This is a genomic window from Streptomyces sp. SS7 (assembly GCF_037993025.1).
In the GTDB taxonomy this organism is placed as follows: Bacteria; Actinomycetota; Actinomycetes; order Streptomycetales; family Streptomycetaceae; genus Streptomyces.
In genome coordinates, this window is record NZ_CP141223.1 from 3,296,380 (window position 1) to 3,354,050 (window position 57,671).

Sequence of the window (57,671 nt, forward strand, 5' to 3'; positions counted from 1 at the left end):
TGGTGATCGCCGGGGTGATCGGGCTGCAGCTGTCGGGCTCGGCGCACTGACCGGCGGCCGATCGGCCGCCGCCCCGTCTACGACCGCTGGAGTGCCGTCCGCACCAGGTCGGCCACCCCGTTCTCCCCGGCCGGCGGCGCCGCCACGCAGGACAGGGCGAGCCGCACGGCGAGTTCGCAGGCGCGGGCCAGGTCGGCGGCGTCCGCGCGGGCCGCGCCGGGGCCGCCGAGCACGGCGACGGCCCGGTCCCGTACGCCACCGACGAGGTCGCCGGGCGACGGCAGCGGCCCGTCCGCGCGCCGCTGCGCCGGAACGGCGGAGGAGGAGGGCACCGCCGAGAGCGTCGGCGAGGGCAGCCGCTCGCTCCAGCAACCGGTGAGCAGGGCGCGGAGGAGCGGGTTGTCCCGGGCCGCCGTGAAGGTCCACCCGGCGGCGCCGACCAGTCGTTCACGGGCGTCGCCGGGCCCGGCCAGCGCCCGGTCGATCCCGGCGAGGTAGGCGTCGGCCTCCCGCCGCACCAGGGCTCTGGCCAGCCCTTCCTTGCTGCCGAACTCGTTGTACAGCGTCTGCCGGGACACGGCGGCCGTCGCCGCCACGTCCACCATCCGCACCGCGGACCAGGGCCGCAGGCCGAGTGCCGCGTAGGCGGCGTCCAGCAGGGATTCCCGCGCTGCAGGCATCATCGCCTCCCGGGGCGAGCGGATGCTGCCAGGGTTGACGCGCCCGGCGGCACTGTCAAGGGTGCGCGACCACCCCACCAACCGACCGCCGACCGGTATCCGCACGGCCGGTGCCTGCGGCGGCCAGTTCCCGCGGCGGCCGGCCGGCCGGTCCCCGCGCGGCCGGGTCCCGAGGCGGCCAGTCACCGCACGGCCGGGTGCCGGCGGCCAGCCCTCGCGCGCCAAGGGTCCACCCACGACCGGTCCCCGCACGCCCGGTCCCCGCGGCGGCCGGTCCCCCACGGCCGGTCCCGCACGGCCGGATCCCCCACGGCCGGATCCCGATGCGGCCAGCCCCCGCGCAACTGGTCCCCGCACGGCGGGTGCCTGCATCGGCCAGTCCCCGCACGACCGCATCCCCCGACGGCCGGTCCCGCGCTGCCGGTATCGGCGGCGGCCGGTCTCCCCACGCCCGGTCCCCGTAGGGGCAGTCCCCGCGGCGGCCGGCACCCCTACGGCCGGCATCGGCGGCGGCCGGCACCCGCCCGGCCGGGCCCCGTACCGCCGGTACCCGTACGTCCGGTGCGTGGTCCTCTGTGGCCTCGTCCGATCCGGGCGGATAGCGTTCGTCCCATGCCGGACTACCTCGACGATCTCCGCCTCGCGCACGTCCTCGCGGACGCCGCCGACGCCGCCACCATGGACCGTTTCAAGGCCCTCGACCTCAAGGTCGAGACCAAACCGGACATGACCCCGGTGAGCGAGGCCGACAAGGCCGCCGAGGAACTGATCCGCGGTCAGCTCCAGCGCGCCCGTCCCCGGGACGCGATCCTCGGCGAGGAGTACGGCCTGGAGGGCACGGGCCCGCGCCGCTGGGTGATCGACCCGATCGACGGGACCAAGAACTACGTGCGCGGGGTGCCGGTGTGGGCGACCCTGATCGCGTTGATGGAGGCGGGCGAGGGCGGCTACCACCCGGTGGTCGGCGTCGTCTCCGCACCGGCGCTGGGCCGCCGCTGGTGGGCCGCGAAGGGGCACGGCGCCTTCAGCGGCCGCAGTCTCTCCTCCGCGACCCGGCTGCACGTCTCCAAGGTCGCGAAGCTGTCCGACGCGTCCTTCGCGTACTCCTCGCTGACCGGCTGGGAGGAGCGCGGGAAGCTGCACGGCTTCCTGGACCTGACCCGCGAGGTGTGGCGCACGCGCGCGTACGGCGATTTCTGGCCCTACATGATGGTCGCCGAGGGCTCGGTCGACCTGTGCGCCGAGCCGGAGCTGTCCCTGTGGGACATGGCGGCCAACGCGATCGTCGTGACGGAGGCCGGCGGCACCTTCACCGGCCTCGACGGCCGCCCGGGCCCGCACAGCGGCAACGGGGCCGCGTCCAACGGTCTGCTCCACGACGAGCTGCTGGAGTATCTCGGCGAACACTCCTGACAGGCACATGTGAGCGCGTGCGCCCTCACTTGGTCGCGCGCGCCCCCTTGTTGACTCCCGCTTTACCTGAGACTCTGAGGATTCCCCCACTTGTGAACTTGTGAATCAGTGCACGGACGGGTACCCGTCCGTGCACTGATTCCGGTAGGAGGTGGCTCCATCCCATGCTCACCCCCGTACTCGCCCCCGTGTTCGTCCGAGACGCCATGAGCACGCTGGTCCTCACCATCGGTCCCGCCCACACCCTCCGCCAGGCCGCCGCGCTGATGTCCGCCCGCCGCGTCGGCGCCGCCCTCGTCCTCGACCCCGACGCCGGCATGGGCATCCTCACGGAACGGGACATCCTCAACTCCGTGGGACTGGGCCAGGACCCGGACACGGAACGCACCGACGCCCACACCACCAACAACGTGGTCTTCGCCGCCCCGGACTGGACCCTGGAGGAGGCGGCCCGGGCGATGGCCCACGGCGGCTTCCGCCATCTGATCGTCCTTGACGGGGGCGAACCGGCCGGGATCGTCTCGGTCCGCGACATCATCCGCTGCTGGGTCCCGGCCCGTCGGCGCGTCCCCGCCTGAGCGCGCCGACCGGTCCGACGGGCGCACCATGGACAGCCCCGATCCGATCATGGACACTGTCTAAGTCAGGGTCAGCTCCAAAACAACACCCGATCGGGATCTGTTCCTCCTGCTGTTAGGCTGGTGCGCATGAGTGACCTTCTGGAACGGCTGCGTGGACGCGGATGGCGGATGACCGCGCAGCGACGCGTCGTGGCCGAGGTCCTCGACGGCGAACACGTCCACCTGACGGCCGACGAGGTGCACGCCAGGGCCGTGGCCAAGCTGCCCGAGATCTCCCGGGCGACCGTCTACAACACGCTCGGTGAGCTGGTCTCCCTCGGCGAGGTGCTCGAGGTCGCGACCGACCGGCGTGCCAAGCGGTACGACCCGAACGCCCACCGCCCGCACCAGCACCTGGTCTGCGCGCGCTGCGGTGCCATCCGCGACGTCCACCCGACCGGCAACCCGCTGTCCGACCTCCCCGACTCCGAGCGCTTCGGCTTCACGGTCTCGGACGTCGAGGTGACGTACCGCGGCATCTGCCCGAGCTGCGCTGCGGCCTGAGCCGCCCGCCCCCGCCACGATCCGGCCGAGCAGGCCGTAAGAACACGACTGAGGGCCGGAATCCTGTCGGATTCCGGCCCTCGGCCTTCAGTAGCGGGGACAGGATTTGAACCTGCGACCTCTGGGTTATGAGCCCAGCGAGCTACCGAGCTGCTCCACCCCGCGTCGTTGAATGCAACGTTACGTGAAGGGGGAGGGCGGAGGCAAATCAGTTGGCGAGGGCCGGGTGTGGCCCAGGGGGCGAACCCCCTGGGACGGGCACCTCAGGCCGACAGTTCCTGCCGCAGCGCGTCGCGGAGCCGTGCCGCGCGCTGCGCGACCTCCCCCGGTCCGAGCGACACCGCCCGGTCGGCCCACCGCTGCCCTTCCGCGAGCTCACCCCGACGCGCGTAGACCAGGGCGAGCCGCAACGCCGCCCGCCCGTGCCCGTCGTCGGCCGCCCGTGTCCACCACACGACCGCCTCCGGCTCGCTCCCCTCCCGCGCGAGCAGCAGGCCGAGGTTGAAGGCGCCGTTGCGCGAACCGGCCTCGGCGGCCTCCCGGTACCACCGCGCCGCCTCGCACACGTCGCCCCGGGCGGCGGCGAGCATGCCGACCCTGACCTGGGCGCGCCGGTGCCCCTGCTCGGCCGCCCGCTCGTACCACTCCTCGCACTCGGTCTTCTCGTGCGCGATCTCCCCGAGCTCGTGCGCGGGCTGCGGCGGCCGGCGCGCGTCCAGCACGGCGGCCAGCCGGTACGCCGCCTCCGCGCTGCCCCCGCCCGCGGCGCACCGCAGGTGCCGTTCGGCCTCCTGCTCGTCGCCCTCGCGCAGCCGGGCGATGCCGACCTGGAGCGCCGCCTCGGTGTGCCCGGCGGCGGCCGCCCGCTCGTACCAGCGCAGCGCGACCGTGTCGTCGCCGCGTCCGGCGAAGAGGATCCCGAGGTTGAACGCGGCGTCGACGCTGCCCGCCTCCGCCGCCTTGGAGAACCAGGGCTCGGAACCGGCCGTGTCGCCGCCCCGGAGCAGCAACACGGCCAGCGCGTTGGCGGCCTCCCGGTGCCCGGCGTAGGCCGCGCGCCGGTACCACTGCTCGGCCTGGGCGGTGCGGCCCTGCTCGGCGCAGAGCAGGGCGAGGTTGTAGGCGCCGTTGTCGTCACCCGCGTCCATGGCGGCCCGGTACCAGCGCTCGGCGGTCTGGGTCTGCCCGCGCTCGGCGTGCAGGGCGCCCAGCGCGTTGGCGGCGTTGCCGTCGCCGTCCTGGGCGGCCCGCAGCCACCAGATCGCGGCGTTCTCGGTGTCGCCGGCGTCCCGCAGCAGGAACCCGAGGGCACAGGCGGCCCGCGCCTCGCCGTCCTTGGCCGCGGTCAGGTACCAGCGCCCGGCCTCCTTCAGCTCGCCCTTGCGCTCCAGGATCGCCCCGAGGTGCAGGGCGGCCCGCCGGTGGCCGCGCGCGGCGGCCTGCCGGTACCACTGCTCGGCCTCCGAGTGGGCCACGGCCCCGGCGTCACCGTCCCTGCAGGTGCCTTTGGCGTCCCCCGCGTCGCCCTCGGCGGAGCGCGGGTCCCGGCGGTCCATGGCCCGCGCCAGCCGGTACGCCGCCTCCCGGTGACCACGTTCGGCGGCGGCCCGCATCCACCGCTCGGCCCCGCTGTCCCCGCGGTGTTCCAGCAGGTCGGCGAGCGCGTAGGCGCCGAGGGCGTGGCCCTGTTCGGCGGACTGGCGCAGCCAGTACTCGGCGGCGGGCTCGTCACCGCACTCACGGCAGTGGCGCCCGAGCGCGTGCGCGGCGGCGGCGGAGCCGGCGACGGCGGCGACCCGCCACCATCCGGCGGCCTCGTCGGCGTACCCGCGCTGGTGCAGCAGGACGCCCAGGTTGTTGGCGGCGGCCCGGTCCCCGGCCGCGGTGGCGGCGCGCAGATGGGGCTCCGCCCCGTCCAGGTCGCCGCGGCGCAGCAGCATGGCGCCGAGGACGCTGGTCGCCTCGGCGTCGTCGGCCGCGGCGGCGAGCCGCAGCCTCATCTCCTCGACGGCCTCCCCCGTCTCGACCGTCACCCCCGTCTCGGCTGTTTCTTCCGTCTCTACCGTCTCGTCCGTCTCTACCGTCTCGACCGCGTCCGCCGTCTGGTCCCGGCGCTCGTCCGGGGTCGCTTCCTCACCGGAAGGCTGCACAAACCGCCCTGTCTCGAACAGAGTTGCCTTGTCCCCCATAACGTCCATCGTCGCACCACCTGCAACCCGGGTACACCTGTGTATACCGCAGCCCGTGAGGTCACTTCAGCGTTTTGTCGACATGCCCACAGAGAGACAAGTCAAACACAGTCGGCTCAACTCCCCACAGCGGCGCGACGATGTCGAACCGCGGCACATGCGTTCGCACATGACGAAGGCCCGGATCCGTGTACCGGATCCGGGCCTTCGTCTTCAGTAGCGGGGACAGGATTTGAACCTGCGACCTCTGGGTTATGAGCCCAGCGAGCTACCGAGCTGCTCCACCCCGCGTCGTGTTCCACAACCGTACCACGACACGGGGCGGGCTTGATCAGCCGCTGGGACTGGCGCTCGGACTGGGGCTGCCGCTCGCCTTGGCCCCGCCGGTGCCGCCACTGCTCGGCGACGCCGCCGGACTCGGGCTGCTGCTCGCCTTGTTGCCGCCCTTGTCCGCCTTGTCCGCCGCGGCCTGGGCGTCCTCGGCCCGCTTCAGGGCGGCCTCGAGGTCCTTCTGCGCCTTGCCGTAGGCCTCCCAGTCCCCCTTCTTCAGGGCGTCCTGGCCGGCGGTGAACGCCTTCTGTGCGTCGTTCAGCGCCTCCTGGACCGTCGCGTTGGAGGAAGGGGGCGGGGTGGTGCTGTCACCGCCGTCGTCCGCGGGCGGGGTCGCGCCCTGCGCGCCGAAGACCTTGTTGAGGGCCTCGTCGAGGGTGTCCTCGAAGGCGGTGTTGCCGCCGTACGTCACCAACACCTTCTTCAGCAGCGGGTACTTGAGTCCGCCGCCGCGCACGTAGACCGGCTCGACGTAGAGCAGTCCCCCGTCGAGCGGCACGGTCAGCAGGTTGCCGTACTCGATGTCGGAGTCACCGCCCTTGAGGAGTCTGATCGACTCGGCGATGTCCTGCTCGGAGTTGAACTGGCTCTGGACCTGCTTCGGTCCGTCGACGGTGGTGCTCGTCGGCAGTTTCAGGATTCTGATCTTGCCGTAACCGGGCGTCCCCGCCTCGGAGTCCACCGCCATGAACGCACTGAGGTTGTCCCGCCCGTTGGGCGTGAACGTCGTGGTCAGCGAGAACGCCTGCGCGGCCTGGTCCGGCATCTTCATGCTCAGGTAGTACGGCGGCACCGCGTCGCCCGACTTGTTGGACGGGTCGTCCGGCACCTGCCAGACCTCGCTGCCGCTGAGGAAGGTCGTGGCGTCCTTCACGTGGTAGCGGGTGAGCAGCTCGCGCTGGACCTTGAACAGGTCCTGCGGGTACCGCAGGTGGGCCATCAGCGACGTCGAGATGTCCGACTTGGGCTCGACCGTGCCGGGGAACGCCTTCATCCAGGTCTTCAGGACCGGGTCCTGGGTGTCCCACTGGTAGAGCTTGACCTCGCCCGTGTACGCGTCGACGGTCGCCTTCACCGAGTTGCGGATGTAGTTGACCTGGTTCTGCTGGGCCACCACCGCGCGGTTGTCGTTGGTCGCGGTGAGCGAGTCGGCGGTGGTGTCGCCGAGGGTCGTACGGGAGGCGTACGGGTAGCCGTTCGTCGTGGTGTACGCGTCGACGATCCACTGGATCTTCCCGTCGACGACGGCCGGGTAGGCGTCGCCGTCGATGGTCAGCCACGGGGCGACCGCCTCGACGCGCTCCTTGGGCGTGCGGTTGTACAGGATCCGCGAGCCCTCGCCGATCGCGCCGGAGTAGAGGATCTGCGGCTCGCCGAACGCCACCGCGTACGCGGCGCGGTTGACCGGGCTGGAGAGGTTGACCCCGCTCTTGCCCCGGTAGCTGGTGGTCTTCTCGCCGTTGTCGTCGGAGTAGTCGATCTCCTTCTGGGGACCGCCGACGATCGAGTACGTCGTCGTCTTCTCGCCGTAGTAGACGCGCTGCTCGTAGGTGCCGAGGTCGCCCTCGGAGGGCAGGTTGGACTCGGTGAAGACCGGGCGCCCCTCGGAGTCGGCGGTGGTGCCCTTGGCGGCCACCACGCCGTAGCCGTGGGTGTAGCGGAAGTGGTTGTTGATCCAGTTCTGCTTGTCCACGCCCGCGAGGTTCAGCTCGCGCAGACCGATGACCGTGTCCTGGTCGGAGCCGCTGACGTTGTAGCGGTCCACGTCCAGGTTGGTGGGGAAGGCGTAGTACTTCCGCATCTGCTGGAGCTGCTGGTACGTCGGCGAGACGATGTTCGGGTCCAGGACCCGGATGCTCGCCGTGGCGTCCACGTCGTCGCGCAGCTGCGTCTTGTCCTTGGTGGTGCTGGTCCCCGAGTACTCGGTGACCTGCGCGCCGTCGATGCCGTACGCCTCACGCGTCGCCTTGAGGTTCTTCTCGACGTACGGGGCTTCCTTGGCCTGCTCGTTGGGCTGGACCTGGAACTTCTGGACGATCGCCGGGTACAGCCCGCCGATCAGGATCGCCGAGAGCACCATCAGACCGAACCCGATCACCGGCAGCTGCCAGGTGCGCCGCCACAGGGTGGCGAAGAACAGCACGGCGCAGATGACCGCGATGCAGAACAGGATCGTCTTGGCCGGGAGGTAGGCGTTGGCGTCGACGTACCTCAGGCCGGTCCAGTTGTCGGTCGCCTTGAAGTCGCTGGACTTGACGGCCAGGCCGTACCGGTCGAGCCAGTAGGCGACCGCCTTCAGGGCGACGAAGATCCCGAGCAGCACCGACAGGTGTCCGGTGGCGGCGGCCGTGGCGCGCGCGCCGGGGCTGGTGACGCGCAGCCCGCCGTACAGGTAGTGGGTGAGCGCCGCGGCGATCAGGGAGAGGATCGTGGCGGCGAAGCCGAAGCCGAGCAGGAAGCGGTACCAGGGCAGGTCGAAGGCGAAGAACGACACGTCGAGGTGGAACTGCGGGTCCTTCTGTCCGAAGGAGACGCCGTTGACCCACATCAGCCAGGTCCGCCACTGACCGGCCGCCGAGGCGCCGGCGATGAGCCCGACCAGGGCGGTGATGCCGAGCAGCAGCCACCGCTTGTAGGGGGCGATGCCCATGCGGTACCGGTCGAGGCTCTGCTGCTCCATCGACATCGCGCTCAGCGGGGGCCGCAGCCGGTGGGCGAGCCAGATGTTGAGACCGACCGCGAGCGCCATCAGCAGCCCGAAGACGGCGAACAGGCCGATCTTGGTCCAGAGGGTGGTGGTGAACACGGACGAGTAGTGCACCGACCGGTACCAGAGCCAGTCCGTCCAGAATCCCGCGAACATGGTGAACGCCATGCCGAGGACGGCAAGGACGCCCAGCGTCATCAGCAGGGTCCGGACGCGCCGGGACGGGCGGCCCACTCTCATCCGCGGCCCTGTCGGGCCTCCGCCGCGGTCCGGCATCTGGAAAGCCAAGGTGCGCACCTCGAAGTTCGCTGTCGATCCCTCAGGCCCGCGTGTTCGCCGGCCCCCAGTGGCCCCCCGTGATCGTGGGCCCACACCTATGCAACTTACTCACCGTTTACTCGGTTCCCGATTCCGCCCGAGAACGAGAGAGGATTGTGACCATGTCCAACACTCCCATGGCGGCGAACCCGCTCACCCGGGCCGTACTCGAGATCGACGAGTACGCCTCCGGCCTCGGCTGGGACCAGCCCGCCCGCCTCTTCGCCCTCGTAGACACCGCACGGCTGCGGGCTCAGGAACCCTCGCTCGCCGCCCAGCTCGGCCTGACGGAAGAACCCGAGACCACCGGTCTCACCCCGATCGAGCAGGACGAAGTGCCAACGGACAAGGCGCTCGACGAGTTCCTGGCCACGATCGCCTGGCCCGACGCGGTGGCCGGCTGCGCCCTGACCGTGGAGCGGCTGATGCTGCCGCCGTCCGCCGAGGCCCAGGTCCCGCAGGGCCTCAGCGAGGGCAGGCTGGCGCAGTGGGTGGCCGAGCACCCGGACCGCCAGGAGGTCCGGATGACGGTCGCGGTACTGCGCGACGGCACCCGTGAGTCGGCGCTGCGGCTGCGTGAGAAGGACGCGCCGACGGAGGTGCTCACCGGCGGGAACCTGGTCCCCGGCCTGGCGGAGGCGCTGTCGGCGACCTTCGAGGAGTAGCCGCCCGCGGCGCTACTTGGTGCACTTCGGCAGATCGGCGGTGTCGCCGCTGCGGATGTCCTTGAGGGCGGAGAGGGCGTCGTCGATGGTGGCGACCTTGACGAGCCTGAGTCCCGAAGGGGTGTCCTTGGCCGCGGCCGCGCAGTTCTCGGCCGGCGTCAGGAAGTACTGCGCCCCCTGACTGCGGGCGCCCACGGTCTTCATCTCGATGCCGCCGATCGGCCCGACCTTGCCCTCGTCGTCGATGGTCCCGGTGCCGGCGACGAACTTGCCGCCGGTGAGGTTGCCGGGCGTCAGCTTGTCGTAGATGCCGAGCGCGAACATCAGTCCGGCGCTGGGCCCTCCCACGTCGGCGAGCTTGATGTCGATCGTGAACGGGAACGTGTGGTCGGTCCCGGCCGAGATGCCGACGATGGCCCGCTTCTGGCCGACGTCGTCGGAGGTGGCGGTCGTGATGGTCACGTCCTGCGTCCTGGTCGCGGTCTTGTTCGCCTTCTCGGCGGCGGCCTGCTCCTTGGCCGGGACGATGGTGAAGACGACGTCCTGACCGGGCTTGTGCCTGGTCACCAGCTTCGCGACATCGGAGGGCTCCCTCACGGCGGTGCCGTCCACGGCCTTGATCACGTCGCCGGCGTGCAGCTTGCCCTCGGCCGGGGAGTCCTTCACCACCGTCGAGACGATCACCCAGGACTGCACCGGGACGTCCAGCTCCTTCAGGGCGGCGACCTTGGCGCTCTCCTGGGACTGGCTGAACTCCTCGGCGTTCTCCTGGGTGGACTGCTCCTCCGTCTTGCCGTCCGGGTAGAGCGTGTCGTGCGGCACGACCTTGTTGTCGTGCGCCAGCCAGCCGTAGACCGCCTCGACGAGGTTCATCCGGTAGTCGGCGCTGGTGACCCGCACGGTCGTCATGTTCAGATGACCGCTCGTCGCGTACGTCTTGTGGCCCGCGATCTGCAGCACCGGCTCGCCGTCGTGCTCACCGAGCGTGTTCACCGTCGGCCCCGGGGACATCTCCGAGTACGGCACGGGGATGAGCACCCCCGCGCACAGGAGCGCGATCAGCATCAGGGTGGAGGCGAGCATCGTCGCGGTGCGGCGTGGCATGCCTCGACAGTACGGGACGCCTCTGTCAGCGCACCGTCAGGGCCACCACCCGGGTCAGCCGCCGGTCAGCGCCCCGTCAGCCCCCCGAGGACGACCTCGGCACGGCGACGGACTTCTCCATGGCGGCGCGGAACCGCGCGTACCCGTCGAGCTCGGGACCGTCGCCGCGCGACTTGCGGGTGCGGTTGGCCCAGCTCCCCCAGAGTCCGGCACCGATCGCAGCCACAAGCGGAATCAGCAACCAGGCGAGCACCGCCATGCCGACCTCCCAACCCCATTACCGCAACTGACTGATCAGCAGATTAACCATCCGCACTGACAACGCTCACGGCAGGGGTGGGGTTACGCAACCGGAGGCGGGCCGGGCTGCTTCAGCAGGCCCCGACCCATTCATCGGTGCCGTCGGAGAACCTCTGGTGCTTCCAGATCGGCACCTCGTGCTTGAGGTCGTCGATCAGCTTCCGGCAGGCCTCGAAGGCCTCGCCCCGGTGCGGGCACGACACGGCGACGACCACCGCGAGATCACCGACGGCGAGGTCCCCGACCCGGTGCACGGCCGCGAGCGCCCGCACCGGGAACTCGGCGGCGACCTTCTCGGCGACCCGCCGGATCTCCGCCTCGGCGCTGGGATGGCAGGAGTACGCGAGCGTATCGACGTCGGCGCCCCCGTCATGGTCGCGCACGGTCCCCACGAACAGCGCGGTCCCCCCGGCCGCGTCGTCCCCGACGGCCCGGAAGACCTCGTCGAGGGAGAGGGCGGTGTCCCTGATGCCGATCAGCTTGACGGGGTCGTCGGCCGCCCGCTCACCGGGATGGTCGTTGGTGGATGCCATGGGTCCATCGTGCCTCATGGCACTAGCGGCGCCGCGCCTTGCGAGCCCGACGCACCACGGCGGCGGCGCCGAGCAGCGCGACCGTCGCGCCCGCGGCCCCCGCCGCCGTCGCGTCCTTGCGCCCGAGGCGACGGCCGGCCACGGTGTGCCGTCCGGCCACCTCCTCCAGCAGCTCGGCGAGCACCTCCTCGTTGGTCCACTGCGCCCGCCACCCCGCGTCGTGCAGCCGCGACCCGCTCACCACCCACGGGTACATCGTGTACGCCAGGTCGCCCGCCGGGGACGGCGTCAGCCCGATCCGGTGCAGCCGGGCCGCCGCGCCCAGCGCGACCGCCGACGGCAGCTCCATCCGCCGGATCCCGCTGAGCTCCTCGACCTCCTCCTGCTCCAGCCACCCGTCGCAGCCGACGGCCAGCTCGCCGTCCACCTTCTCCAGCACGGCGTACTCCAGGGCGCCGCACAGATCCTCGACGTGGCAGAACTGCCAGGCCGGCCGGGACCCGGCCACGACCAGCAGCCGCGGCGACTCGAAGTACCTGGTCAGCGCCGTGTCCGTACCGCCGACCAGCACGGCCGGGCGCACCACGGTGACATTCAGCCCGGGATGCGCGCGGGGCGCCCGCCTGGCCAGCCGTTCGATTTCCAGCAGGTCCCCGACGCCCGTCGCCTCCGCGGTCGCCCGCAGCTCCGCGTCCTCCGACAGGGGCAGCTCGTTGTCCGGCAGCGCCCCGTAGACCATCGAGGAGGTGCACAGCACCACGCGCCGCACGCCGGCCGCCGCGGACGCCGTCAGCACGGTCTGGGTGCCGCGGACGTTGTAGGCCGTCCGGGCGGCGGCGTCACTCCCCAGGTCGAGATCGAGCGCGAGGTGCACGACCACGTCGACGCCCCGCAGCTTGTCGGCGATCGCCGGGTCCCGGACGTCGAGGATGTGCCACTGCGCCGCGTCGCACTCGCCCCGTCGCTCGTCGATGGCGACGACCTGCTTGATCTCCTCCGACGCGGCGAGCCGCTCGGTGAGCAGCGCGCCGACCCCGGTGGCTGCGCCGGTCACGGCGACGACGGGCCCGCGCGAACCACCCGGGGCGGAGTGGTTTCGCGCTGCGCGAACCTGCGGATCTGGGGAACTCACCAGGTGTCTCCAGCGGTTGTCTTGGCATACGGGCGCGACGGACGCGTACGTACCAGGTGGCATCCATCCTGCCGCAGGCCAGGAGTCGGCGAAGCACCGAGGCCCGATCGAGCCCCGGGGTGTCTACGCTGGGTGGTGTTGCAGGGCAGCCGCGCCGCCGGGTGAGAACCCGGTGGCCTAACCAGCCGAGGAACCCCGTGAGTGACACCCCATTCGGATTCGGCCTTCCGCCGGAGGAGCCGGAGGACGGCGACGAGGGCAAGAAGAAGGACCAGCAGAGCGGTGGTGGTCAGGGACAGGCCAACCCGTTCGGTTTCGGCATGCCCGGCTTCGGCGGCCCGGGCGGCCCCGGCGGCGACAATCCGCTCGCGGCCATGTTCGGCTCGCTGAACCCCAACGACCTGGGCGCGGCGTTCCAGCAGCTCGGCCAGATGCTCTCGTACGAGGGCGGCCCGGTGAACTGGGACATGGCCAAGCAGATCGCCCGCCAGACGGTCTCCCAGGGCACGTCGGACGGCGTGAAGGACGAGAGCGTCGGCCCCGCCGAGCGCACCGCCGTCCAGGAGGCCGTCCGGCTGGCCGACCTGTGGCTGGACGACGTGACCTCGCTGCCGTCCGGCGCCGGCTCGGCCGTGGCGTGGTCGCGCGCGGAGTGGGTCGAGGCGACCCTGCCCGCGTGGAAGGAGCTGGTCGACCCGGTCGCCGAGCGCGTCGGCGCGGCCATGGGCGATGTCCTGCCGGAGGAAATGCAGGCCATGGCCGGCCCGCTGATCGGCATGATGCGCTCGATGGGCGGGGCGATGTTCGGCTCCCAGATCGGGCAGGCCGTCGGCGTCCTGGCGGGCGAGGTGGTCGGCTCGACCGACATCGGGCTGCCGCTCGGCCCGGCGGGCCGGGCCGCGCTGCTGCCGCTGAACATCGCGTCGTTCGGCAAGGACCTGGGCATCCCGCAGGACGAGGTCCGGCTCTACCTGGCCCTGCGCGAGGCCGCCCACCAGCGCCTCTTCGCGCACGTGCCGTGGCTGCGCTCGCATCTGTTCGGCGCGGTCGAGGGCTACGCGCGCGGGATCAAGGTGGACACCGCGAAGCTGGAGGACGTGGTCGGCCAGTTCGACCCGCAGAACCCCGAGCAGCTGCAGGACGCACTCCAGCAGGGCATGTTCCAGCCCGAGGACACCCCGGCGCAGAAGGCCGCCCTGGCCCGTCTGGAGACGGCCCTGGCGCTCGTCGAGGGCTGGGTGGACGCGGTGGTGCACGCGGCGGCGAAACCCCGGCTGTCGTCGGCGGACGCGCTGCGCGAGACCCTGCGCCGGCGCCGCGCCACGGGCGGTCCGGCGGAACAGACGTTCGCCACGCTGATCGGCCTGGAGCTGCGCCCGCGCCGGCTGCGGGACGCCTCCCGGCTGTGGGCCTCGCTGACCGACGCGCGCGGCGTGGACGGCCGTGACGCCCTGTGGGCGCACCCCGACATGCTGCCGACGGCCACCGACCTGGACGACCCGGACGGCTTCGTGCACCGTGAGCAGCTGGACTTCTCCGAGCTGGAGAAGATGCTCGGCGAGGCGGGCGGCGCCGGCGGCCCCGACCAGAAGCCGAACCTGAAGAAGGACGACTCCGACTCCGAATCCGAGGGCGACGGCACCGAGTGAGCCTGTACGACGACGCGGTTCTCGTGCTCAAGGGCTACGAGGACCAGCCGGACCTGCGCCAGACCTACCTGGATCACCTGGCCGCCCACTCGGACGGCGTATGGAAGGCGTGCGGCGACGGGCACATCACCGCGAGCGCGCTGGTGATCGATCCCTCACGCGCGCGTGTACTGCTCACCCTGCACCGGAAGCTGCGGATGTGGCTGCAGATGGGCGGCCACTGCGAGCCGGGCGACGCCACGCTGGCGGCGGCCGCCCTGCGCGAGGGCACGGAGGAGTCCGGTATCGAGGGGCTGAGTCTGCTGCCCGGCGGCCCCGTGCGCCTGGACCGGCACGAGACACCGTGCGCCTGGCACCTGGACGTCCAGTACGCGGCGCTCGCCCCGGCCGGGTCCGTGGAGGCGATCAGCGACGAGTCCCTGGACCTGCGCTGGTTCGCCTACGACGAGGTCGCGGAGGTGGCCGACGACTCGGTCGTACGGCTGCTGGAGGCGACCCTCGCCAGGCTGTGACGCGGTAAGGGGCGCCCGCACAGACGGACGCCCCTTACCCCGTATTACCTCTTACCTCCGATGACCGCTCGGTCAGCTCCAGGCGTTGCCCTGGTTCTGCGACCGGGCCCCGTGCTGGCCCATGCCGTACTGCGCGGCGAGGCCGGAACCGATCTGGGCGTTCTGCGGCGGCAGCAGCTCGCTGGGCTGCACCAGCGCGAACCCGGTGCCCATGAAGCTGAGCTCCCAGCCCTCACCGGTGTTGCCGCGCCGGCGCCACACCCCGGAGGAGTGCGTCTGGGCCTGCATCTGCACGCGCAGGCCGGTCGACCAGGCCACGATGGCGTCGGCGTCGCAGTTGACGTACCTGTCCGGCGTGACCTGCATCATCAGCGGCGCGCCCGACGTCATCAGGGCGACCCGGCCACGGCCGGTGATGTTGAGCTGGTACTTCCCGGAGCCGGAGATTCCGTAGAGGCTGTCGACGGCGACGACCTCGTGGTGCAGCGAGGAGTCCATGGCGAGGACGTAGCTGCTGTCGACGGTCAGCCCGTCCTGCTCGACGTCCACGAGGTGGACGTACTGGGCGAGGTTGGCGAGGTAGACGGTGCCCTGCCCGTGGCAGCGCATCAGGTCCAGGCCCTCGCCCGTGTACGCACGCGCGCGTCCCTGCTGGTTGCTCTGGTACTCGGCGTCGAACTCGACGAGCCCCTGGTAGGCGACCATCGTGCCCTTGCGTGCCAGGATGTCGTCGTGGCCCTCCAGGACGATCCGGAGCATCTGCTTGTTCTGCAGGCTCCAGCGTTCCTGGGTCTGCGAGTCGTTGTGTGCGAAAAGTGAGCTCTGCATGGCTTCTGGCTCCCCCTCAGCCCCGGAACCGGAGGCGGTCGGTGCTGTCCTCGCTGGGCTGGACGACGACGATGCCCTGGCCGGAGAAGGCCATCTGGTAGGCCTCGCCGCTGCCGCGGCCGATCAGGGACTGCGCCTTGAAGCTGCGCTTGCCCTTGACCTTGAGGTTCGGCGACCAGGCGACGAGCGCGTCCGGGTCGACGTAGGTCTCGTCCTCGCCGCCGCCGCAGTCGACGACGATCGGCTTGCCCCGGGAGGTGAGCGCGACCCAGCCCTGACCGGAGATCTTGGTGTTCCACAGGCCCTGTCCGGCGAACTTCGCCAGGCCCTTGACCCGCTCCACGCCCCAGGTGAGGTGTGCGTCGAAGGCGAGCAGGTTGGTGGCGTTGACCGAGATGCCGTCGCCGTTGAGGTTGATCACGACCACGTTGGCGCCGTAGTCGGCGAGGTAGAGCAGTCCGTCGCCGGAGCACTTCATCAGGGGGGCGCCCTCGCCGGTCATCCAGTCGCGGGCGATCTGGCGCACGGCCGGCGGGTTGGGCTCGTACTGGACGAAGCCCTCGTAGGCGACCATCGAGCCCACGCGCGCGAGGAGGTCGTTGCCGGTCTGCATGGCGACCTTCAGCATGTGGTTGCCGTGGTTCTCCATACGGGCGGTGACGGGTGCGGGGGCGTAGCCCGCGAGCGGCTGATTCATGACGGGCTCCCTCAGACCTCGTACGGCTGGACGACGATGAAGTTGCCGGGCGCGCCCCGGAACTGGAGGTTGACGCTCTCCCCCGTGTCGCCGGGGTAGGCGTTGCGGCGCATCCGCACCTGGCTGGAGACGACCACCTGGGCGGCGGACGACCAGGCGACGACGGCGTTGCAGTCGGCGAACGTGGTCGGGGTGACCGGCAGGACGACGGGCGTGCCGTGCGTCTTGACGACGATCGTGCCGGTGCCCGTGAACTGCATGGTGAACAGCGCGCCGCCGGGGATGCCGTGGCCCTCGATCCGGCGGACCTCGTACTGGAGGCTCTCGTCGAAGGCGAGGACGTTCTCGGCGGAGACGCAGATGCCGTCGCCCTGGAGCTCGATGGGGTGCAGCATCGTGGCGTTGTCGGCGAGGAACACCTGGCCCTGGCCGGTGCAGCGCATCAGCTGCATCTCCTGGCCGGTCGCGTTGCCGACGATCCGGCCGGCGAATCCGGCGCCCTTGTAGCTGAAGTCGACCTTGCCCTGGTAGAGCACCATGCTGCCCTGGCGGGCGAGCACGGGCTGGCCGCCCATGCCGAGGTCGACGCGGATCAGCTTCTTGTTCTGCTGCGTCCAGCGCTGCCCGGTGGGCGTCTCCTTGAACTGCTGGAGCGCCGCGGTCACTCCGGCGCCGCCCTGGGGCGCGCCCTGCGGCACGCCGTACGCCTGCTGGCCCGGGACCTGTCCGAACGGGGGCTGCTGGCCGTAGCCGGGTGGCATCGGGGCCTGGGGCGGCATGGGGGCCTGCGGCGCGTGGGGCGGCTGGCCGTAGCCGGGGGGTGGCGTCGGGGCGCCGGGCTGGCCGTACGGCTGCTGCTGGTGGGGCTGGCCGTAGGGCGCGGGGACCGGGCCGGGCGGCGGGACGGGGACGCCACCGGGCGGAGTCATGGGCGCGATGATGGTCGGCGCGGCGTGCACCGGGGGCGCGGGCGCCGGGGCGGGCGGCGGCGTGAAGCCCTGCGGGGCGGGTGCCGGCGCCGGGGCCGGCGCGGGAGCGGGTGCCGGGGCGGGCGCCGAGGGGGCGGCGAACGCGGGCGGGGCGAACCCGGGAGCGGCACCGGACTGCGGCTGGGGCGCGGCGGGCGCGGGCGCCTCCTCCTCGGCGACCTCGCCGCCGAAGTTCTTCAGCAGCGCCTCCAGACCGCCGTCGAAGCCCTGTCCGACGGCCGCGAACCGCCAGACGTCCTTCAGGTAGAAGTCGCCCAGCATCACCGCCCGCTCGCTGGTGAACTCCGAGCCGTTGAAGGCGTACCGGGCCACCTCCTCGCCGCCTGCGACGATCCGCAGGTAACCGGGGTTGATCTGCGACATCTGTCCGGCGCCGTCGATCGTCGCCGTGAAGGACAGCTTCTGGATCTGCGGCGGGACCCGGTCCAGCGTGATGCGGAAGGACTCGGTGTCACCGGCCTGGGCGCCCAGGAGCTGGATCGACTCCTCGGGGGACTTCGGCTGGTTGAAGAAGACGAAGTACCTGTCGTCGGAGAGCCGTTCGTCGGCGTCGAGGCCGAAGCAGCTGATGTCGAAGGTCAGGCCGGGGGCGGTGATCTGCACGCCTACGTACAGATCGGTGCCCGCGGTGAGGTCACTGATCCTGGCCTTGTGGCCGCGTTGGAATTCCCTGGGCATGCGTAACGACCGTCCCCCATCCCGATTGCGAGTGCGTCGCGTCAGGCTAACGGCAAACTCCGACAACGCACGATGTCGGTACAGACCCGGTACACAACCCGCGTCGACCGATACCGGGCGCGTACACACTCCGCGCCCCCGGCGTCACTCCTCGCGCGCGCCGGGCGAATGCGGCAGCCGCTCCGCCGCGACCACGCCCTCCAGATAGCCGCGGGCCCGCTCGGTGCGCGGGTAGGCCTCGAGCAGCCGCCAGAAGTCGGGGCCGTGGCCGGGCACCAGCAGGTGGGCGAGTTCGTGTGCGAGGACGTAGTCGACGACGTAGTCGGGCATGCCCTGGAGGCGGTGCGAGAGCCGGATGCTGCCCTCGGCCGGGGTGCAGGAGCCCCAGCGGGTGTTCTGGTTGGTGACCCAGCGCACCGAGGTGGGCCGGGCCCGGCCGCCGAAGCACTGGGCCGACAGCCGCTCGGCGCGCTCCGTCAGCTCGGCGTCACCGGGCACCCGCTTGCTCTCCTGCGCCGCGAGCTTGTCCAGCATGACGCCCACCCAGCGCTGCTCCTCGGCCGCGGACATCCGGGCGGGGATGAGCACGATGGTGCGGTCGCCCTCGCGGTAGGCGGAGACCGTGCGGCGTCGACGGGTGCTTCGGCGCACCTCGATCGCGCTCGCCCCCGATCCGTTCGCGGGCTGGCTCGTCGGCTTCCGCTGTGGCGTTCCGGCGCGGTGCAGGGGGTCGGCGGGCACGCCCCGACGTTACCCGCTGCACCTGGGGGAAGTCCCGACTCCGGGACGGTCGGGTTCCGAACCGGCACCTCCGTTTTACGTCATACGACGGATTTGTACGATGAATTCCGCTGCCTGTGGACAACTCTCGGCGCGGTCCGGCGGCGCCGGGCATGCTGGCACCAGTCGGCGGAGCGAGGAGACCCCATGCCCCCGCTCCGCCGACGTACGGGGAGTTTCCGGTACCGCATTGGCATATACGGCTATACAGGCATACGGGGGCGTTTGATGCATCCGATGGTGAAGCCCGCGCTGCGGCGCGGCTGGCGGGACCTCAACACCGTGCAGTTCGGAATGACACCGGCGCACGCGCTGACCCTCGGTCCGGTGGACACGGCGACGGGCAGTTTCCTCGACCTGCTGGACGGCACGCGGGGCCTCGATCTGCTGCGCGCGGAGGGGCGCCGCATGGCTCTTCCGGACGGTCACGTGGACCGGCTGGTGGAGCGGCTGGGCCGGGCGGGACTCCTGGACGACGCGCGCGGGGGCGGGCCGGACGCGGCGGCCCTGCGCGAGAAGGGGCAGGTCGTGAACCGGCTGCGACCGGACCTCGCCTCGCTGTCCCTGACCACATCGGCCCCCGGCGAGGCGCTCGCCCGGCTCGCGGCCCGGCGCCGGCTGCGGGTACGGGTGCACGGCGCGGGCCGGGTCGGCGCGGTACTGGCGGCGCTGCTGTCGGGCGCCGGGATCGGCGAGGTGGACGTGCGGGACGGCGGTCGGGTGGAGCCGGGGGACGTGGCACCGGGCGGGCTGTCCGCCGAGTCGGTCGGCGAGCGGCGGGACGAGGCCGCCCGTCGTGCGGTGCGCGCCGCCGCCCCGGACCGCCGGTCGCGGAGAAGGACCGGGTCACCGTCCGGGACGGGAAACCCCGGCCTCGCCCTGGTGATCATCGCCGCCCGGGACGACGTCCGCACATACGCGCCGCCGCCCTCCGCCGCCGAGCCGCTGCTCGCCTCGGGCACCCCGCACCTGTACGCGGGGGTGGTGGAGGCGACGGGTGTCGTGGGGCCGCTCGTCCTGCCCGGGGAGACGGGCTGCGCGGGCTGCCTCCAGCGCACGCGCACCGACCGGGACGAGACCTGGCCGCGGCTGGTCGCGCAATGGCAGTCGGGGCGGCGTCGGCCCGCGCGGGCCTGCGATCTGACCCTGGCCACGGCGGTCGCGGGCCTCGCCGCCGCCCACGCGCTCACCTTCCTCGACGGGCGCCTCCCGTCCAGCGCGGGGGCCCGCTGGGAGGTCTCCCTCCCCGCTCTGCAGTGGCACGCCCGGCCGGTGCGGCCGCACTCCGCGTGCCCGTGCGGCGCCTTCGGTGAGGCCGCGCGGAAAGGTAAGGGGGAACACACACACGAGGACGGGGGATCGCACGCGACAATGGCAGGGCAACGGCAATCGAGGGAGTTACGCCGTACGACAGTGGCGGCGCGGCAGCCTGGGACTTGGAGGGCGCATGTCTGATCTTCCCCGGAAGGCGGTCACCCGGACCGCCAAGCTCGCCGCGCTGCCGCTCGGCTTCGCCGGACGGGCGACCTGGGGCCTGGGCAAGCGGATCGTGGGCGAATCCGCCGAGATCGTGGGCCGGGAGCTGCAACAGCGGACGGCGGAACAGCTCTTCAAGGTGCTGGGCGAGCTCAAGGGCGGCGCGATGAAGTTCGGGCAGGCCCTGTCCGTCTTCGAGTCGGCCCTGCCCGAGGAGGTCGCCGGCCCCTACCGCGCGGCGCTGACGAAGCTCCAGGACGCGGCGCCGCCGATGCCGACCCGCACGGTGCACTCCGTGCTCGCCGAGCGGCTCGGTGCAAACTGGCCGGACCTGTTCGTGGAGTTCGACGACAAGCCGGCCGCCGCGGCCTCCATCGGCCAGGTCCACCGCGCGGTCTGGCACGACGGGCGGGCGGTCGCGGTCAAGGTGCAGTACCCGGGAGCGGGCGAGGCACTGCTCTCCGACCTGACCCAACTGAGCCGTTTCGCCCGGCTGCTGGGTCCGCTGATCCCGGGCATGGACGTCAAGCCGCTGATCTCCGAGCTCCGTGACCGGGTTTCCGAGGAGCTGGACTACGCCCTGGAGGCGCAGGCCCAGCAGGCCCACGCCGAGGAGTTCGCCGGCGATCCGGACGTCGTGGTCCCGGCGGTGGTGCACCAGTGCGAGCAGGTCCTGGTCACCGAGTGGATCGACGGCATCCCCTTGTCCGAGGTGATCACCGCGGGTACCCAGGAGCAGCGCGACCGCGCCGGACAGCTGCTGTCCCGCTTCCTGTTCTCCGGTCCGGCCCGCACCGGTCTGCTGCACGCCGACCCGCACCCGGGCAACTTCCGTCTGCTGCCCGGCGGACCGGACGGCGAGGAGGACTGGCGGCTCGGCGTCCTGGACTTCGGCACGGTCGACCGGCTCGCGGGCGGTCTGCCGGAACCGATCGGCGAGTCCCTGCGCATGACCCTGGACGGCGAGGCCGACGCGGTCTACGAACTCCTGTGCGCCGAGGGCTTCGTGAAGGAGTCCATCGAGCTGGACCCCGACGCGGTCCTCGACTATCTGCTGCCGATCATCGAACCGGCCGAGGTGGAGGAGTTCACCTTCAGCCGCGGCTGGATGCGCAGCCAGGCCGCCCGGATCGCCGACCCCCGCTCCCCCGCCCACCAGTTGGGCAAGCAGCTCAACCTGCCGCCGGCCTATCTGCTGATCCATCGGGTGACCCTGAGCACGATCGGTGTGCTGTGCCAGCTCGGCGCGACGGTTCGGCTGCGGGACGAACTGGAGGAGTGGCTGCCGGGGTTCGTCCCCGAGGGGGACCTGGAGGACTTGGACGCACAGGACTCGGCGGCGGGGGCCTGACGGCCGTCACACAACGCGCCGCGGGGGCCGGTCCGTTCGGACCGGCCCCCGCGGGGACAGTTTCCGCCTCCCCCTGTCGGGAGGCCACCGCTTCCGGTGGGGGTTACTGCATCACGGCGAGGGCGAGCGCCCGGCGGGCACGCAGCGAGGCGCGCTCGGCCTTGCGCTGCATCCGGCGGGCGGCCGCGAGGCGCACGGCCACGCGCTCACGCTCGGCCTCGTGCAGTCGCTCGTGCATATGCGCACGTGCCAGGGCTTCTGGAATGAGTTGCATCTCTCGGGTCCTGTTCTGACGCGAGTCGATCGCGCCGGTGGTGGTGACGTCTTCGGTCGCGGAGCCTGCGGGCTCGCTGGTGAACGGCTTCATCGGGGCCTGCTTCTGGGGGTCTTGCGTGAGGGGGCGGTCGATCGTTCCTGCGGTGTTCATGCCGTGACCGGGTTCTTGCGCGGGCGACCACGCGGCCGCTTCCGGGCGACGACGACACCCTGCACGAACAGCTCGCCACCCCAGACGCCCCAGGGCTCACGCCGCTCCTTGGCGCCGGCGAGGCAGGCCTCGATCAGCGGGCAGGTGCGGCAGAGGGACTTGGCGTACTCGACGTCGGCCGGCGACTCGGCGAAGAAGACCTCCGGGTCGTAGGAGCGGCAGGGGACGGGTACGCCGAGGTTCTCGATGGCGTCGTCGAGCGCGGTGAGCGCGGTGAGCGGGGTCAAGGTGGAGTCCTCCGTGAGGCCGGGCGGGGAGATCGTTTCGGAAGGCGGTACGGACGTGGCGTGCGCTTCGAGTTGCACGGTTTCGTCTTCCTCGTCTGTCGGTCCGGCCCTGTTGGGCCGGGTGTCGGCGTTTCTGGTCCCGAGGCCCCTTCGCCCGTCCGTCCCCGGTACGGGGACAAACAGAAGGGCCGCGGATCCCGGTTGGGGTTCCGCGGCCCTGAAGGCGCCGGCCTGATCGACGATCAGGCTGGATCACTCCAGGGTTCTGGCCCACGGAAGGCCCACATCAGGTGGTGCTGCGTCGTCTGCTTCCGGAATCCGGCACCGGCCGCGGTGAAGGCATAGGCCTGCGCCTGTCCCTTTACTGCTTCCAGTGCCTCGGTCGGTCGCTCATTGCGCTCACGGACGGGAAGACCCGCGGGAGCAACGGAGGAGGACGCCGGACGACCGGCACGAATGCCGGACAGACCGGTGCCCAGGGTCGAGGCGCCGAGCATGCACGTGGAGACGACCGAGCGATCGGTCAGTTTGGCGGAGCTGCTGGAGCTGCGGTTGATGATGATCACTGGAATCGCCTCCTCTCGGCGTCTCGGGGGACCGGGGGTGAGCCCAGTCCAACGGATATGTAAGTAGAGCACGGAATCAGGGCCTCAGAGAAGGCCGCCGTCCCCGTGTCCTAGAACCTATGGGGATTGCCGGGGCATGCGCAAACTATTTTTTCGACGAGTTCGCCTCAACTCCGCGCCCGTCCGCCTCCGCGTCGTCCGCAAGCGGCTGGCCTGCGCAGATGGCCAGCACATCGGCCCCGTAGCGGTTGAGCTTGCGCACGCCGACCCCGGGGATCCGCGCGAGCTCGCCCGCCTCGTCGGGAACCGCCTCGGCGATGGCCATCAGCGTCTTGTCGGTGAAGACGCAGAACGCCGGCTGTCCGCCGCGCCGCGCCTGTCGCTCGCGCCACTCCCGAAGCCGCTCGTAGACCCCCTCGTCCATGTCGGAGGGGCAGGCCTCGCAGCGCATCAGCTTCATCTCGCCGGCATCGGTGAGGGTCCGCCCGCAGACCCGGCACCGGGCCGGGGTGCGCCGGGTCCGGCGGGGGACCTCCACCGCGCCCGCGCCGACGGCGCCGAAGCCGCGCTCGATACCGCCCGAGGCTCCGCCGCCCCGGGCCGCTCCCGCGCCGGAGCCGGGACGCAGTCCGTCGAGGAAGCGGCTCGGACGGCGAGAAGGCCGGCCGCCCGGCGAGCGGGCGAGCGCCCAGGACACGTGCAGGCGCTGACGGGCCCGGGTGACGCCGACGTAGAGGAGGCGGCGCTCCTCCTCGATCTGCTCGTCGGTCCTGGCGTAGGTGATCGGCATCATGCCCTCGGCGACGCCGACCAGGAAGACGACGTCCCACTCCAGGCCCTTGGCCGAGTGCAGGGAGGCGAGGGTGACGCCCTGGACGGTCGGGGCGTGCTGGGCGCCCGCCCGCTCGTCGAGTTCGGCGACGAGGTCGGCGAGGGTGGCGCCGGGCCGGGCGGCCTCGAAGTCCTGGGCGAGGTTGACCAGTGCGGCCAGCGACTCCCAGCGCTCCCTGACGGCGCCGGAGCCCGCGGGGGGCTGCGGGGTCCAGCCCTCGCCGGAGAGGACCGCACGCACCTGCGCGGGCAGGTCGACGGTGTCCTCCAGGAGGGTGTCGTTGCGTCCGAAGCGGGCCGCGCCGCGCAGGGCGACTCCCGCCTTGCGCACCTCGGGCCGGTCGAAGAAGCGCTCGGCACCGCGCAGTTGGTAGGGGACGCCGAGGTTGGCGAGGGCCTGTTCGTACGTCTCGGACTGGGCGTTGGTGCGGAACAGGACGGCGATCTCCGCAGCCGGGACACCGGCGGCGAGGAGGTCCCGGATGCGGCGGGCGGCACCCTCGGCCTCGGCGGGCTCGTCGGTGTACTCGGTGTAGACGGGTTCGGGTCCGGCGGCGCGCTGGGAGACCAGTTCCAGCCGGTGGTCGGCGGCGCGGCCGCGGGCCTGGGAGAGCAGGCCGTTGGCGAGGTGGACGACCTGGGGCGTGGAGCGGTAGTCGCGGACCAGCTTGACGACGGTGGCGCCGGGGTGGCGGGTACGGAAGTCGAGGAGGTGGTCGGGGGTGGCGCCGGTGAAGGAGTAGATCGTCTGGCTGGCGTCGCCCACGACGCAGAGGTCGTCCCGGTCGCCGAGCCAGAGCTCCAGCAGACGTTGCTGGAGAGGGCTGACGTCCTGGTACTCGTCGACCACGAAGTGCTGGTACTGGGCGCGCACCTGTTCGGCGATGTCGTGCCGGTCCTGGAGGACGGCGACGGTCAGCAGCAGGACGTCCTCGAAGTCGATGACTCCGCGGTCGCGCTTGAGGTCCTCGTAGGCGGCGTAGAGCTGGGCGATCTCGGCGGGGTCGCGGGGGGCCTCGCGGCCCGCCTTGACCGCGGCGAGGGAGTAGTCCGCGGGAACGGTCTGGGTGACCTTGGACCACTCGATCTCCGCGGTGGCGTCCCGCAGCTCGCCGCGGTCGAGGCGGAGACGGCAGGCCGCGGCCGCGTCGGCGACGAGCTGGATCTTGCGGTCGACGAGCCGGGGCAGCGAGCCACCGATCGCTTTCGGCCAGAAGTACTGGAGCTGACGCAGGGCGGCGGAGTGGAAGGTGCGGGCCTGGACGCCCTGCGCGCCGAGCTGGCGGAGCCGGCCGCGCATCTCGCCGGCGGCGCGGTTGGTGAAGGTGACGGCGAGCACGCTGGAGGGCTGGAGGATGCCGGCGCGCACGCCATAGGCGATGCGGTGGGTGATCGCCCGGGTCTTGCCGGTGCCGGCTCCGGCCAGCACGCAAACCGGCCCGTGCAGGGAGGTGGCCACCTCGCGCTGCTCGGGGTCGAGCCCTTCGAGCACCGCGTCGGCCGAGTCGGGGACCCGCGGGAAGAGGGGGGAGTGCGTTGCTGCTGTCACACCGCCATGCTGCCAGGTCGGCGGAGACGGGCGAGCCGGTTGTCCACAGGCGGGGCCTCGCGGTCGTACTAATGCGGTGGACTGCGGTGGACGTCACCTCCACGGAGTGAGGGACGGGAATGGTGGCGCTTTCAAGTACGTTCCCCCTTCAGACCGCCCGTCCCCGACCCGCCGAAGGAGCACAAGAGACATGCTGGGCACTGTGACGATGTACAGCACCACGTGGTGCGGTTACTGCCAGCGGCTGAAGAAGCAGCTGGAGCGCGAGGGCATCGCGTACACCGAGATCAACATCGAGCAGGACCCGGAGTCCGCGGCGTTCGTGGAGAAGGCGAATGGCGGAAACCAGACGGTGCCGACCGTCCGAGTAGTTCCCGCAACTGGTGGCAACGCGGTCGTGATGACGAACCCGAGCCTCGCCCAGGTCAAGCAAGCCCTCACCGCCTGACCCTCGCACACATGACACATGACCCCCGACGGCCTCAAGAGCTGATCGGGGGTTCGTGTGCCGTGTGCACTCCCTTTCCTGTTCTGGAAAGCCGGGGATCTCGATCTTGCTGTCCGCGGGTCGCATGCATCGAACGCGACAGGGACTGTCGACGTGAGGGGGAAGCCGCGGGCTCCCCACTGCGGAAGCCGTCTGGAGACCCGGAGTGCAAGAACGGCACGCGCCCCACGCTGTGGGTGCCAAGGGCGGTAAAGACTACGTCGTACAGGGATACGTGATCACCGCCCCTGAGCGGCTGGCACAGCTCGAACACCCAGAGGGTTCTCGTTGCCTGCAGACAGACGGACCACGCCGAGCGCCCTGGGCTTTTCGCTCACCCTTGCCCCTCCCCACGACATGGGCAGCTCTCCCAGGCCGCCACGAGCAGGAGGGAAGTCTGCAGACCGTGGAGTGTGCTGTTCCCCGACGGTTCGACGCTGACGAACCCGTCGCCGGCGCAGGTGAAGCAGAAGATCGGCGCCTGGGCGATCGTGAAAGGGGTGGGTGTCCCGGCCGGGACACCCACCCCTTTCGCCGTGCTCAGACGAGATGGCGCGTCGGCAGTGGCTTGCCGTACCAGAGCTCGATGAGGCGGGCCGCGATGGAGATGCCGTACGGGGGCAGGACCTCGCCCGCCTCGAAGGCGGCGGTCAGCTCGTCGCGGGAGAACCAGCGGGCCTCGTGGATCTCGTCGCCGTCGACGTCGATCTCGGTGGAGGTGGCGCGGGCCATGAAGCCCAGCATCAGGCTGGACGGGAACGGCCAGGGCTGGCTGGCGATGTAGTCGACGGGGCCGACGCTGATCCCGGCCTCCTCGAACACCTCGCGGCGCACCGCCTGCTCGATGGACTCACCGGGTTCGACGAAGCCGGCCAGCGTCGAGAAGCGGCCCTCGGGCCAGTGGACCTGGCGGCCGAGGAGGATGCGGTCGTCCTCGTCGGTGACGGCCATGATCACCGCGGGGTCGGTGCGCGGGTAGTGCTCGGCACCGCAGGCGGGGCAGCGGCGGATGTGACCGGCCGCCGCGATGACCGTGCGCTCGCCGCAGCGGGAGCAGAAGCGATGGGTGCGCTGCCAGTTCTCCAGGCCGACGGCGTGCACCATCAGACCCACGTCCCGGGGCGACAGCAGCAGCCCCGCCTCCCGCAGTCCGGCCGGCCGGGCCGACTGGTCGATCCGGCCGGGCAGGGCGTCCTTCTGGAGGGCGAAGTAGCTGACGCCGCCGTCGTCGGTACCCAGGAAGTAGCGGTGCGCCTCGGTGAGCGGGGCCTCGAAGGAGGGCGTCATGACCAGCTCGGTCCGGCCGTCCGGCGTCTCGTCTATGAGGACCTGACCGCCGGAGACGACGAAACAGCGCGTCGTGGGGTGGCTCCACGCGGCGGCGAGCCAGGCCTCGTCGAGCCGGTGGTGGGCGGCCCGGTCGATGCCGCTGGGCGCGGTGAGCGAGATGGGCCTGTCGGCGTTCTGGTCGGTCCAGGTGGTCACGGGTGCTTCCAACTCCCCCGGTGGAACGGTTGATTCGGCGGGCGGTTCAACGGAACGTGCGGGTGGGGGCGACCGGGTCCGGTGCGGCGCCGCGATGCGGCCTTTCCCGTGTGCGCCGCGCGCAAACCCGCTCCGGGCCGGGCGGGGCCGTCAGGGCGCACGGCGCCAGTTCTCTGCCAGGTCGCCCCAGAGGTACGCGGTGGTCTCGACGCCCTTGAGGAGGAGGTCCAGCTCGACCTTCTCGTTCGGCGCGTGCCAGCCGTCCGAGGGGACGGAGATCCCGAGGAACAGCACCGGGGCGCCGAGGACCTCCTGGAGGTCGGCGGCGGGGCCGGAGCCGCCCTCGCGGGTGAAGCGGACGGGGCCTTCGAAGGCGCGGCCCATGGCGCGGACCACGGACCGCAGGGCGGGGTGGTCGAGCGGGGTGAGGCACGGGCGCGTGGCGGGACTGAAGGTGATCTCGTGGCGGATCCCGGCGGGAATCCGCTCGTCGGCCCAGGCGCGGACGGCCTTCTCGATCCGGTCGGGTTCCTGGCCCGCGACCAGCCGGAAGGACAGCTTCACGAAGGCGGAGGACGGGACGATCGTCTTGCTGCCGGGGCCCTGGTAGCCGCCGCCGATGCCGTTGACCTCGGCGGTCGGGCGGGCCCAGACGCGCTCCAGGGTGGTGTGCCCGGCCTCGCCGTGGGCGGCGTGCGACTTGGCGGTACGCAGCCACCGCTCCTCGTCGAAGGGCAGCTCGGCGAAGAGTTCGCGTTCGCGGTCGGTGAGCTCGACGATGCCGTCGTAGAAGCCGGGGACGGCCACGCGTGCGTGCTCGTCGTGCAGGGCGGCGACGAGGCGGGCGGCCTCGGTGGCCGGGTTGGGGACGGCGCCGCCGAAGGAACCGGAGTGGATGTCCTGGTCGGGGCCGAAGAGGTGGATCTCGCACTCGGCGAGGCCGCGCATGCCCGTGCAGACCGTGGGGGTGTCCGCGGACCACATGCCGGTGTCGGAGACGATCACGGCGTCCGCGGCGAGCCGCACGGCGTGTGCCTCGACGAGGTCGCGGAAGTTCGGGGAGCTGGACTCCTCCTCGCCCTCGATCAGGAGCTTGAGGTGGACGGCCGGCGCGGTGCGGCCGGTGGCGGCGAGGTGGGCGCGCACGCCGAGGGTGTGGAAGAACACCTGGCCCTTGTCGTCGGCGGCCCCGCGCGCGTGGAGGCGGTTGCCGCGGACAACCGGCTCGAAGGGGTCGCTGTCCCAGCCGTCCTCGCGGGCGGCGGGCTGCACGTCGTGGTGGCCGTAGACCAGGACGGTGGGGGCCTCGGGGTCGTCCGAGGGCCACTCGGCGAAGACGGCGGGGGCGCCGGGCGTCGGCCAGACCTCGACCGTCGGGAAGCCGGTCTCCGTCAGCTTCGCGGCGAGCCAGTCCGCGCTGCGTCGTACGTCGGCGGCGTGGTCGGGCTGCGCGGACACCGACGGGATGCGCAGCCACTCGGCGAGGTCGTCGAGGAAAGCGGCGCGGTGCTGCTCGATGTACGTGCGGACGGCGCTGACGGCACTGTCAACGGGATGGCTCATGGTCACGAGCCTATCGGCCCGCGCCGACATCCTCGTCGGGCGGTTGCGCACGGTTTTCCCGCCCTTGGGGTGACTCGTGATCGTCCGCGAGGGCTTCCTCACCTCTCAACAGGCGCTCCAGGGCGGCGCGATCGGGCAGGTCGCGGGGCCGTACGACCTCGCCGGTGCGGACGTAGAGGAACACCGCTGTGACGGATTCCACGGGCACCCCCTGCTGCTCGGCCCAGGCGAGCCGGTACAGGGCGAGCTGGAGGGGGTCGGCGGTGCGGGCGCGGTGGGTCTTCCAGTCGACGATCTCGTACGTCGTCGTATCGCCGTCCTGCTGCCGGTAGACGGCGTCGATACGGCCCCGTACGACGCGGCCGGCCAGGGCGAGCTGGAAGGGGGCCTCGACGCGGTAGGGGGTGCGCCGGGCGTACTCGGTGCGCTCGAAGGCCTCCTTGAGGTCCTCGAGGTCGCGTTCGTCGGCGATCTCGGCGTCGGCGCCGGGCAGCTCGTCGGGTTCCAGGAAGGGAAGCGTCAACGCCTCGAAGCGGGCCTCCACCCATGCGTGGAACCGGGTGCCACGCCGCGCGGCCGGTTGCGGGGGGCGCGGCATGGGGCGGGCGAGCTCCTGCGCGAGACCGTCCGGGTCCTCGGCCAGGCGCAGCACCTGCGAGGCGGTGAGCGTCGTCGGAAGGGGTACGTCCGTGACGCTCCGGCGGGCGCGCAGCAGCTCACCTGCCAGCGCGTCGAGGTCGCGGTCCCAGGAGGCGACCGCGCGGGCTTCCTCGGGCGTGAGGGAACTCCGCCGGGGCCGCGCGGCAGGAGGTTCGGGGGCGGTGGCCTGGTGAGGGACGGCGGGGCGGGGCGGGGAGTCGTGGGTGCCGTGGGTGCCGTGGGCGTCTTGGGTGCCGTGGGTGCCGTGGGTGCCTTCGTCGAACGGGTCTGGCTCGCCCTCGAAGCCCTCGTCCTCGAAGTCCGCGAAGGGATCCGTGTCCGCGAAGGGGTCCGCCTCGAACGGATCGGTCTCGAACGGATCGGTCTCGTCGTGGGGCGGCTCGGCCTCGTCGGGGGGCGGGGGCCAGTCAGGGGCGTCGTGGGCGTCCGGGTCGTGCGCGGCGGCGGGGCGTGCGTCGGCCTGGGCGGCGAGGTCGTCGAGGTGGGCGAGGACGGTGTCGGCGGCGGCGCGGCGGCGGGCGAGTGCGTCGGCGTCCAGGGGGAGCGGCCAGGCCAGGTCGGCCGTGGCGCGGTGCAGGGCGGGGTTCTCCGCGTCCTCCTCCGGCTCGTCGGCCCAGGCCTCGATCTCGCCGTACCCGGCGGCGCAGTGGTCGTACAGGGTCCGCAGGAAGTCGGAGGGGCCGCGGCGCTTCTTCTGGGTGGGGCCCCACCAGTGGCCGGAGCCCAGGAGGAGGGAGCGGGGGCGGGTGAAGGTGACGTAACCGAGGCGGAGCTCCTCGGTGTGCTGGTGGTCCTTCATGGCCTCGTGGAAGGCCTTCATGCCCCGGGAGTCCCAGGAGGCGATGTCGGGGAGGGTGTCGGCGTCGCCGCGCAGGGCGTGCGGCAGCACCTTGGCCTGGGCGGTCCACTTCTCGCGGCCCTGGCCGCTGGGGAAGGTGCCGGTGACCAGTCCGGGGACGGCCACGACGTCCCATTCGAGGCCCTTGGACCTGTGGGCGGTGAGCACCTTGACGGTGTTCTCGCCGCCGGGGAGGGCGTTGTCGAGGCCCTTCTCGTACTGGGCGGCGGTGCGCAGGAAGCCGAGGAACGCGAGCAGGCTCGCCTCGCTCTCGCCGGCGGCGAAGGAGGCGGCGACGTCGAGGAAGTTCGACAGGGTCTCGCGGCGGCGGGCGGCCAGCGCGTGCGGGGAGGCCGACAGTTCGACCTCGAGGCCGGTGACGGCGAGCACGCGGTGCAGCACGTCCATCAGCGGGTCGGCGAGGGAGCGTCGCAGGTCGCGCAGTTCGGCGGCGAGGCGGGCGAAGCGCACGCGCGCGTCCGGCGAGAACGGGAGCCGGTCGTCCCGACCGCCCTCGAGGGGTGTCTCCAGGAAGGTGTCGAGGGCGTCCGCGAGGGAGATCACCTCGGACGGGTCGACGCCTTCGACGGCCTCGGCGAGGCGGCGGTCCGGGTCGTCGCCGTCGTCCCCGTGCGTGTGGGCGACGAGCAGCCGGGCCCGGCGGCCGAGGAGGGCGAGGTCGCGCGGGCCGATGCGCCAGCGCGGGCCGGTGAGCAGCCGGACCAGGGAGGCGTTGGCGCCGGGGTCCTGGAGGACCTCGCAGACGGCGACCAGGTCGGCGACCTCGGGCAGGTGCAGCAGTCCGGAGAGACCGACGACCTCGACGGGCACGTCCCGGGCGACGAGGGCGCCCTGGATCTCCGCGAAGTCGGTGGCCGTACGGCACAGGACGGCGATCTCGCCCGGAGCCGTGCCGGTGCGGACCAGGTGGGCGACGGAGTCGGCGATCCAGTCGATCTCCTCGGCGTGGGTGGCGAGGAGCGCGCAGCGGACCAGGCCGTCGCGTTCGGCGCCGGGGGCCGGGCGCAGGGCCTCCACGCCCGCGTGCATGGCGCGCAGGGGGGCGGCGAGGCCGTTGGCGAGGTCGAGGAGGCGGCCGCCGCTGCGGCGGTTCTCGCCGAGTGCCTGGCGGGTGGCGGGGCGGCCGTCGGCGTGGGCGAAGTGGTCGGGGAAGTCGTCGAGGTTGGCGACGGAGGCGCCGCGCCAGCCGTAGATGGCCTGGCAGGGGTCGCCGACGGCCGTCACCGGGTGTCCGGTGCCGCCGCCGAACAGTCCGGCCAGGAGGATGCGCTGGGCGACGGAGGTGTCCTGGTATTCGTCGAGGAGGACCACGCGGAACTCGTCCCGCACGATCCGGCCCACCTCGGGGACCTGGGCGAGCCGGGCCGCGAGGGCGATCTGGTCGCCGAAGTCCAGCAGGTCGCGGTGGCGTTTGGCGGCGCGGTAGCGGAGCACCAGGCCGGCCAGCTCGCGCCGGGCGGCTGCGGCCTCGGGCACCTTGCGCAGATCGGCGTTGCTGAGCCTGGTGCCCTCCAGGGTGTCCAGCAGTTCGGCGTCCCAGGTGCGGAGCTCGTCGGGGGCGACGAGGTGTTCGGCCAGCTCGGAGTCGAGGGCGAGGAGGTCGCTGACCAGGTCGGCGAAGGAGCGGGTGAGCGACGGGTAGGGGCCGGGGGCCTCGCGCAGGACGCGCGCGGCGAGCTGGTAGCGGGTGGCGTCGGCGAGGAGGCGGGAGGTCGGCTCCAGACCGATGCGCAGTCCGTGGTCGGTCAGCAGCCGGCCCGCGAAGGCGTGGTACGTGGAGATCACCGGCTCGCCCGGCGGGTGGTCGGGGTCGATGACGTCGGGGTCGGTGACGCCCGCCCTGACCAGGGCCTTGCGGACCCGTTCGGCGAGTTCGCCGGCCGCCTTGTTGGTGAAGGTCAGGCCGAGGACCTGTTCGGGGGCGACCTGGCCGGTGCCGACCAGCCAGACCACGCGGGCGGCCATCACCGTCGTCTTGCCCGACCCGGCTCCGGCCACGATCACCTGCGGGGCGGGCGGCGCGGTGATGCAGGCCGTCTGCTCCGGGGTGAAGGGGATCCCGAGGAGCTCCTTGAGCTGCTCGGGATCGCTGATGCGGGCGGGCATGAAAAAAGGCTAACGGCGGGCACCGACAATCGATGACCACGCACGGGCCGCACCCCCGCGGGGCCCGCGGTCCGCTCACTCCACCACGTGCCGCCCCTCCGGCCGCGCGCTGCACGAGGCCCGGAACGCGCAGTGGGCACAGTGCTGGCCGGCGCTCGGGGTGAACCGTTCGTCGAGGACCTTGCCGGCCGCCGTGGCGAGCAGCTCGCCGACCCACTCCCCCTCCGGGCCCTCCAGTGTCTCCTGGGCCTGCACCTTGGGCAGGGCGTCGCCGCCGTCGCGCTGGGCGGCGCCCTGGCGCAGCTGGACGAGTTCGGCGCCGCCGGGCGTGGGGCGTACGCCGTCGAAGGCCTCGTCGACGGCGCCCTCCCGGACAGCGAGCTGGTAGACGGCGAGCTGAGGGTGCCGCTCCACCTCGCGCGCGGTCGGGGCCTGCTTGCCCGTCTTGAAGTCGACGACATAGGCGCGGCCCTCGCCGTCCGCCTCCACGCGGTCCATCTGGCCGCGGATGCGCACCTCGTAGTCGCCCGCTTCGAGGGTGACGTCGAAGTCGTGCTCGCTGGCGACGGGCGTGCGCCCCGCGCGGTCGCCCACGTGCCACTGGAGGAAGCGTTCGAGGGCCACGCGCGCGTTGCCCTTCTCCTGCTCCGACTTCCAGGGCGCGTCGAAGGCGAGCGCGTTCCACACGGAGTCGAGGCGCTCCATCAGGACGTCGAGGTCGGCGGGGGTGTGTCCGGAGGCGACCTCGTCGGCGAGGACGTGCACGACGTTGCCGAAGCCCTGGGCGGCGGTGGCGGGCGCGTCGGCCTTCACCTCGCGCCCCAGGAACCACTGGAGGGCGCAGGTGTTGGCGAGCTGGTCGAGGGCGCTGCCGGAGAGCACGACGGGCTGGTCCCGGTCGCGCAGCGGCACCCTGCTCTCGGTCGGCTCGAACATGCCCCACCAGCGGTAGGGGTGCGCCGAGGGCACCAGCGGGCGGCCGTCCTCGTCGGCGAGCGCGGCCAGGCGCGCGAGGCGGCGGGCGGCGGCCTCGCGGAGGGCGGCGGAGGCGCGGGGGTCGACCGTCGTGGCACGCAGTTCGGCGACGAGCGCGGCGACGGACAGGGGGCGGCGGGGGCGGCCGGTGACGTCCCGGGGTTCCACGCCGAGTTCGGTGAGGAAGCGGGAGGGCTGGTCGCCGTCGTCGGCGGGGGCCTTCACGGCGGTGACGACGAGCCGGTCACGCGCGCGCGTGGCGGCGACGTAGAACAGTCGCCGTTCCTCGGCGAGCAGCGCGCCCGGGGTGAGCGGCTCGGCGAGTCCGTCCCGGCCGATGCGGTCGGCCTCCAGGAGGGAGCCGCGGCGGCGCAGGTCCGGCCACAGGCCCTCCTGGACGCCGGCGACGACGACCAGGCGCCACTCCAGGCCCTTGGCGCGGTGGGCGGTCATCAGCCGGACGGCGTCGGGGCGCACCGCTCGGCGGGTGAGGGTGTCGGCGGCTATGTCCTCGGCCTCGATCTCGGCGAGGAAGTTCAGGGCGCCGCGGCCGCCGGTGCGTTCCTCCGCGCGTGCGGCGGTGGCGAACAGCGCGCACACGGCGTCCAGGTCGCGGTCGGCGTTGCGTCCGGCGGCGCCGCCGCGACGGGCGGACCGTTCCAGACGGGTGGGCCAGGGTGTGCCCTCCCAGAGGTCCCACAGCGCCTCCTCGGCCGTGCCGCCGCGGGCGAGGCGCTCGCGGGCCGTGGCGAGGAGCGCGCCGAGGCGCTGGGCACCGCGCGCGTACACCGGGTCGTGGGTGACCAGGCGTTCCGGTTCGGCGAGGGCGCGGGTGAGCAGCTCGTCGGAGGGCGGCGGCAGCGGGTTGCCCGCGGCGCGCTCCTCCTCGCGCAGGGCGCGTCCCAGGCGGCGCAGGTCGGCGGCGTCCATGCCGGCGAGGGGGGACGCGAGGAGGGTGAGGGCGGTCTCGGTGTCGAGCCAGCAGGGGTCGCTCTCCCGAGCGCCGCCGGTGCCATCCGCGCCGCCGACGCTCTCTGTGCCGGCCGTGCCGGCCGCCCTGTCGGTGCCGGCCGCGCTGTCGGTGCCGGCCGCGCTGTCGGTGCCGGCCGCGCTGTCGGTGCCGGCCGCGCTGTCGGTGCCGGCCGCGCCATCGGTGCCGTCGACGGCACCGACGGGGTCCTCCCCGCCCCGGGCGACCTCCGCGGTCGCCACCGCCCGCAGGGCCGTCAGCAGAGGGGCCACCGCGGGTTCGTGCCGGAGGGGGAGGTCGTCGCCGTCGATGTCGAGGGGGACACCGGCCGCCGTGAGGGCGCGGCGGACCGTGGGGATCGTGCGGGAGCCGGCGCGGACCAGGACGGCCATCTCGCCCCAGGGGACGCCGTCCTCCAGATGGGCGCGGCGCAGGATGTCGGCGACGTTGTCCAGCTCGGTGCCGGGGGTCGGGTACGTGTAGACCTCGACGCGGCCGCCCTCGCGCGCGGGGACGAGTTCGCGGTGGGCGCGGACCTTCTCCGCCGGGAGGCGGGTCAGGGGCATGCGCCCGGTCAGCAGCCGGGTGGCGGCGAGCAGCGCGGCGCCGGACCGGCGGGAGGTGCGCAGCACCTCGACGGGGGCCGGGCGGCCGTCGGAGCGGGGGAAGGCGGCCGGGAAGTCCAGGATGCCGTTCACGTCGGCGCCCCGGAAGGTGTAGATCGACTGGTCGGGGTCGCCGAGGGCGACGAGGGTGCGGCCGCCGCCGGCGAGGGCGTGCAGCAGCCGTACCTGGGCGGGGTCGGTGTCCTGGTACTCGTCGACGTACACGGCGTCGTACTGCGCGGCCAGTCGCACGGCGGTGTCGGGGCGGTGGGCGAGGAGGACCGCGCGGTGGACGAGTTCGGCGTAGTCGATGACGCCGTGCAGGTCGAGGACGTCGAGGTACTCGGCGAGGAACGCGGCGGCGGCCCGCCAGTCGGGGCGGCCGATGCGGGCGGCGAAGGCGTCCAGGGCGTCGGGGCCGAGGCCGAGTTCCCGGCTGCGGGCGAGCACCGCGCGGACCTCGTCGGCGAACCCGCGCGTGGTCAGGCAGGCACGCAGTTCGTCCGGCCAGCGCACGTGCGCGAGGCCGAGCCGCTGGAGGTCGAGCTGTCCGGCGAGCAGCTCGCGGACGGCCACGTCCTGCTCGGGGCCGGACAGCAGCCGCAGCGGCTCCGCGAACAGCTCGCCGTCCTGGTGGGCGCGGACCAGGGCGTAGCAGTAGGAGTGGAAGGTGGTCGCCTGGGGCGCGCGGGCGGCGCCCATGCGCTGCGCCATCCGGTCGCGCAGCTCCACGGCCGCCTTGCGGCTGAAGGTCAGCACCAGCACGCGCGCGGGGTCGCCGCCGCGGGCGATGCGGGCGGCCACGGACTCCACGAGGGTGGTGGTCTTGCCGGTGCCGGGGCCGGCGAGGACGAGCAGCGGCCCGGTGACGTGGTCAACCACGGAGCGCTGTGCGGCGTCCAGACGAGGGGGGGCGGTCCGGGCGGGCGGAGTTCGGACGAGCCGGTAAGCGCCACGGTTCCCCTGTCGCCCCTGGGGGTGCGACAGGCGCCTGGTGGAGGAAGAGGAGCTCACGTGGTTCGCCGGTCCTGGTGGGTGTGCTGGGTGGTCGAGGGCCGCATTCTCCGCCCCGCGCCCCTCGAACGTACGCCATGCCACCGACGTGCCCGGTTTTCCTGTTTTCCCCCGTACGGGCCACAGGGTCCCCTCGGGCGGGTCGGATGGCGGAAGCTGTCAGGTGTGACCGTCCGCGTGTTCGCCGCCGTCCCAGCGCGCCCGCCGCATGTCGAGGCGCGGCAGATGGCCCTCGGCGGCCCTGCTCGCCTCCTTCAGCGGCGTGCCCTCGTCGCGGTAGTGGCCGAGTGCCCGCAGCTCGTGGCCGGGCAGCAGCGCCCCGTCCGCACGCACCACACGCCACCACGGCACGGCGCCGCCGTACAGGGCCATCACCCGGCCGACCTGCCGGGGACCGCCCTCCTCGAGCCACTCGGCGACATCCCCGTACGTCATGACCCGCCCGGGCGGGATCAGCTCGGCGACCCCGAGGACCCGCTCGGCGTACTCCGGCAGTGCGTCGGGGTACCCGGGGCGGGTGTCGGGGTCCGCCGGGCAGGCGGCGTCCGGGATGCTCTGCTCGCTCATCCGCCCCATCCTGCCGCACTCCACCGACAGGACGGCCGCTGCGTGACCCTGCGTGGCCCTCGCCCCCGGGCGGAGCGTGGGGCAGACTGTCCGCCCCCGCATTTGCACCCTGATGCCCCCGTGTGTCGGTGGAGCATGCCACCATCGTGCGGGCGGTGACCGGTGATACGAGATCAAGAAGAGACGATGAAGCAGCAGGGTGTGCATCCCGAGGACGCGGAGGGCACCTCTGACGCTGCGTCGCGCCCGGACGGTCCCGAGGATCCGGTGAGCCCCGAAACCCCCGAGGAGGGGGGCGCCCCGCAGGAGCCGCTCGACGCGTCGTCGAACGACGTGCACAGCGACGAGGTCGAGGGCGACGAACCGCTGCTCCCCGCGCGCGTGCACCGCCCCTCCGACCTCATGCGTCTGCTGGTGGGCGTGCTGGCCGTCATCGTGCTGCTGGGCATCGCCGCCTTCGCACACGGAACGACCTCGGGCCTCGAACAGGACATCAACAAGGGCACCGGTCAGGCGCCCGACCTGCTCATCAAGATCGCGGGACTGGCGTCCAGCATCGCGATCCTGCTGGTGCCGGTGGCCTTCGCCATCGAGCGGCTGATCAAACGGGACGGGCTGCGCATCGCCGACGGCGTGCTCGCCGCCGTCCTCGCGCACGGTGTGACACTCGCCACCGACCTCTGGGTCGCCAAGGCGGCCCCCGACTCGATCCAGGAGGCGCTCACCCAGCCCTCCCCCGGTGACATCCACGCCCTGACGGACCCGGTGCACGGCTATCTCGCACCCGTCATCGCCTATATGACGGCCGTCGGCATGTCACGCCGGCCGCGCTGGCGCGCGGTGCTGTGGATGGTGCTGCTCCTCGACGCGTTCTCGATGCTGGTCACCGGTTACACCACGCCGTTCTCGATCATCCTGACGGTGCTGATCGGCTGGACCGTCGCCTACGGCACGCTGTACGCGGTCGGCTCGCCCAACGTGCGGCCCACGGGACGGACGCTGATGGCGGGCCTGCGGCACGTGGGCTTCCATCCCGTGAGTGCGGCCCGTGAGGAGGCGCCGGACGCCTCCGAGACCGGCGACCGCGGCCGGCGCTACTTCGTCACCCTGGAGGACGGCCCGCCGCTGGACGTCACCGTGGTCGACCGTGAGCAGCAGGCACAGGGGTTCTTCTACCGCGCGTGGCGCAACCTGACCCTGCGTGGCTTCGCCACCCGCAGCAGCCTGCAGTCGCTGCGCCAGGCGCTGGAGCAGGAGGCGCTGCTCGCCTACGCGGCGATCGCGGCGGGCGCCAACGCCCCCAAGCTGATCGCCACCTCCGAGCTCGGCCCCGACGCCGTGATGCTGGTCTACGAGCACACCGGCGGGCGCACGCTGGACTCGCTGGCGGACGAGGAGATCACCGACGACCTGCTGCGCGACACCTGGCACCAGGTGCGCGCCCTGCAGTCCCGGCGGATCGCACACCGCCGGCTGGTGGGGGACGCCGTCCTGGTGGATCGTTCCGGCACGGTGATCCTCACCGATCTGCGCGTCGGCGAGATCGCGGCCGGTGATCTGCTGCTCCGCATGGACATCTCCCAGCTGCTCGTGACGCTGGGGTTGCGCGTGGGCGCGGAGCGGGCGGTCTCCTCGGCGGTGGGCGTGCTCGGCCCGGACGCGGTGGCGGACTGTCTGCCGATGCTCCAGCCCATCGCCCTCAGCCGCTCCACGCGCGCGACGCTGCGCCGGCTCGCCCGGGAGCGGGCGCAGCGCGAGCGCGAGGCGGTCCTGGAGGCGTCCCGGCAGGCCAAGCAGGCCCGGCTGGACGCGGGGCACGAGCCGGGACCGGTCTCCGAGAAGGACGAGAAGAAGGCCGTACGGGCACAGGCGCGTGCCGAGAAGCGGGCCATCGACGAGGCACTGGAGGAGGCGCGCGAGGAGGATCTGCTGACCCAGATCCGGCATCAGGTGCTGCGGATCCGGCCCCAGGCCCCGGTCGAGCCGGCCCGGCTGGAGCGGGTACGGCCGCGCACCCTGATGAGCCTCATCGCCGGTGCGATCGGCGCGTACTTCCTGCTGACGCAGCTCACGCACATCGAGTTCGGTCCGCTCGTCGCCAACGCCCAGTGGGGCTGGGTCGCGGCGGCCGTGCTGTTCTCGGCGCTGAGCTATGTCGCCGCCGCGATGGCCCTGCTGGGGTTCGTGCCGGAGCGGGTGCCGTTCCCGCGAACGGTCGCCGCGCAGGTGGCGGGGTCGTTCGTGAAGATCGTGGCCCCGGCCGCGGTCGGCGGGGTCGCGCTCAACACGCGGTTCCTGCAGCGTTCGGGGGTGCGCCCGGGTCTCGCGGTGGCGAGTGTCGGCGCGTCGCAGTTGTTCGGGCTCGGCTGCCACATCCTGATGCTGCTGTCGTTCGGCTATCTGACGGGTACCGAGAAGACCCCGTCGCTGTCGCCGTCCCGCACGGTCATCGCGGGTCTGCTGACGGTGGCGGTGCTGGTGCTGGTGGTGACGTCGGTGCCGTTCCTGCGGAAATTCGTCGTCACGCGCGTGAGGTCGCTGTTCGCGGGTGTGGTGCCGCGGATGCTGGACGTGCTGCAGCGGCCGCAGAAGCTGGTCACCGGCATCGGCGGCATGCTGCTGCTGACGTTCTGCTTCGTGATGTGCCTGGACGCCTCGATCCGCGCGTTCGGCACCGAATCGTCCTCCATCAGCATCGCCAGCGTCGCGGTCGTCTTCCTCGCCGGCAACGCGCTGGGCTCCGCCGCTCCGACGCCGGGCGGTGTGGGAGCGGTCGAGGCGACGCTGACGGTCGGTCTGATCGCGGTGGGACTGCCCAAGGAGGTGGCCGCCCCCGCGGTGCTGCTCTTCCGGCTGCTGACGCTGTGGCTCCCGGTACTGCCGGGCTGGCTGGCCTTCAACCAGCTGAGCCGCAAGGGCGCGCTCTGAGCCCCTCGGGACACCGACCGTCCAGGACCGGCGTGCGTCCGAGCGGTACGGCGTAGCTCGTACGGCCGCTGCCCCGCGCGCGGGGGCGGGCCCGAGCCCACGATGGGACCATGCCGAACCCCGCCCGTCTGCGCGCCGCCGCCCTGACCGCGACCGCTCTGCTGCTGACCTCCGCGCTGGCGGGCTGCGGCGAGGACGCCGGGGACGAGGACCTGACGGCGCAGAAGCTCCACTGGGAGGACTGCCCGGCCCCGTCCGCCTCCGAGGGCGGCGGCACCGCCCCGTCCCCGCTGCCGGACGGCGACCACTGGCAGTGCGCCACGATGAAGGCGCCCCGGGACTGGGCCGACCCCGAAGGCGACACCGTCAAGATCGCGCTGATCCGGGCCGAGGCGAGCGGGGACCCGGCCCGGCGGATCGGGTCGCTGGTGTTCAACTTCGGCGGGCCCGGCGGCTCGGGCGTCAGCACCCTGCCGGCGTTCGGCGAGGACTACACGACCCTGCGCACCCGCTACGACCTGGTGAGCTTCGACCCGCGCGGGGTCGGCCGCAGCGCGGGGGTGAAGTGCGAGAACGACCAGCAGCTCGACGCGTACTTCCAGCAGGACATGACCCCCGACGACGCCGCCGAGCGCGCCGCGCTGCTCGACAACACCGAGGCGTTCAACGCGGCCTGCCGCAAGCACTCCGGGAGGATGCTTCCGCATGTCCGCACCACCGACGCGGCCCGTGACATGGACCTGATGCGCCAGATCCTCGGCGACACGAAGCTGCACTACTTCGGCATCTCCTACGGCACCGAACTCGGCGGCGTGTACGCCCATCTGTTCCCGAAGAACGTGGGGCGGGCGGTGTTCGACGCGGTCGTGGACCCCACGCAGACGTCGGAGCAGGGGGCCCTCGGCCAGGCCAGGGGCTTCCAGCTCGCGCTCGACAACTTCGCCGAGGACTGCACGTCCCGGGCCGGGGGCTGCCCGGTCGGCGACACCCCGCAGGACGTGCGGGACCGGATCGCCGCCCTGCTGAGACGTCTCGAGGCCAGACCGATCCCCGGCGTCTTCCCCCGCGTCCTGACCCAGAGCGCCGCCACCAACGGCATCGCGCAGTCGCTGTACTCCAAGGACTTCTGGGAGTACCTGACCGAGGGCCTGGAGCAGGCCTACGACGGGGACGGCAGGATCCTGATGCTGCTGTCCGACTCCATGAACGGCCGCAGCGCCAACGGCGAGTACAGCAACATCGCCGCCGCGAACACCGCCATCAACTGCTCCGACGACCGGCCCCGCTACTCCGCCGAGCAGGTCGAGGCGAAGGTGCCGCAGTTCCGCGCCGCCTCACCCCTGTTCGGGGACTTCCTGGCCTGGTCCATGGTGGGCTGCACCGGCTGGGCCGTGCCGGGCGCCGCCGACCACCCGGACGTCCATGCGCCCGGCTCGGCGCCCATCCTCGTCGTGGGCAACACCGGCGACCCTGCGACCCCGTACGAGGGGGCGCGCAGGATGGCGACGGCGCTGGGCAAGGGCGTCGGCGTGGAGCTGACCTACCGGGGGCAGGGGCACGGCGCCTACGGCAGCAAGAACAGGTGTGTGCAGGCGGCCGTGGACGGCTATCTGCTGGAGGGCAAGGTGCCGACCGTCGGCACCGTCTGCTCCTGACCGCCCCCGCGCAGCGCACTCCCCGCACCCCTCCCACTTCCCTGGAAACCGCTGGTCACAGCGTTATCCACAGGCTCCGACGGGTGGGCCGCCCGCGGCCTACCATGGCCTGACAGCCGTCCCGCCACCCGGCGCGGACGGTCAGCAAGGGGGTAGGGCACATGGCGCGATTCCTACGGTGGACGGCTCTGGGAGCCGCCGCGGCGCTGCTCGCGGCGGGCTGCGCCGGCGGCTCCTCGGGCGGCGGGGAGGACGGCAAGCGGCCGTCGGCCGACGCACGGCCGTCCGTGGGTTCATCGGGTACGGCGCCGACGGCCCTGCCGGCATCGCTCACCGGGCAGCAGTTGGACTGGGGGCGCTGCCGGGCTCGCGCGGACACGGCCGCTCCGGGCAGCGAGTGGCAGTGCGCCACCATGAAGGTGCCCCTGGACTGGTCGAAGCCGAGCGGAAAGACCATCGGTCTCGCGCTGATCCGCGCCAGGTCCCGGGGCAGCGGCAGCGGGCGGATCGGCTCGCTGCTGTTCAACTTCGGCGGCCCCGGCGGCTCGGGCGTGGCCACCCTGCCGTCCTACGGCTCCACCTTCTCCGCACTCCGCGAGCGGTACGACCTGGTCAGCTGGGACCCGCGCGGGGTGGGCGGGAGCGAGGGCATCCGCTGCCGCCGCGACAAGGACATCCAGGCCGCCGAGTCCCTCGACAGCACCCCGGACACCGCGACCGAGGAAGAGGCGTACCTCCAGGACGCCGCGGCCTTCGGCCGGGGCTGCGCGAAGGCCGCGGGCGATCTGCTGGCCCATGTGTCGACCACCGACACCGCCCGTGACATGGATCTGATGCGCCAGGTTCTCGGCGACGCGAAGACGCACTACTTCGGCATCTCCTACGGCACCGAACTCGGCGGCGTGTACGCCCATCTGTTCCCCGAGAAGGTGGGGCGGCTGGTCCTCGACGCGGTCGTCGACCCGACCGCCGACGCGGTGGGCCATGCCGAGAACCAGGCGAGGGGGTTCCAGCGGGCGCTGGACGACTATCTGAAGTCGACGGGCCAGGACCCCGAGCAGGGCACCGCGAAGATCGCGGACCTCCTGGAGCGGCTCGACGGCGATCCACTGCCGACGTCCGGGGGCCGGCGGCTGAACCAGGCCCTCGCCGTCACCGGGATCGTCCTGCCGCTGTACGGCGAGCAGAGCTGGCCGGCCCTGACCAGCGCCCTGGAATCGGCGGAGCAGGGTGACGGCACCGAGCTGCTCGCCCTCGCGGACGCGTACAACGAGCGGGACTCCTCGGGGAACTACGGCACGGCGTCCCATGCGCAACGGGCCATATCGTGCTTGGACGACAAGCAGCGGCCGACCGCCGAGGAGGCGAGGAAGCGGCTGCCGGAGTTCGAGAGGATCTCGCCCGTCTTCGGGGACTTCCTGGGCTGGGACACGGCCGGCTGGTGTCACGACTGGCCGGTGGCCGGGCAGTACGACACCCCGGAGGTGAGCGCGCCGGGCGCGGCGCCCCTGCTGCTGGTCGGCAACACCGGGGACCCCGCGACACCGTACGAGGGTGCCCGGAAGATGGCGGACGAACTCGGCGAGGGCGTCGGGGTGCTGCTCACCTGGAAGGGCGAGGGGCACGTGGCGTACGGCAGCGGGAGCGACTGCGTGGACGCGACGGTGAACGCCTATCTGCTCAAGGGCACGGTGCCGCAGGACGGCAAGGTCTGCTCATGACGACGGAGGGGGCCCCGGGCACTCGTGGCACCCGGAGCCCCCTCCGATCGAAGCAGTCGCGCCTGCCGACGGGGTCAGTAGACCGGCTTGCTCGGTTCGATCTGGTTGACCCAGCCGATGACACCGCCACCGACGTGGACGGCGTCCGCGAAGCCCGCGGACTTCAGGACGGCCAGGACTTCCGCACTGCGGACACCCGTCTTGCAGTGCAAGACGATCTTCTTGTCCTGCGGCAGCCCCTCCAGGGCGGTGCCCAGGAGGAACTCGTTCTTCGGGATCAGCCTGGCGCCCGGGATGGAGACGATCTCGTACTCGTTCGGCTCGCGGACGTCGATGATCTCGATGTTCTCGCCGTCGTCGATCCACTCCTTGAGCTGCTTGGGAGTGATCGTCGAGCCGGCGGCCGCCTGCTGGGCCTCCTCGGAGACGACGCCGCAGAAGGCCTCGTAGTCGATGAGCTCGGTGACGGTCGGGTTCTCGCCGCAGACAGCGCAGTTCGGGTCCTTGCGGACCTTGACCTGGCGGTACTGCATCTCCAGGGCGTCGTAGATCATCAGTCGGCCGACCAGGGGCTCACCGGTGCCGGTGAGGACCTTGATGGCCTCGGTGACCTGGATGGAGCCGATGGACGCGCACAGCACGCCCAGGACGCCGCCCTCGGCGCAGGAGGGGACCATGCCCGGCGGCGGGGGCTCCGGGTACAGGCAGCGGTAGCAGGGGCCGTGCTCGGACCAGAACACCGAGGCCTGACCGTCGAAGCGGTAGATGGAGCCCCAGACGTACGGCTTGTTCAGCAGCACGCACGCGTCGTTGACCAGGTAGCGGGTCGCGAAGTTGTCCGTGCCGTCGACGATCAGGTCGTACTGGCTGAAGATGTCCATCACGTTCTCGGCCTCGAGCCGTTCCTCGTGAAGGATCACGTTCACGTACGGGTTGATGCCGAGGACCGAGTCACGCGCGGACTCGGCCTTGGAGCGGCCGATGTCGGCCTGGCTGTGGATGATCTGGCGCTGCAGGTTCGACTCGTCGACCTCGTCGAACTCCACGATGCCGAGCGTGCCCACACCCGCCGCGGCCAGGTACATCAGCGCCGGCGAGCCCAGGCCGCCGGCGCCCACGCAGAGCACCTTGGCGTTCTTCAGCCGCTTCTGCCCGTCCATCCCGACGTCGGGGATGATCAGGTGGCGGGAGTACCGGCGAACCTCGTCTACGGTGAGCTCAGCGGCTGGCTCGACCAGGGGTGGCAGCGACACGGGGACTCCGTTGGTCGGTCGATCACTACAGTTGTTCTCCCCGTAACACTGCCACGGCCTTCTTCATTCCGAGACACCCGTTCCGATCCGCGAGACGATTTCGTCCCAGTAGCCGGGCATGGTCTCCCAGGGGTCGTCCAGTCCGCCCCGGTCACCCCGATCCGTGAACCAGATCGTGGCCGCGCCCTGCCAGCGGGCGATGCGCAGGGCCTCGTCGAGATGGCCGCGGGGCACGCCGTGCACCAAGTGGCAGAACCGCTCGGGCGGATGGTCGGCGGTCCACTCGGCCACCTGCGACCAGCGGTAGTCGCTCCAGGAGCCGTGGAAGGTGACCAGTTGGTCGGCGTGCTCGGCGTAGCCGGGGTGCGGGTGGGTGCCGTGGCCGAGGACGATGTGGGGTGTGTCACGCAGAGCGCGCAGGGCGTCGACCGTGCGGCGGACCGCGGGGAGCTCGGCGCGTCCGGCCGGGCAGCGGTCCAGGAGGAAGCCGTCGACCTGGTACCAGTCGAGGTGCCGTCGCGCGTCGGAGAGCACCTCGGCGAAGGCGCGCTCGCCGTGGTCGAGGTCGAGGTGGCCGAGGACGCGGACGCCCGCGTTGCGCAGCCCGCCCACGGCCTGGAGGCAGTGCGGGTCGGGGCGGACGCCCGGGCCCTCGGCGACGTTCAGGTCGACCCAGTGCAGGGCCGCGCCCGCGCGGATGAGCGAGCCCCACTCGGCCGGCGCGAGCAGGGGGGGGCCGTGCCGGGCACACCGAGCCCCGTGCGCAGGTCGGTGGTCCCGGTGCCTGCGGCCCCCGTCGGCGTGCCGGTCAGATACGACATGCCGCCTCCATCCAGATATCGGCGAGGGACTCCTCCAGATTGATCCGGGGGCGCCAGCCGAGCCGGTCGCGGGCGGTGCGCACATCGGCCTGCTGCCAGCTGCCGCAGCCGTCGGGGTACGGGTACGCGACCGGGATCGCGTGGTCGGAGTCGGCGCGGGGGTGTCCGATGGCCGGCCGCAGATGGGCGCCGGGCGGCCCGTCGAGTTCGTGGAGGGCGCCGCCGTACCCGGCCACGCGCGCGAGGATCGAGGCGGCGTCGCGCAGCCGGACGGCGCGCCCGGAGCCGATGTTGATGACGCCCTGGGCGGCGGACAGGGACGCCGCGTGCACGGCGCGGGCGACGTCGCGGACGTCGACGAAGTCGCGCTGGGCGCCGAGTCCGCCGAGTTTGAGTTCGCCGTCGCCGGACTGCATGGCCCGGCGCATGGCCTCAGCGAGGCGCCCGAGGGGTGATCCCGCCGGGGTGCCGGGGCCGGCCGGGGAGAACACCCGGAGCACGACGGCGTCCAGGCCGGAACCGAGGACGAGTTCGGTGGCGGCGAGTTTGCTGACGCCGTACGGGCCGCCGGGGCGGGGGACGGCGTCCTCGGCGGTGGAGGAGCCCGGCTGGCTCGGGCCGTACTCGGCGCCGCAGCCGACCTGCACCAGCCGGGCGCCGCAGCCGCTGCGGCGCAGGGCCTCGCAGACGGTGGCGACGGCGACGGTGTTGTGCCGGGTGAGTTCGCGGGCGCCGCCGCGGGTGGCGCCGGCGCAGTTGACGACGACCTGGGGGTGGACCGCGTCGAGGAAGCGGGTGAGCGCGCCGGGGCTGCCGGACGCGAGGTCGAAGCGGACGTCGGCGTCGTCGCCGCGGCCGAGCGCGGTGAGCTGGACGGCCGGGTCGGCGAGCAGGCGGTCGGCGACGAAGCGGCCGAGGTAGCCGTTGGCTCCGGTGAGCAGGACCCTCATCGTGCGGCTCCCTCGGTGTGCGCTGCGCCTGCCGGGGCCGCGTGGGCCTTGCTCGCTCCGGGTGTCGCGGCTGCTCCTGTCGCCGTGCGGGCTCCTGCGACCGCGGGTGTCCCGGTGGCTCCGGTCGCTCCGGATCGGGAGGTGGTCATCTGTTCTCTCCTTCGAGGGTGTTGCGGTTGCCTGCGGCTGGATGGAGGAGCGCGTGCGTCGTGCGGTCGGCGCACGGTGGGGGTGGCGCTGCGCGCGGTGGTCGGGGGCCGGCGGTCGGCCGCGGCGGCCCGCCTCGGCGGTCCGGTGTCCGGGCCGGGGTGCGGGAGGCGGGGCCGGTCAGCACCGGTGGGCCGTTCGCGCGTGGGCGGAGGCCCGGCTCAGGGCGCGGACGGCGTGGACGAGCAGGGACAGGGCGGCGGCCGCGCAGAGCAGGGCCGGAACGCTCGCCGGCCCCCAGGCGGTGACGAGGGTGTCGACCGGGACGGCGAGAGCGCCGCAGCCGGGCAGGCGGCCCGCGAGGACCGTGGCCGGGGCGAGGGCCGTGGCGGTGCCCGTGACGGCGAGGACGACCGCGGGGACGTGGGGGAAGCCGTGCGCCGTGAGGAGGCGGGCGAGGAAGAGGAGGGCGCCCAGGGTGAGTACGGGGGCGTACGGGGGCGGCTCGTCCAGGGCCGCGGCGCACAGGGCGGTCAGCGCGCCGAGGGCGCCCAGGAACAGGGTGAACACACCCAGCAGCAGCGGCTGTACGGACGCGCTGAACTCCTCCAGACCGCGGCTGGCGTCGAGTCGGCGGCGGGCGCCGGCGGTGAGGAGGTGGGCGCACCAGGCGGCGGGGGCGCAGGCCAGGGTGAGGGTGAGCAGGGGCACGGCGGCGAAGGGCCATGGGCCGTCCGGTGCGCCGGTGGGCGGTCCGTCGGGGCCCCCTGCCACGGCGGCGCTCAGCAGACCCTCGCCCAGGGCGGCGTGGGCGAGGAGCCAGCCGGTCCAGACGGCGGTCCGGCGCCGGCCGGGGCGGGTGCCGCGGCGGGGGCCGAGCGGGCCCTTGGCGAGGACCTGGCGCAGGACGAGGGTGACGGCGAGGACTCCGGCGACGGCCACGAGGAGGCGCGGCCGCCCGTCGGTGAACCGCAGCCCGGTCAGCGCCGCCGCGCACAGGGCGCCCGGCAGCAGGGTGAGCAGGGTGCGGTCCGGGCGGCGGCGCGGCAGGGCCGTGGGTGCGGGGGGCGGCGGTGGGTCGTCGCCGCGCGGGACACGGGCGTACATCTCCTCGGCCAGGGAGAAGACGTCCCGGTGCCGGAAGCGGGCAGCGGTGCGGTCGGTGACGCCGTGCGCCTCCAGGCCCGCCGCGATCTCCAGCGGGTCGACGGCGCGTTCGCACAGGTCCCGGTGACGGTGCATCAGCGCCTTCACGGGGTCCCCGGCACCGCGGCGGGGCGCGGCGGGGGTCTGCGGGTCACCGGGTCGGTCGAGTTCGTCCAGGCCGCTCATCGCGCCCCCTCGGCGAGGGGGGCCGCGGTGGCCGAGGTGCCCTGCGGGGGTGGCCCACCGCGCGCCGAGGCCCCCCGCACGGGCGGCCCCGCCGTCCAGCCAGGGCCGCGGCGGGCCGTGACCCGGGCGCCCAGGCCGGTCCAGCGGCCGGGCAGTCGGGCCTCGGCGGGGACGGCGAACGGACGGGGGTCGCCGGCCTCGCCGAGGACGGCCCCGAGGGCCGGGCACTGGGAGACGATCTCCAGGTAGATGCCGTGGTAGGCCTCGACGTTCTGCTCGACGGTGAAGAGTTCCAGCGCGCGGGCGCGGGCGGCCGCGCCCAGGCGTGCACGGCGCTCGGGATCGCGCAGCAAGGCCGCGCACGCCTGCGCGAGGGCCCGCGGGTTGCGCGGCGGGACGACGAGCCCGGTGCCGCCGATGACCTCGACGACGGCGCCGACGTCGGTGGACACGGTCGCCCGGCCGCAGAACATCGCCTCCACGAGCCCCAGCGGGAAGCCCTCGACGACGCTGGACAGGACGACCACGGCACCGGCCGCGTAGGTCTCGGCGAGGGTGGGGGCCTCCGGACCGCCGAGCTCCTCGAAGGACACGGGGTTGTCGCCGACGGCGTGCGGGCCCTCGGCCTCGTCGGGGAAGAGCTGGGCGGCCAGCACCCGGCAGTGCCCCAGGTAGGCCCTGCCCTCGGGCCCGGCGGGTGTGCCGACGATCCGCAGGCGGGCCCTCGGCTGTTCGGTACGGACCTGGGCGAAGGCGTGCAGCAGGGAGACCAGGTCCTTCGTCGGTTCCACGCGGCCGACCCAGACCAGGGTGTGCGGGTCGGCGTTGTCCGGGGCGTCGCCCACGTCCGCGAAGGGCGTGTCGTCCATCCCCGGGTGGATGGTGCGCACCTTGGCGCGATCGGCGCCGCAGTGCTCCTGCCAGCGGCGGGCGTGCGCGTTGCCGGGGGCGAGGCGGGCCGCCTGCCGGTAGGTCTCGGCGGCGAGCAGGCCGTGGAAGGCGGCGAGCAGGGCGCGGACCGCGGGGCTCGTTGCGGAGGCGGGCGCGCCGGGCGCCCCCGAGCTCAGGTAGTGCGTCCGCAGGCGCACGCCGTGCTCCGTCACGAGCAGCGGTACGTCGTGGAAGTGGCGGGCCAGGAGCCCGGGCAGGGCGGCGGGACCGCCGGAGGCGGCGTGGCACAGGTCCACCGAGGCGAGGGTGCCCTCGTGCGGGCCGCCGGACCCGTACCAGTCGAGCGAGAGGGGGCGCAGGGCACGTTCGAGTTGGCCGGTGACGGTCAGCAGCTCGGGTACGCGCGCCTCGCGCGCCGTGCGCACCGCGCCGGGAGCACGGCAGGCGCGCTCCAGGGCGCGGACGGCGCCTTCCGAGCGGAGCGCTCCCACGAGCCCGCGCTGGTCCCGGGCAAGTTCGGCCAGGCCGTAGAGCGCGCTGGCGAAACGGTCCGCCTGGGCGGGTGAGCCGTCGCAGAGGGCGGTCACGAGGTCGCCGTAGCACTCGGTGAAGCGCCGGCGTGCGCGCCGTCCGTACGCGACCCCGTCCTCCTCGGCCTTCCACAGCGGTGCCGTCCGCACCCGCCTGACCTGCGGCGGGAGGGTGAGGCAACCCGATCGCTCCCGGTGCGGTCCGTCGCTGAGCGCGTAGATGTCGAACTCGTGCTGCCCGAGCCCGCGCACGAGCCGGTCGCACCAGAGTCCGGCGTCACCGCCCACATACGGATAACCACCCTCCGTCAGCAGTCCGATGCGCACGCACGCACCCCCGATCTCCCCTCCGGGGAGCCGCCGTTGACCCGGCGGCTCACAGCGGGAAGAACGTATGCGGACAAGGCGGTGGCGCGACGGACGGTTGTCCATCGCGCCACCAAAAGGGGTGAACGGTCGTAACTTTCCCGTGCGGGTCGCGTTCGGTCGCGCTAAGAGTTCACTCGGATGCGAAACGTCACGGTGCGTTCAGCCGGCCGGCTCCGCCTCCCCGCGCCCCGCGCGCCCGCGCTGAACCGCCTGTCAACCCTTGGGATACACCCAGGGGTTGGGGAGACAGTGGATGCCGTTGTGGTCCAGGAACTTCGTCTGCTGCTGCATGACGGGGGCGAGCTCGCCGTCCTTGCTGCAGTTCTCGTGGTGGTACCCGAGTCGGTGGCCGACTTCATGGTTGATCAACATCTGCCGGTACGCATGGATGGCGTCACCGTACGTACGTGATCCCTGGGCCCATCTGTACGCATTGATCATGACGCGTTCGGTGGCGGCCGAGTCGCAGGAGACGTTGTCCTCGGTGGTGTCCAGACCCGACTTGTCGCACCAGAACGCGGTGGTGCCGGGGCTGGCGAGGGTGATGACGAAGTCCGGCTTTCCGGAGGAGACCCGCTCGAAGGTGCGCGCGTTGCCGTGCGCCCAGCTGCGGTCGTCGTTGAGGGTCTTCTGTACGGCCTGCGCGAACAACTCGCCGTCGAGACCGAGCCCCTGCTCCACGTCCACCCGGTAGCTGAACTTCTGCCCCTTGCCCGGCGCCCTGTCGACGCCGGGGATCGCGTCGAACTTCCCGGAGCCCTTGAGCTTCGCGTCCAGCGGGTACTTGGTCGCCATCTTCTGGTCGTAGGTCAGCGGCACCACGGCAGGCGCGGAGGGGGATACGGACGGGCTCGGCGCACCGGACTCCAGTGCCCCGCCCGCGGCCCTCCCGGCGGCCGTCTGCGACCGGACGCGGTTGGCGTCGCGCCCGTCGGTCACCTGCCCGGCCACCACGACGGCCAGCACGGTCGTGACCGCGGCGGCGGCGATCCCGGTGAAGGTCCGCCCCTTGGCGCCCCCGCCGTCCGCGGGTACGCCGGCGGGCGGCGCGTCGCCGTCCGCCCCGGAGCCGGGAGCGCCACCGTAGAGGCCGCCCCCGCGCAGTTCACCCGCCCCGGCGCCGGACGCCTGAGTGCCCCACGCGCGCGTGGGCGTGAACGGCCGTCCCGGGCGCGTGAAGACGTCGTCGCCCTCGCCGCGGTCGAAGGCGTCGAGGTACTCCTGGCGGGGACCGGGTCGCGGACCCTGCGGCGGCACCGGACGCTGACGCGGTATCACCGGCTGCCCGGGGGAACCCGCCTGGCGCCCTCTCAGGTCGCCCCAGCCGCCGCCCGCCTCCCGCTGCTCGGGGTGCCCCCCGCGGACCTGCGGGACACCGCGCGCGGGGGTGCCGTCGGGATGGCGGGGAACCCCGTGCGACGGCGTGCCGTCGGGGAGCAGCACCGGGGTGCCGTCGGGGTGCCGCCCCGACGCCACCGGGCCGGGGGCTCCCGAGGAGGCACGGGAGGAGTCCTTGGGTGCGCTCTTGGGCGCAGGTCCACGCCGACTGTGGCGTCCCACGTGAGTCTCAGCCCCCCGGTTTCGCGTCGGCGGTCTCGGCGAGCAGCTCGCGGAAGGCGGTGGCCACCGTCTCCGGGTACTCCATCATCGCCACGTGCCCGGCGTCCGGGAGGGTGAGCAGCCGGGAGTCGCGGAAGGCGCGGGCGGCGCGCTGGGCCATACGGAAGCCGACGAGCTGGTCGCGGCCGCCGTAGATCAGCAGGGTGGGGGCGAGAACGCGCTCGGCCTGCCGCCACAGCCCGTGCTGGCCGCCCAGGGTGTAGGCGCTGAGCAGCCCGCGCGTGGAGCGGGTCATGGCGTCCCAGAAGTAGGGCAGTTGCAGCCGCCGGTCGAGTTCCTCCACGGCGTGCCGGAAGGCCTCCGGGGAGACGCGGCCGGGATCGCCGTAGCACAGCGCGAGGACGCCTCTGACGCGCTGCTCGGCCGTCCAGTCGCGGGTGAGCCGGCTGAAGAGCGCGGTCACCCCGGGCAGGCCGGCGAGCCCGGTCGGGAGGGCGGTGCGCTGCACGCGCAGCTCGGGCAGGGCCGGCGAGACCAGGGTCAGGGTGCGGACCAGGTCGGGGCGCACCGCGGCGACGCGCGTGGACACCGCGCCGCCGAGGGAGTTGCCGAAGAGGTGCACGGGACCGCGGGCGGAGGCGTCGAGGTAGCGGATCACGGCACGCGCGTGTGCGGTGATCGAGTAGTTGCCGTCGTCCGGGGGCGGGGAGTCGCCGAAGCCGGGCAGGTCGACGGCCTCGCTCGCCACGGCCCCGTCGAGCCCGGCCATCAGCGCGGACCAGTTCTGCGAGGAACCGCCGAGGCCGTGGACGAACAGAGCGGGTTCGAGCCCCTCGCGCGCGGGGGGCCGGGACCGGACGGTCAGGGTGACGCCCGGCAGACCGACGGACCGCAGCCGCTCGCCCTCCGCGACCCTGACGGAGGCCGTCTTCGGCAGCACGCTGGTGGGCGGCACGGACGGCAGCTCGGTCGAAGACATGCGGGCAATGTTACGAGACGATCACGTGCGGCCATGTGTGTTCGGCGTCACAAGAGGGGCGCGGGGCGGGTGTCGGTACCGGCGCGATTCGGGGGCACATCGCATAGCGTCCGAAACGGGTGTCTCCTAGGCTCGTACCGAGGGCACCCGTTTGTGGCCCCCGCGTGTTCACGGGGGCGTCCGTTGGAAGGGAGCCCACCATGGCGATTGACCCCACCGACCCCGAGACGTTCGCGGAAGAGGACGACGACTTCGGGGAGATCGACGTCGAGGCACCGGAGAACGCGGCCGCCGAGGAGTACGCAGACGCCTCCCCGGGGCGCGACGAGCCGCTGGAGGGTGTGGACCCCGCGCGGGCGAACGAGGCGGATCTCGTCGAACAGGCGCGCGTCGTCTCCCTGGACGAGGACGACTACCGCTGACGCGCCACTGACCACTGACCACTGACGCGCCACCGACGCGCCACCGACCGCCGACGTGTCACCACCGCTCACGTGACCACCGCCGACGTCACGGCGTCCACGACGGCCTCCCGAACAGGAGCGAGAGAGGATTCTGCCCGGACTGCACCATTTCAAAACCTTCTGTACCGCTTTTGCGATCGTCCGGTCCGTGAAATTCTGCGCTCGCACCGCGCGCCACACGGTTACCGAAAAGTACGATGGCGGCGCGGCGCTCACCGCATGAGGACGACTTTGGGAGGCGGCGTGACAGCCATCGAGCAGACAGAGGCGGCACGCCCGCGAGGTACGCGCCTTCCGCGCCGTGCCCGACGGAATCAGCTGCTGGGCGCCGCCCAGGAGGTCTTCGTGGCGCAGGGCTACCACGCGGCCGCCATGGACGACATCGCCGAGCGGGCGGGCGTCAGCAAGCCGGTGCTGTACCAGCACTTCCCGGGCAAGCTCGACCTCTACCTCGCCCTGCTGGACCAGCACTGCGAGTCGCTGATCAAGGCGGTGCGGGGCGCGCTCGCGTCGACCACCGACAACAAGCATCGCGTCCGCGCCACGATGGACGCCTATTTCGCGTACGTCGAGGACGACGGCGGGGCCTTCCGCCTGGTCTTCGAGTCGGACCTGACGAACGAGCCCGCCGTGCGCGAGCGCGTCGACAAGGTCACCAACGAGTGCGCCGAGGCGATCTGCGACGTCATCGCGGAGGACACGGGCCTCTCCCGCCCCGAGTCGATGCTGCTGGCCTCCGGTCTGGGCGGGCTGGCCCAGGTCGTCGCCCGGTCCTGGCTGCACAGCGACCGCAGCGTCCCGCGCGACCAGGCGGTGCAGCTCCTGGCCTCGCTGGCGTGGCGCGGCATCGCCGGCTTCCCGCTGCACGGCACCGATCAGCACTGACCCACGGCGCGCCTCGTCCGTTTGTTCCCGCCCGCTGTTCGCTCCTGGCGTGGACGGCCGCGCCGTGTACGTCCCCTCACCGGGCTAATGTGTGCAGCGTACGGCGCGGACGCCCGCGCACCCCATGACCGTCGGAGGGACATAGCCGTGGAGGTCAAGATCGGCGTGCAGCACGCGCCCCGCGAGATCGTTCTGGAGAGCGGTCAGACTCCCGAGGAAGTCGAGCGCGTGGTGGCCGACGCACTGGCCGGCAAGTCGCAGCTGCTCAGCCTCGTGGACCAGCACGGCCGCAAGGTCCTGGTACCGGCCGACCGCCTGGCCTACGTCGAGCTGGGCGAGCCGGCCCCGCGCAAGGTGGGCTTCGGCGCGCTGTAAGGCACGAGCGCAGCAAGGCACGAACGCTGCGCACGCATCGCGAGAAGGGGCCCGGTGGTCGCTACGACCGCCGGGCCCCTTCGCACGTTCACCCCGGGCCCACAGGACACACAAGTGGTCCCCACAGGAGGATTGCCTTCCGCAGGTCACGGGTAGGACGGGCTGTGACCTTGGTGCACGGCCCGCCGCCCGGGAGGGACCCACATGATCTTGGAAGCGCTCGGCTCCGCTGTGCTCGGTCTCGCGCTCGCGTGGGCGGCGCTCCAGCGCCTGTCCCACCGCCTGCCGGTCCGCGCCCTCGTCCTCGCGACGGGTGTCGCCGGAGCCCTGTTCGGTGACTTCGTCACCCACAGCGCGCTGGGCTCCGGCACCCTGCTGACGAGCCTGATCGGAGCGGCGGTCTTCTCCGTCGCCTCGGTCTCCCTGCTGCTGCGCCCGGCCGGCCGGCTGCGGCGCCGCTCGGCCCCGGCATAGCCTCCCGGGGCCCCCGGCGGCTCTCAGGCCGCGAGCCCCAGCGCGGCCATCCGCTTGGTGTGGGCCTCGGTGATCCGGGAGAACATCCGGCCGACCTCGGCCAGGTCGAAGCCGTCCGCGACACCGCCCACGAGCATCGTCGACAGCGCGTCCCGGTCGGCGACCACCCGCTGGGACTGCGACAGCGCCTCGCCCATCAGCCGGCGCGCCCACAGGGCGAGCCGTCCGCCCACGCGCGGGTCGGCGTCGATCGCCGCGCGGACGCGGTCCACGGCGAAGCCGGCGTGCCCGGTGTCGTCGAGCACGGCGAGCACCAGGGCGCGGGAGTCGCTGTCGAGGCGGACCGCCACCTCCCGGTAGAAGTCACTGGCGATCGAGTCGCCGACGTACGCCTTGACCAGGCCCTCCAGCCAGTCCGAGGGCGCGGTCTGCCGGTGGAAGCCGTCGAGCGCGGCCACGAACGGCTCCATGGCCGCGGTCGGCTCCTCGCCGATCTCCGTGAGCCGGTCGCGCAGCCGCTCGAAGTGATGGAACTCGGCCGAGGCCATCTTCGCCAGCTCCGCCTTGTCCTCCAGCGTGGGCGCCAGCTTGGCGTCCTCCGCGAGCCGCTCGAACGCGGCCAGCTCGCCGTACGCGAGGGCGCCGAGCAGGTCCACGACCGCGGCCCGGTACTGCGGATCGGCGGAGGCCCGCGCCCAGTCCTGGGCGGCGATCCCCGTGACGGTCTCGGCGGCCTCGGCGGACCCGGTGGACTCGGCAGGCTCTTCGGGGGCGTTCTCAGGCTTGTCAGAGGTGGTCATGCAGCGCACAATAGCCCGCTCGCCGCACGCCGGAAGTACCTGGTCAATCAGTGTGACCACGACGACGCGGACGACCACGTCCGACGGTGTGACAACCACAACGTGACCGAATCGGCCATCGCGTGTGCGCGATTCCGGGGTATGGTGGTAATGCGCCTGCCGAATATTCGACGGGCCGCACGTATGAGGATGCCCGGTCGGTGGCCCGATCGGCTCCGACCCGACAGCCCTCCCCGGCCGTACGGCACATCGCGTACGACGACCGGAGGGAACCCTCCAGCGGTACGAGCGCTAGAGCGTCGGCAGAGGTCCCGTGTCATACGGCTCGCCGCCCTGCGGTTGGCCCGTAAGGCAGCCGACGTCCCCGGCACGGTCCGTCAAAGACCCCCGCGCTCGCCTCGCACCGCGTACACAGAAGAGGCAGCACCCTGACTACGACGTTCCGAGAGCTCGGAATCCTTCCCGAGACCGCCGAGGCCCTGGAGGCCGTCGGCATCACCACTCCCTTCCCCATCCAGGAGATGACGCTCCCCGTGGCCCTGTCGGGCACAGACGTCATCGGCCAGGCCAAGACCGGCACCGGAAAGACGCTCGGCTTCGGACTCCCGCTCCTCGAGCGCGTGACCGTCCCCGCCGACGTCGAGGCCGGCCGCGCGCGGCCCGAGGACCTCACCGAGGCCCCGCAGGCGCTCGTCGTCGTCCCCACGCGCGAGCTGTGCACCCAGGTCACCAACGACCTGCTGACGGCCGGCAAGGTGCGCAACGTGCGCGTCCTCGCCATCTACGGCGGCCGGGCCTACGAGCCCCAGGTCGAGGCCCTCAAGAAGGGCGTCGACGTCGTCGTCGGCACCCCGGGCCGGCTCCTCGACCTCGCGGGCCAGAAGAAGCTCAACCTGCAGCACATCAGGTCCCTCGTCCTCGACGAGGCCGACGAGATGCTCGACCTGGGCTTCCTGCCCGACGTCGAGAAGATCATCAACCTGCTGCCGGCGCGCCGCCAGACCATGCTGTTCTCGGCGACCATGCCGGGCGCGGTCATCGGACTCGCCCGCCGCTACATGTCGCAGCCCACGCACATCCGCGCCACCGCGCCGGACGACGAGGGCGTGACCGTCGCGAACATCTCGCAGCACGTGTACCGCGCGCACAACATGGACAAGCCGGAGATGGTCGCGCGCATCCTCCAGGCCGAGGGCCGTGGCCTCGCCATGATCTTCTGCCGTACCAAGCGCACCGCCGCCGACCTCGCCGACCAGCTCAAGCAGCGCGGCTTCGCCTCGGGCGCGGTCCATGGCGACCTCGGCCAGGGGGCGCGCGAGCAGGCGCTGCGCGCCTTCCGCAACGGCAAGGTGGACGTCCTCGTCTGCACCGACGTCGCCGCGCGCGGCATCGACGTCGAGGGTGTCACCCACGTCATCAACTACCAGACCCCCGAGGACGAGAAGACGTACCTGCACCGCGTCGGCCGTACGGGCCGCGCGGGCGCCAAGGGCATCGCGGTCACGCTCGTCGACTGGGACGACATCCCGCGCTGGCAGCTGATCAACAAGGCGCTGGAGCTTTCGTTCAACGATCCGCCGGAGACGTACTCCACCTCCCCGCACTTCTACGAGGAGATGAGCATCCCCGCCGGCACCAAGGGTGTCCTGCCCCGCTCCGAGCGCACCCGCGCAGGGCTGGACGCGGAGGAGCTGGAGGACCTGGGCGAGCCGGGCGGCGGCCGCGGTGCACGCGGTGGCCGTGGCGGCCGGACCGAGCGCGGTGGCCGGGGCGAGTCCCGTTCCGCCGACCACTCCGCCGAGCGCGAGCGTCCGGCCCGTACACCGCGCCACCGACGCCGTACGCGCGGCGGGGCCGTGCTCGACGGGGCGCCGGAGGTCTCCACGACGGAGCAGACGCCCGTCGCCGAGGAGGCCGCAGCGTCCCGCACCCCGCGCCGCCGACGCCGTACGCGCGCCGGAGCGGCCGCCGAGGCGACCGCCGTGACCACGGTGACGTCCGCCGCGCCGGAGGCCGCCGAGGCGGCCCTGACGACCGCGGAAGGCCCGTCCCTGGACGCCCCCGAGGCCCCGCAGGCCACGGACGCCCCGGCCAAGCCGCGCCGCCGCCGCACCCGCCGGTCCGCCGAGGCCACCCCGGCCACGGAGACGGCCGAGGCCGCGGAGCTGACGTCGGCTCAGGCCCCGTCCGCCGAAACGGCCGTGACCACGGCCGAGGGCACGGAGGCGGCCCCCGAGGCCCCCGCCGCGCCGCGCCGCCGCATCCGCAGGAGCACGGCCGCGGCTCCGGCCGCCGAGGCCGTCGCCGAGACGGTCGAGACCGTCGGGACGACCCCGGTCACGGAGGTGACGGAGGCCCCCGAGGCCGCCGAGGCCGCTGTGGTCAAGCCTCGCCGCACGCGCAGGACGGCCGCCGCCACCCCGGCGGAGACCGCGGTGGACACCGCCGAGACGGCTGCGGCCACGCCGCGCCGCACCCGCAGGACAGCCGCCACCAAGACGGCCGCCGCCCCCGCGGAAGCCGCGGTCGACACGGTTGAGGCGGTCGAGGCCAAGCCGCGCCGGGCCACGCGCAAGACCGCCACCGCCCCGGTGACGGCCGAGCCCGCCGTGGACACCGCCGAAGCAGTCGAGGCCAAGCCCCGCCGCACCCGCAAGACGGCCGCCACCAAGACGGCCGCCCCCGCGGAGACCGCGGTCGACACCGCCGAGGCGGTCGAGACCAAGCCCCGGCGTCGGACCACGCGCAAGGTCGCCGAGGCCCCGGAGACGGCCGCCACGGCCGAGATCCCGGCCCAGGCCACCGCCGTGGAGGCCGAGGCCAAGCCGCGCCGGACCACGCGCAAGACCGCCGCCACCCCGGTGACGGCCGAAGCCGCCGTGGACACCGCCGAAGCGACCGAGGCCAAGCCCCGCCGCACCCGCAAGACGGCCGCCACCAAGACGGCCGCCCCCGCGGAAGCCGTGGAGGCCGAGGCCAAGCCGCGCCGGGCCACGCGCAAGACCGCCACCGCCCCGGTGACGGCCGAAGCCGCCGTGGACACCGCCGAAGCGACCGAGGCCAAGCCCCGCCGCACCCGCAAGACGGCCGCCACCAAGACGGCCGCCCCCGCGGAAGCCGTGGAGGCCGAG

Annotated in this window: 45 protein-coding genes, 2 tRNA genes and 2 pseudogenes (2 of these 49 only partly in view); 19 read left to right on the top strand and 30 right to left on the bottom strand. The window is 72.9% G+C overall.

The features are described 5' to 3' along the window. Positions 1–50, top strand: the 3' end of a protein-coding gene (locus U5640_RS15000; RefSeq protein WP_055631559.1) for a multidrug efflux SMR transporter. 274 nt of this gene lie to the left of the window's left edge; the window shows 50 of its 324 coding nt (coding positions 275–324); the start codon falls outside the window, past its left edge; the stop codon is at positions 48–50. 27 nt (positions 51–77) lie between these two features. On the opposite strand, the gene U5640_RS15005 is transcribed toward U5640_RS15000, so the two are convergent. Further along, positions 78–680: a TetR/AcrR family transcriptional regulator gene (locus U5640_RS15005; protein ID WP_340376302.1), complete on the bottom strand. Its 603-nt coding sequence runs from the start codon at positions 678–680 to the stop codon at positions 78–80. A gap of 612 nt (positions 681–1,292) precedes the next feature. Here U5640_RS15005 and hisN point away from each other — a divergent pair. The 3 genes from hisN (at position 1,293) to U5640_RS15020 (ending at position 3,217) form a co-directional block, all read left to right on the top strand. Then, entirely contained in the window at positions 1,293–2,093 is an 801-nt protein-coding gene (hisN, locus tag U5640_RS15010; protein WP_340376303.1) for a histidinol-phosphatase, read from the top strand. A 188-nt stretch (positions 2,094–2,281) separates the two neighbouring features. Then, positions 2,282–2,671 carry a CBS domain-containing protein gene (locus U5640_RS15015; protein ID WP_340385116.1) on the top strand — a complete coding sequence of 130 codons (390 nt, stop codon included), beginning with the start codon at positions 2,282–2,284 and terminating at the stop codon, positions 2,669–2,671. A gap of 129 nt (positions 2,672–2,800) precedes the next feature. Then, positions 2,801–3,217, top strand: coding sequence for a Fur family transcriptional regulator (locus U5640_RS15020; protein ID WP_340376304.1), 417 nt, complete (start codon positions 2,801–2,803; stop codon positions 3,215–3,217). Between the two features lie 91 nt (positions 3,218–3,308). On the opposite strand, the gene U5640_RS15025 is transcribed toward U5640_RS15020, so the two are convergent. From U5640_RS15025 to U5640_RS15040, 4 genes are all read right to left on the bottom strand, one after another. After that, a tRNA-Met gene (locus tag U5640_RS15025) sits at positions 3,309–3,382 on the bottom strand. A 98-nt stretch (positions 3,383–3,480) separates the two neighbouring features. Next, positions 3,481–5,415 (bottom strand): tetratricopeptide repeat protein, encoded by a 1,935-nt coding sequence (locus tag U5640_RS15030; protein WP_340376305.1) that lies wholly within the window; start codon positions 5,413–5,415, stop codon positions 3,481–3,483. Positions 5,416–5,623: 208 nt separating this feature from the next. Next, a tRNA-Met gene (locus U5640_RS15035) sits at positions 5,624–5,697 on the bottom strand. A 40-nt stretch (positions 5,698–5,737) separates the two neighbouring features. After that, complete coding sequence (locus U5640_RS15040) at positions 5,738–8,719, bottom strand: UPF0182 family protein (protein ID WP_340385118.1); 2,982 nt, start codon at positions 8,717–8,719, stop codon at positions 5,738–5,740. Positions 8,720–8,883: 164 nt separating this feature from the next. Here U5640_RS15040 and U5640_RS15045 point away from each other — a divergent pair, with 164 nt between their 5' ends. Continuing rightward, positions 8,884–9,426, top strand: coding sequence for a PPA1309 family protein (locus U5640_RS15045; protein ID WP_340376306.1), 543 nt, complete (start codon positions 8,884–8,886; stop codon positions 9,424–9,426). A gap of 12 nt (positions 9,427–9,438) precedes the next feature. On the opposite strand, the gene U5640_RS15050 is transcribed toward U5640_RS15045, so the two are convergent. The 4 genes from U5640_RS15050 to U5640_RS15065 form a co-directional block, all read right to left on the bottom strand. Further along, positions 9,439–10,530 carry a PDZ domain-containing protein gene (locus U5640_RS15050; protein ID WP_340376307.1) on the bottom strand — a complete coding sequence of 364 codons (1,092 nt, stop codon included), beginning with the start codon at positions 10,528–10,530 and terminating at the stop codon, positions 9,439–9,441. Positions 10,531–10,606: 76 nt separating this feature from the next. Continuing rightward, entirely contained in the window at positions 10,607–10,789 is a 183-nt protein-coding gene (locus U5640_RS15055; RefSeq protein ID WP_340376308.1) for a hypothetical protein, read from the bottom strand. A gap of 112 nt (positions 10,790–10,901) precedes the next feature. Further along, positions 10,902–11,363, bottom strand: a complete 462-nt coding sequence (locus U5640_RS15060) for a molybdenum cofactor biosynthesis protein MoaE (protein WP_340376309.1) — start codon at positions 11,361–11,363, stop codon at positions 10,902–10,904. A 22-nt stretch (positions 11,364–11,385) separates the two neighbouring features. Continuing rightward, the gene (locus tag U5640_RS15065; protein WP_340376310.1) at positions 11,386–12,495 is read right to left on the bottom strand and encodes an SDR family oxidoreductase; all 1,110 of its coding nucleotides are present in this window, start codon (positions 12,493–12,495) and stop codon (positions 11,386–11,388) included. A 197-nt stretch (positions 12,496–12,692) separates the two neighbouring features. On the opposite strand from U5640_RS15065, the gene U5640_RS15070 reads away from it, so the two are divergent. Both U5640_RS15070 and U5640_RS15075 read left to right on the top strand, forming a co-directional pair. Then, positions 12,693–14,144 carry a zinc-dependent metalloprotease gene (locus U5640_RS15070; protein WP_340376311.1) on the top strand — a complete coding sequence of 484 codons (1,452 nt, stop codon included), beginning with the start codon at positions 12,693–12,695 and terminating at the stop codon, positions 14,142–14,144. Continuing rightward, positions 14,141–14,656: an NUDIX hydrolase gene (locus U5640_RS15075; RefSeq protein ID WP_340376312.1), complete on the top strand. Its 516-nt coding sequence runs from the start codon at positions 14,141–14,143 to the stop codon at positions 14,654–14,656. Before U5640_RS15070 ends, U5640_RS15075 begins: the two co-directional genes overlap by 4 nt. Before the next feature lie 72 nt (positions 14,657–14,728). Here U5640_RS15075 and U5640_RS15080 read toward each other — a convergent pair whose 3' ends face one another. The 4 genes from U5640_RS15080 to U5640_RS15095 all read right to left on the bottom strand — a co-directional run bounded on the left by U5640_RS15080 (position 14,729) and on the right by U5640_RS15095 (position 18,589). Next, complete coding sequence (locus U5640_RS15080) at positions 14,729–15,484, bottom strand: AIM24 family protein (protein ID WP_340376313.1); 756 nt, start codon at positions 15,482–15,484, stop codon at positions 14,729–14,731. A gap of 16 nt (positions 15,485–15,500) precedes the next feature. Further along, the gene (locus tag U5640_RS15085) at positions 15,501–16,181 is read right to left on the bottom strand and encodes an AIM24 family protein (protein WP_340376314.1); all 681 of its coding nucleotides are present in this window, start codon (positions 16,179–16,181) and stop codon (positions 15,501–15,503) included. Between the two features lie 11 nt (positions 16,182–16,192). After that, positions 16,193–17,848: a TerD family protein gene (locus tag U5640_RS15090; RefSeq protein WP_340376315.1), complete on the bottom strand. Its 1,656-nt coding sequence runs from the start codon at positions 17,846–17,848 to the stop codon at positions 16,193–16,195. Positions 17,849–17,992: 144 nt separating this feature from the next. Then, positions 17,993–18,589 (bottom strand): M48 family metallopeptidase, encoded by a 597-nt coding sequence (locus tag U5640_RS15095; protein WP_340376316.1) that lies wholly within the window; start codon positions 18,587–18,589, stop codon positions 17,993–17,995. Between the two features lie 267 nt (positions 18,590–18,856). Here U5640_RS15095 and U5640_RS15100 point away from each other — a divergent pair, with 267 nt between their 5' ends. Next, positions 18,857–20,083 carry a TOMM precursor leader peptide-binding protein gene (locus U5640_RS15100; RefSeq protein WP_340376317.1) on the top strand — a complete coding sequence of 409 codons (1,227 nt, stop codon included), beginning with the start codon at positions 18,857–18,859 and terminating at the stop codon, positions 20,081–20,083. After that, a complete protein-coding gene (locus tag U5640_RS15105) occupies positions 20,076–21,455 on the top strand; it encodes an AarF/UbiB family protein (protein WP_340376318.1) in 1,380 nt (459 codons plus the stop codon). The genes U5640_RS15100 and U5640_RS15105 overlap by 8 nt, the downstream gene beginning before the upstream one ends. 103 nt (positions 21,456–21,558) lie before the next feature. Here U5640_RS15105 and U5640_RS15110 read toward each other — a convergent pair whose 3' ends face one another. The 4 genes from U5640_RS15110 to U5640_RS15125 all read right to left on the bottom strand — a co-directional run bounded on the left by U5640_RS15110 (position 21,559) and on the right by U5640_RS15125 (position 25,115). Continuing rightward, positions 21,559–21,882, bottom strand: coding sequence for a hypothetical protein (locus U5640_RS15110; RefSeq protein ID WP_340376319.1), 324 nt, complete (start codon positions 21,880–21,882; stop codon positions 21,559–21,561). Beyond that, positions 21,879–22,247, bottom strand: coding sequence for a WhiB family transcriptional regulator (locus U5640_RS15115; protein ID WP_055638270.1), 369 nt, complete (start codon positions 22,245–22,247; stop codon positions 21,879–21,881). The genes U5640_RS15110 and U5640_RS15115 overlap by 4 nt, the downstream gene beginning before the upstream one ends. Positions 22,248–22,411: 164 nt before the next feature. Continuing rightward, positions 22,412–22,735 carry a hypothetical protein gene (locus U5640_RS15120; RefSeq protein WP_340376320.1) on the bottom strand — a complete coding sequence of 108 codons (324 nt, stop codon included), beginning with the start codon at positions 22,733–22,735 and terminating at the stop codon, positions 22,412–22,414. A 145-nt stretch (positions 22,736–22,880) separates the two neighbouring features. Then, positions 22,881–25,115 (bottom strand): ATP-dependent DNA helicase UvrD2, encoded by a 2,235-nt coding sequence (locus U5640_RS15125; RefSeq protein WP_340376321.1) that lies wholly within the window; start codon positions 25,113–25,115, stop codon positions 22,881–22,883. Positions 25,116–25,305: 190 nt separating this feature from the next. On the opposite strand from U5640_RS15125, the gene U5640_RS15130 reads away from it, so the two are divergent. Beyond that, positions 25,306–25,563 carry a mycoredoxin gene (locus tag U5640_RS15130; RefSeq protein ID WP_340376322.1) on the top strand — a complete coding sequence of 86 codons (258 nt, stop codon included), beginning with the start codon at positions 25,306–25,308 and terminating at the stop codon, positions 25,561–25,563. A gap of 449 nt (positions 25,564–26,012) precedes the next feature. Further along, a pseudogene (locus U5640_RS15135) lies at positions 26,013–26,084 on the top strand (NrdH-redoxin); the annotation flags it as partial. Between the two features lie 58 nt (positions 26,085–26,142). Here the strand turns inward: U5640_RS15135 and nudC are convergent. The 5 genes from nudC to U5640_RS15160 all read right to left on the bottom strand — a co-directional run bounded on the left by nudC (position 26,143) and on the right by U5640_RS15160 (position 36,406). Continuing rightward, the gene (gene nudC, locus U5640_RS15140) at positions 26,143–27,087 is read right to left on the bottom strand and encodes an NAD(+) diphosphatase (protein ID WP_340376323.1); all 945 of its coding nucleotides are present in this window, start codon (positions 27,085–27,087) and stop codon (positions 26,143–26,145) included. Between the two features lie 150 nt (positions 27,088–27,237). Continuing rightward, positions 27,238–28,650, bottom strand: a complete 1,413-nt coding sequence (locus tag U5640_RS15145) for a dipeptidase (protein ID WP_340376324.1) — start codon at positions 28,648–28,650, stop codon at positions 27,238–27,240. Positions 28,651–28,660: 10 nt separating this feature from the next. Beyond that, on the bottom strand, positions 28,661–32,275 hold the full coding sequence (locus U5640_RS15150) for a UvrD-helicase domain-containing protein (protein ID WP_340376325.1): 3,615 nt from the start codon (positions 32,273–32,275) through the stop codon (positions 28,661–28,663). Positions 32,276–32,350: 75 nt separating this feature from the next. Further along, on the bottom strand, positions 32,351–35,839 hold the full coding sequence (locus U5640_RS15155) for a UvrD-helicase domain-containing protein (protein WP_340376326.1): 3,489 nt from the start codon (positions 35,837–35,839) through the stop codon (positions 32,351–32,353). 159 nt (positions 35,840–35,998) lie between these two features. Beyond that, positions 35,999–36,406 carry an MGMT family protein gene (locus U5640_RS15160; RefSeq protein WP_340376327.1) on the bottom strand — a complete coding sequence of 136 codons (408 nt, stop codon included), beginning with the start codon at positions 36,404–36,406 and terminating at the stop codon, positions 35,999–36,001. Positions 36,407–36,592: 186 nt separating this feature from the next. Between U5640_RS15160 and U5640_RS15165 the strand changes: the two genes are divergently transcribed. From U5640_RS15165 to U5640_RS15175, 3 genes are all read left to right on the top strand, one after another. After that, positions 36,593–39,334 (top strand): lysylphosphatidylglycerol synthase domain-containing protein, encoded by a 2,742-nt coding sequence (locus tag U5640_RS15165; protein WP_340376328.1) that lies wholly within the window; start codon positions 36,593–36,595, stop codon positions 39,332–39,334. Positions 39,335–39,444: 110 nt separating this feature from the next. Further along, positions 39,445–40,989, top strand: coding sequence for an alpha/beta hydrolase (locus U5640_RS15170; protein ID WP_340376329.1), 1,545 nt, complete (start codon positions 39,445–39,447; stop codon positions 40,987–40,989). Between the two features lie 161 nt (positions 40,990–41,150). After that, positions 41,151–42,710 carry an alpha/beta hydrolase gene (locus U5640_RS15175; protein WP_340376330.1) on the top strand — a complete coding sequence of 520 codons (1,560 nt, stop codon included), beginning with the start codon at positions 41,151–41,153 and terminating at the stop codon, positions 42,708–42,710. A gap of 74 nt (positions 42,711–42,784) precedes the next feature. Here U5640_RS15175 and moeZ read toward each other — a convergent pair whose 3' ends face one another. From moeZ to U5640_RS15210, 7 genes and pseudogenes are all read right to left on the bottom strand, one after another. Continuing rightward, positions 42,785–43,963 carry an adenylyltransferase/sulfurtransferase MoeZ gene (moeZ, locus tag U5640_RS15180; RefSeq protein WP_340376331.1) on the bottom strand — a complete coding sequence of 393 codons (1,179 nt, stop codon included), beginning with the start codon at positions 43,961–43,963 and terminating at the stop codon, positions 42,785–42,787. 63 nt (positions 43,964–44,026) lie between these two features. Beyond that, positions 44,027–44,784, bottom strand: a pseudogene (locus tag U5640_RS15185) (spherulation-specific family 4 protein). Continuing rightward, positions 44,772–45,734, bottom strand: a complete 963-nt coding sequence (locus U5640_RS15190; RefSeq protein ID WP_340376332.1) for an NAD-dependent epimerase/dehydratase family protein — start codon at positions 45,732–45,734, stop codon at positions 44,772–44,774. The pseudogene U5640_RS15185 and the gene U5640_RS15190 overlap by 13 nt, the downstream one beginning before the upstream one ends. Positions 45,735–46,061: 327 nt before the next feature. Next, positions 46,062–47,213: a hypothetical protein gene (locus U5640_RS15195; RefSeq protein WP_340376333.1), complete on the bottom strand. Its 1,152-nt coding sequence runs from the start codon at positions 47,211–47,213 to the stop codon at positions 46,062–46,064. Further along, positions 47,210–48,961 carry a DUF3492 domain-containing protein gene (locus U5640_RS15200; protein WP_340376334.1) on the bottom strand — a complete coding sequence of 584 codons (1,752 nt, stop codon included), beginning with the start codon at positions 48,959–48,961 and terminating at the stop codon, positions 47,210–47,212. The genes U5640_RS15195 and U5640_RS15200 overlap by 4 nt, the downstream gene beginning before the upstream one ends. Before the next feature lie 255 nt (positions 48,962–49,216). After that, positions 49,217–50,479, bottom strand: a complete 1,263-nt coding sequence (locus U5640_RS15205) for a DUF3152 domain-containing protein (protein ID WP_340376335.1) — start codon at positions 50,477–50,479, stop codon at positions 49,217–49,219. Positions 50,480–50,570: 91 nt separating this feature from the next. Beyond that, complete coding sequence (locus tag U5640_RS15210; RefSeq protein ID WP_340376336.1) at positions 50,571–51,542, bottom strand: alpha/beta hydrolase; 972 nt, start codon at positions 51,540–51,542, stop codon at positions 50,571–50,573. Positions 51,543–51,742: 200 nt separating this feature from the next. Here U5640_RS15210 and U5640_RS15215 point away from each other — a divergent pair, with 200 nt between their 5' ends. The 4 genes from U5640_RS15215 (at position 51,743) to U5640_RS15230 (ending at position 53,740) form a co-directional block, all read left to right on the top strand. Then, positions 51,743–51,964 (top strand): hypothetical protein, encoded by a 222-nt coding sequence (locus U5640_RS15215; protein WP_340376337.1) that lies wholly within the window; start codon positions 51,743–51,745, stop codon positions 51,962–51,964. Between the two features lie 285 nt (positions 51,965–52,249). Continuing rightward, on the top strand, positions 52,250–52,891 hold the full coding sequence (locus U5640_RS15220) for a TetR/AcrR family transcriptional regulator (protein ID WP_340376338.1): 642 nt from the start codon (positions 52,250–52,252) through the stop codon (positions 52,889–52,891). Between the two features lie 147 nt (positions 52,892–53,038). Next, on the top strand, positions 53,039–53,266 hold the full coding sequence (locus U5640_RS15225) for a DUF3107 domain-containing protein (RefSeq protein WP_067248221.1): 228 nt from the start codon (positions 53,039–53,041) through the stop codon (positions 53,264–53,266). Positions 53,267–53,470: 204 nt separating this feature from the next. Next, positions 53,471–53,740 carry a hypothetical protein gene (locus U5640_RS15230; protein ID WP_340376339.1) on the top strand — a complete coding sequence of 90 codons (270 nt, stop codon included), beginning with the start codon at positions 53,471–53,473 and terminating at the stop codon, positions 53,738–53,740. 23 nt (positions 53,741–53,763) lie between these two features. On the opposite strand, the gene U5640_RS15235 is transcribed toward U5640_RS15230, so the two are convergent. Beyond that, entirely contained in the window at positions 53,764–54,540 is a 777-nt protein-coding gene (locus U5640_RS15235; protein ID WP_340376340.1) for a ferritin-like fold-containing protein, read from the bottom strand. Between the two features lie 521 nt (positions 54,541–55,061). Between U5640_RS15235 and U5640_RS15240 the strand changes: the two genes are divergently transcribed. Next, on the top strand, positions 55,062–57,671 hold the 5' portion of the coding sequence (locus U5640_RS15240; protein WP_340376341.1) for a DEAD/DEAH box helicase. Its footprint extends 207 nt past the window's final position; 2,610 of the gene's 2,817 nt are visible here — the first part of the coding sequence; it begins with the start codon at positions 55,062–55,064; the stop codon falls past the right edge of the window.

Bases quoted from the DNA above. Each gene is read 5' to 3' on its own strand.
- U5640_RS15110 (WP_340376319.1), bottom strand. From the start codon at position 21,882: ATGAACACCGCAGGAACGATCGACCGCCCCCTCACGCAAGACCCCCAG.
- U5640_RS15045 (WP_340376306.1), top strand. From the start codon at position 8,884: ATGTCCAACACTCCCATGGCGGCGAACCCGCTCACCCGGGCCGTACTC.
- U5640_RS15105 (WP_340376318.1), top strand. From the start codon at position 20,076: ATGTCTGATCTTCCCCGGAAGGCGGTCACCCGGACCGCCAAGCTCGCC.
- U5640_RS15150 (WP_340376325.1), bottom strand. From the start codon at position 32,275: ATGCCCGCCCGCATCAGCGATCCCGAGCAGCTCAAGGAGCTCCTCGGG.
- U5640_RS15190 (WP_340376332.1), bottom strand. From the start codon at position 45,734: ATGAGGGTCCTGCTCACCGGAGCCAACGGCTACCTCGGCCGCTTCGTC.
- U5640_RS15020 (WP_340376304.1), top strand. From the start codon at position 2,801: ATGAGTGACCTTCTGGAACGGCTGCGTGGACGCGGATGGCGGATGACC.
- U5640_RS15130 (WP_340376322.1), top strand. From the start codon at position 25,306: ATGCTGGGCACTGTGACGATGTACAGCACCACGTGGTGCGGTTACTGC.
- U5640_RS15040 (WP_340385118.1), bottom strand. From the start codon at position 8,719: ATGCCGGACCGCGGCGGAGGCCCGACAGGGCCGCGGATGAGAGTGGGC.
- U5640_RS15005 (WP_340376302.1), bottom strand. From the start codon at position 680: ATGCCTGCAGCGCGGGAATCCCTGCTGGACGCCGCCTACGCGGCACTC.
- U5640_RS15060 (WP_340376309.1), bottom strand. From the start codon at position 11,363: ATGGCATCCACCAACGACCATCCCGGTGAGCGGGCGGCCGACGACCCC.
- U5640_RS15085 (WP_340376314.1), bottom strand. From the start codon at position 16,181: ATGAATCAGCCGCTCGCGGGCTACGCCCCCGCACCCGTCACCGCCCGT.
- U5640_RS15030 (WP_340376305.1), bottom strand. From the start codon at position 5,415: ATGGACGTTATGGGGGACAAGGCAACTCTGTTCGAGACAGGGCGGTTT.
- U5640_RS15230 (WP_340376339.1), top strand. From the start codon at position 53,471: ATGATCTTGGAAGCGCTCGGCTCCGCTGTGCTCGGTCTCGCGCTCGCG.
- U5640_RS15160 (WP_340376327.1), bottom strand. From the start codon at position 36,406: ATGAGCGAGCAGAGCATCCCGGACGCCGCCTGCCCGGCGGACCCCGAC.
- U5640_RS15215 (WP_340376337.1), top strand. From the start codon at position 51,743: ATGGCGATTGACCCCACCGACCCCGAGACGTTCGCGGAAGAGGACGAC.
- U5640_RS15100 (WP_340376317.1), top strand. From the start codon at position 18,857: ATGCATCCGATGGTGAAGCCCGCGCTGCGGCGCGGCTGGCGGGACCTC.
- U5640_RS15195 (WP_340376333.1), bottom strand. From the start codon at position 47,213: ATGAGCGGCCTGGACGAACTCGACCGACCCGGTGACCCGCAGACCCCC.
- U5640_RS15050 (WP_340376307.1), bottom strand. From the start codon at position 10,530: ATGCCACGCCGCACCGCGACGATGCTCGCCTCCACCCTGATGCTGATC.
- U5640_RS15210 (WP_340376336.1), bottom strand. From the start codon at position 51,542: ATGTCTTCGACCGAGCTGCCGTCCGTGCCGCCCACCAGCGTGCTGCCG.
- U5640_RS15055 (WP_340376308.1), bottom strand. From the start codon at position 10,789: ATGGCGGTGCTCGCCTGGTTGCTGATTCCGCTTGTGGCTGCGATCGGT.
- U5640_RS15090 (WP_340376315.1), bottom strand. From the start codon at position 17,848: ATGCCCAGGGAATTCCAACGCGGCCACAAGGCCAGGATCAGTGACCTC.
- U5640_RS15145 (WP_340376324.1), bottom strand. From the start codon at position 28,650: ATGAGCCATCCCGTTGACAGTGCCGTCAGCGCCGTCCGCACGTACATC.
- U5640_RS15170 (WP_340376329.1), top strand. From the start codon at position 39,445: ATGCCGAACCCCGCCCGTCTGCGCGCCGCCGCCCTGACCGCGACCGCT.
- U5640_RS15235 (WP_340376340.1), bottom strand. From the start codon at position 54,540: ATGACCACCTCTGACAAGCCTGAGAACGCCCCCGAAGAGCCTGCCGAG.
- U5640_RS15165 (WP_340376328.1), top strand. From the start codon at position 36,593: ATGAAGCAGCAGGGTGTGCATCCCGAGGACGCGGAGGGCACCTCTGAC.
- hisN (WP_340376303.1), top strand. From the start codon at position 1,293: ATGCCGGACTACCTCGACGATCTCCGCCTCGCGCACGTCCTCGCGGAC.
- U5640_RS15080 (WP_340376313.1), bottom strand. From the start codon at position 15,484: ATGCAGAGCTCACTTTTCGCACACAACGACTCGCAGACCCAGGAACGC.
- U5640_RS15175 (WP_340376330.1), top strand. From the start codon at position 41,151: ATGGCGCGATTCCTACGGTGGACGGCTCTGGGAGCCGCCGCGGCGCTG.